At 46.7% G+C, this 57,671-nt stretch carries 42 protein-coding genes and 2 pseudogenes; 19 read left to right on the top strand and 25 right to left on the bottom strand.

What is annotated here, in order from left to right; genetic code table 11:
* Window positions 1-650: 650 nt before the first annotated feature.
* The gene (locus QUA97_RS15485) at window positions 651-2,060 is read right to left on the bottom strand and encodes an adenylate/guanylate cyclase domain-containing protein (protein ID WP_333195157.1); all 1,410 of its coding nucleotides are present in this window, start codon (window positions 2,058-2,060) and stop codon (window positions 651-653) included.
* Window positions 2,061-2,415: 355 nt separating this feature from the next.
* On the opposite strand from QUA97_RS15485, the gene QUA97_RS15480 reads away from it, so the two are divergent.
* Together QUA97_RS15480 and QUA97_RS15475 are read left to right on the top strand one after the other, a co-directional pair.
* Window positions 2,416-2,946 (top strand): hypothetical protein, encoded by a 531-nt coding sequence (locus QUA97_RS15480; protein ID WP_333195156.1) that lies wholly within the window; start codon window positions 2,416-2,418, stop codon window positions 2,944-2,946.
* A gap of 259 nt (window positions 2,947-3,205) precedes the next feature.
* Window positions 3,206-4,105 (top strand): ROK family protein, encoded by a 900-nt coding sequence (locus tag QUA97_RS15475; RefSeq protein WP_194070189.1) that lies wholly within the window; start codon window positions 3,206-3,208, stop codon window positions 4,103-4,105.
* 344 nt (window positions 4,106-4,449) lie between these two features.
* Here QUA97_RS15475 and QUA97_RS15470 read toward each other — a convergent pair whose 3' ends face one another.
* The 4 genes from QUA97_RS15470 to QUA97_RS15455 form a co-directional block, all read right to left on the bottom strand.
* Window positions 4,450-4,875 (bottom strand): hypothetical protein, encoded by a 426-nt coding sequence (locus QUA97_RS15470; RefSeq protein WP_194070191.1) that lies wholly within the window; start codon window positions 4,873-4,875, stop codon window positions 4,450-4,452.
* A 493-nt stretch (window positions 4,876-5,368) separates the two neighbouring features.
* On the bottom strand, window positions 5,369-7,027 hold the full coding sequence (locus QUA97_RS15465; RefSeq protein ID WP_333195155.1) for a CTP synthase: 1,659 nt from the start codon (window positions 7,025-7,027) through the stop codon (window positions 5,369-5,371).
* 59 nt (window positions 7,028-7,086) lie between these two features.
* The gene (locus tag QUA97_RS15460; protein ID WP_333195154.1) at window positions 7,087-7,323 is read right to left on the bottom strand and encodes a hypothetical protein; all 237 of its coding nucleotides are present in this window, start codon (window positions 7,321-7,323) and stop codon (window positions 7,087-7,089) included.
* 56 nt (window positions 7,324-7,379) lie between these two features.
* Window positions 7,380-10,919 carry a sensor domain-containing protein gene (locus QUA97_RS15455; RefSeq protein ID WP_333195153.1) on the bottom strand — a complete coding sequence of 1,180 codons (3,540 nt, stop codon included), beginning with the start codon at window positions 10,917-10,919 and terminating at the stop codon, window positions 7,380-7,382.
* Between the two features lie 137 nt (window positions 10,920-11,056).
* Between QUA97_RS15455 and QUA97_RS15450 the strand changes: the two genes are divergently transcribed.
* A complete protein-coding gene (locus QUA97_RS15450) occupies window positions 11,057-12,064 on the top strand; it encodes a zinc-dependent alcohol dehydrogenase family protein (protein ID WP_194070199.1) in 1,008 nt (335 codons plus the stop codon).
* A gap of 517 nt (window positions 12,065-12,581) precedes the next feature.
* Here QUA97_RS15450 and QUA97_RS15445 read toward each other — a convergent pair.
* The 5 genes from QUA97_RS15445 to QUA97_RS15425 all read right to left on the bottom strand — a co-directional run bounded on the left by QUA97_RS15445 (window position 12,582) and on the right by QUA97_RS15425 (window position 20,043).
* Complete coding sequence (locus tag QUA97_RS15445; RefSeq protein ID WP_333195152.1) at window positions 12,582-14,462, bottom strand: HEAT repeat domain-containing protein; 1,881 nt, start codon at window positions 14,460-14,462, stop codon at window positions 12,582-12,584.
* Window positions 14,463-14,936: 474 nt separating this feature from the next.
* Window positions 14,937-16,103, bottom strand: a complete 1,167-nt coding sequence (locus QUA97_RS15440; protein ID WP_194009211.1) for a glycoside hydrolase family 10 protein — start codon at window positions 16,101-16,103, stop codon at window positions 14,937-14,939.
* Window positions 16,104-16,320: 217 nt separating this feature from the next.
* Window positions 16,321-17,583 (bottom strand): methionine adenosyltransferase, encoded by a 1,263-nt coding sequence (metK, locus tag QUA97_RS15435; RefSeq protein WP_194009212.1) that lies wholly within the window; start codon window positions 17,581-17,583, stop codon window positions 16,321-16,323.
* Window positions 17,584-17,915: 332 nt separating this feature from the next.
* Window positions 17,916-18,611 (bottom strand): Uma2 family endonuclease, encoded by a 696-nt coding sequence (locus QUA97_RS15430; RefSeq protein WP_194070205.1) that lies wholly within the window; start codon window positions 18,609-18,611, stop codon window positions 17,916-17,918.
* A gap of 337 nt (window positions 18,612-18,948) precedes the next feature.
* Window positions 18,949-20,043: a Get3/ArsA fold putative tail anchor-mediating ATPase NosAFP gene (locus QUA97_RS15425; RefSeq protein ID WP_333195151.1), complete on the bottom strand. Its 1,095-nt coding sequence runs from the start codon at window positions 20,041-20,043 to the stop codon at window positions 18,949-18,951.
* 446 nt (window positions 20,044-20,489) lie between these two features.
* On the opposite strand from QUA97_RS15425, the gene QUA97_RS15420 reads away from it, so the two are divergent.
* The 3 genes from QUA97_RS15420 to argJ all read left to right on the top strand — a co-directional run bounded on the left by QUA97_RS15420 (window position 20,490) and on the right by argJ (window position 22,478).
* Window positions 20,490-20,684 carry a hypothetical protein gene (locus tag QUA97_RS15420; RefSeq protein WP_194009216.1) on the top strand — a complete coding sequence of 65 codons (195 nt, stop codon included), beginning with the start codon at window positions 20,490-20,492 and terminating at the stop codon, window positions 20,682-20,684.
* Window positions 20,685-20,748: 64 nt separating this feature from the next.
* On the top strand, window positions 20,749-20,889 hold the full coding sequence (locus tag QUA97_RS15415; protein ID WP_194009217.1) for a hypothetical protein: 141 nt from the start codon (window positions 20,749-20,751) through the stop codon (window positions 20,887-20,889).
* A 347-nt stretch (window positions 20,890-21,236) separates the two neighbouring features.
* Window positions 21,237-22,478 carry a bifunctional ornithine acetyltransferase/N-acetylglutamate synthase gene (gene argJ / locus QUA97_RS15410; RefSeq protein ID WP_194070209.1) on the top strand — a complete coding sequence of 414 codons (1,242 nt, stop codon included), beginning with the start codon at window positions 21,237-21,239 and terminating at the stop codon, window positions 22,476-22,478.
* Window positions 22,479-22,525: 47 nt separating this feature from the next.
* On the opposite strand, the pseudogene QUA97_RS15405 reads toward argJ, so the two are convergent.
* Window positions 22,526-23,694 (bottom strand): annotated as a pseudogene (locus QUA97_RS15405) (RNA-guided endonuclease InsQ/TnpB family protein).
* Between the two features lie 320 nt (window positions 23,695-24,014).
* Entirely contained in the window at window positions 24,015-24,218 is a 204-nt protein-coding gene (locus tag QUA97_RS15400) for a hypothetical protein (protein WP_194070211.1), read from the bottom strand.
* Window positions 24,219-24,482: 264 nt separating this feature from the next.
* Between QUA97_RS15400 and QUA97_RS15395 the strand changes: the two genes are divergently transcribed.
* Window positions 24,483-26,468, top strand: coding sequence for a sensor histidine kinase (locus QUA97_RS15395; protein ID WP_333195150.1), 1,986 nt, complete (start codon window positions 24,483-24,485; stop codon window positions 26,466-26,468).
* Between the two features lie 262 nt (window positions 26,469-26,730).
* Here the strand turns inward: QUA97_RS15395 and QUA97_RS15390 are convergent.
* The 7 genes and pseudogenes from QUA97_RS15390 to QUA97_RS15360 all read right to left on the bottom strand — a co-directional run bounded on the left by QUA97_RS15390 (window position 26,731) and on the right by QUA97_RS15360 (window position 34,567).
* A pseudogene (locus QUA97_RS15390) lies at window positions 26,731-27,942 on the bottom strand (RNA-guided endonuclease InsQ/TnpB family protein).
* 172 nt (window positions 27,943-28,114) lie between these two features.
* Complete coding sequence (locus QUA97_RS15385) at window positions 28,115-29,305, bottom strand: 30S ribosomal protein S1 (protein WP_194069937.1); 1,191 nt, start codon at window positions 29,303-29,305, stop codon at window positions 28,115-28,117.
* A gap of 267 nt (window positions 29,306-29,572) precedes the next feature.
* Window positions 29,573-30,130: a transcriptional regulator NrdR gene (gene nrdR, locus QUA97_RS15380; RefSeq protein WP_194009242.1), complete on the bottom strand. Its 558-nt coding sequence runs from the start codon at window positions 30,128-30,130 to the stop codon at window positions 29,573-29,575.
* A 266-nt stretch (window positions 30,131-30,396) separates the two neighbouring features.
* Window positions 30,397-30,492, bottom strand: coding sequence for a photosystem II reaction center protein T (locus QUA97_RS15375; RefSeq protein WP_083622085.1), 96 nt, complete (start codon window positions 30,490-30,492; stop codon window positions 30,397-30,399).
* 143 nt (window positions 30,493-30,635) lie between these two features.
* Window positions 30,636-32,165 carry a photosystem II chlorophyll-binding protein CP47 gene (psbB, locus tag QUA97_RS15370; RefSeq protein ID WP_194069939.1) on the bottom strand — a complete coding sequence of 510 codons (1,530 nt, stop codon included), beginning with the start codon at window positions 32,163-32,165 and terminating at the stop codon, window positions 30,636-30,638.
* A 197-nt stretch (window positions 32,166-32,362) separates the two neighbouring features.
* The gene (locus QUA97_RS15365; RefSeq protein WP_194069962.1) at window positions 32,363-32,692 is read right to left on the bottom strand and encodes a hypothetical protein; all 330 of its coding nucleotides are present in this window, start codon (window positions 32,690-32,692) and stop codon (window positions 32,363-32,365) included.
* Between the two features lie 222 nt (window positions 32,693-32,914).
* Window positions 32,915-34,567, bottom strand: a complete 1,653-nt coding sequence (locus QUA97_RS15360) for a site-specific DNA-methyltransferase (RefSeq protein WP_333195149.1) — start codon at window positions 34,565-34,567, stop codon at window positions 32,915-32,917.
* Between the two features lie 179 nt (window positions 34,568-34,746).
* On the opposite strand from QUA97_RS15360, the gene mnmG reads away from it, so the two are divergent.
* Together mnmG and QUA97_RS15350 are read left to right on the top strand one after the other, a co-directional pair.
* Window positions 34,747-36,663 (top strand): tRNA uridine-5-carboxymethylaminomethyl(34) synthesis enzyme MnmG, encoded by a 1,917-nt coding sequence (mnmG, locus tag QUA97_RS15355; RefSeq protein ID WP_333195148.1) that lies wholly within the window; start codon window positions 34,747-34,749, stop codon window positions 36,661-36,663.
* 283 nt (window positions 36,664-36,946) lie between these two features.
* A complete protein-coding gene (locus QUA97_RS15350; protein WP_194069945.1) occupies window positions 36,947-37,321 on the top strand; it encodes a hypothetical protein in 375 nt (124 codons plus the stop codon).
* 351 nt (window positions 37,322-37,672) lie between these two features.
* Here the strand turns inward: QUA97_RS15350 and mltA are convergent, their stop codons facing one another.
* Window positions 37,673-38,875: a murein transglycosylase A gene (gene mltA / locus QUA97_RS15345; protein WP_333195147.1), complete on the bottom strand. Its 1,203-nt coding sequence runs from the start codon at window positions 38,873-38,875 to the stop codon at window positions 37,673-37,675.
* A gap of 13 nt (window positions 38,876-38,888) precedes the next feature.
* Window positions 38,889-39,143 carry a hypothetical protein gene (locus QUA97_RS15340; protein ID WP_194009230.1) on the bottom strand — a complete coding sequence of 85 codons (255 nt, stop codon included), beginning with the start codon at window positions 39,141-39,143 and terminating at the stop codon, window positions 38,889-38,891.
* 678 nt (window positions 39,144-39,821) lie between these two features.
* Between QUA97_RS15340 and carB the strand changes: the two genes are divergently transcribed.
* Window positions 39,822-43,133, top strand: a complete 3,312-nt coding sequence (gene carB, locus QUA97_RS15335) for a carbamoyl-phosphate synthase large subunit (RefSeq protein WP_194069973.1) — start codon at window positions 39,822-39,824, stop codon at window positions 43,131-43,133.
* A gap of 221 nt (window positions 43,134-43,354) precedes the next feature.
* On the opposite strand, the gene QUA97_RS15330 is transcribed toward carB, so the two are convergent.
* Window positions 43,355-43,594: a DUF6737 family protein gene (locus tag QUA97_RS15330; RefSeq protein WP_194009231.1), complete on the bottom strand. Its 240-nt coding sequence runs from the start codon at window positions 43,592-43,594 to the stop codon at window positions 43,355-43,357.
* A 53-nt stretch (window positions 43,595-43,647) separates the two neighbouring features.
* Window positions 43,648-44,250: a Uma2 family endonuclease gene (locus QUA97_RS15325; RefSeq protein ID WP_194069951.1), complete on the bottom strand. Its 603-nt coding sequence runs from the start codon at window positions 44,248-44,250 to the stop codon at window positions 43,648-43,650.
* A 247-nt stretch (window positions 44,251-44,497) separates the two neighbouring features.
* Here QUA97_RS15325 and QUA97_RS15320 point away from each other — a divergent pair, with 247 nt between their 5' ends.
* The 6 genes from QUA97_RS15320 (at window position 44,498) to QUA97_RS15290 (ending at window position 52,527) form a co-directional block, all read left to right on the top strand.
* Window positions 44,498-45,160 carry a vWA domain-containing protein gene (locus tag QUA97_RS15320; protein ID WP_194009233.1) on the top strand — a complete coding sequence of 221 codons (663 nt, stop codon included), beginning with the start codon at window positions 44,498-44,500 and terminating at the stop codon, window positions 45,158-45,160.
* Window positions 45,161-45,569: 409 nt separating this feature from the next.
* Complete coding sequence (locus tag QUA97_RS15310) at window positions 45,570-46,349, top strand: PP2C family serine/threonine-protein phosphatase (RefSeq protein ID WP_333087286.1); 780 nt, start codon at window positions 45,570-45,572, stop codon at window positions 46,347-46,349.
* Between the two features lie 38 nt (window positions 46,350-46,387).
* The gene (locus tag QUA97_RS15305; RefSeq protein ID WP_333195146.1) at window positions 46,388-47,059 is read left to right on the top strand and encodes a hypothetical protein; all 672 of its coding nucleotides are present in this window, start codon (window positions 46,388-46,390) and stop codon (window positions 47,057-47,059) included.
* A gap of 151 nt (window positions 47,060-47,210) precedes the next feature.
* Window positions 47,211-47,903, top strand: coding sequence for a hypothetical protein (locus QUA97_RS15300; RefSeq protein WP_333195145.1), 693 nt, complete (start codon window positions 47,211-47,213; stop codon window positions 47,901-47,903).
* A 563-nt stretch (window positions 47,904-48,466) separates the two neighbouring features.
* The gene (locus QUA97_RS15295; RefSeq protein ID WP_333195144.1) at window positions 48,467-50,218 is read left to right on the top strand and encodes a ribonuclease III domain-containing protein; all 1,752 of its coding nucleotides are present in this window, start codon (window positions 48,467-48,469) and stop codon (window positions 50,216-50,218) included.
* A gap of 191 nt (window positions 50,219-50,409) precedes the next feature.
* Window positions 50,410-52,527, top strand: a complete 2,118-nt coding sequence (locus QUA97_RS15290) for a DNA-binding protein (RefSeq protein ID WP_333195143.1) — start codon at window positions 50,410-50,412, stop codon at window positions 52,525-52,527.
* A gap of 56 nt (window positions 52,528-52,583) precedes the next feature.
* On the opposite strand, the gene QUA97_RS15285 is transcribed toward QUA97_RS15290, so the two are convergent.
* The gene (locus QUA97_RS15285; RefSeq protein WP_194071094.1) at window positions 52,584-52,724 is read right to left on the bottom strand and encodes a hypothetical protein; all 141 of its coding nucleotides are present in this window, start codon (window positions 52,722-52,724) and stop codon (window positions 52,584-52,586) included.
* A gap of 2 nt (window positions 52,725-52,726) precedes the next feature.
* Window positions 52,727-53,830 (bottom strand): precorrin-8X methylmutase, encoded by a 1,104-nt coding sequence (locus QUA97_RS15280; RefSeq protein WP_194071093.1) that lies wholly within the window; start codon window positions 53,828-53,830, stop codon window positions 52,727-52,729.
* 292 nt (window positions 53,831-54,122) lie between these two features.
* Between QUA97_RS15280 and QUA97_RS15275 the strand changes: the two genes are divergently transcribed.
* The 3 genes from QUA97_RS15275 (at window position 54,123) to QUA97_RS15265 (ending at window position 57,449) form a co-directional block, all read left to right on the top strand.
* Complete coding sequence (locus tag QUA97_RS15275) at window positions 54,123-55,223, top strand: flagellar assembly protein H (protein WP_194071092.1); 1,101 nt, start codon at window positions 54,123-54,125, stop codon at window positions 55,221-55,223.
* Window positions 55,224-55,336: 113 nt separating this feature from the next.
* Complete coding sequence (locus tag QUA97_RS15270) at window positions 55,337-55,462, top strand: hypothetical protein (protein ID WP_333195142.1); 126 nt, start codon at window positions 55,337-55,339, stop codon at window positions 55,460-55,462.
* 73 nt (window positions 55,463-55,535) lie between these two features.
* Entirely contained in the window at window positions 55,536-57,449 is a 1,914-nt protein-coding gene (locus QUA97_RS15265) for a heavy metal translocating P-type ATPase (protein ID WP_333195141.1), read from the top strand.
* Window positions 57,450-57,671: the final 222 nt, after the last annotated feature.

Raw genomic sequence — 57,671 nt, 5'->3', positions numbered from 1 at the left:
ACGTAATTGGGCTTTAGCCCTCTTTAGACGTATATATAAAGAGGGCTAAAGCCCAACTACGTACCTTTATTAATATAACACTTGCGTCCCAGACGCGAGCTTTGAGCGGTGCTTTCTGTCGTTTCAGATTTCTTCTCCCCACAATAAAACCACCCTGCCTAACCCCCCTTAAGAAGGGGAGTAGGGGGTGGGACAAGAATGCTCTCAAAGTCCCCCGACCTAATGGGGATGCGAGGGGGATCTCCGGGGCATAAATATGTTAAGTGAACCGTATTGTTCTATAGCCTTTCTCAGAAAGATGAGGTACTATCGGGCATTGGCCAAACAGGGCATTGGCCAAACAGGGCATTGGGCGGAGCGAAGCGGAGGGATTGGCCAAACAGGGCATACTAATCGTTACCAGGCTGTTCCTGGTAACAAGTAATATCAAATCCGGTAGCATCGGAATTATAAAATCGAGTCAGATCAAATCCGTGCTTCATAGTTCTGTATTCATCTCTCTCTTGTCTTCCTCTGTGTTCTCTGCGCCCTCTGCGGTTAAATCATTCCGATGCTACCGGAAACGATATAATTGCTTAAGTTATTAAATTTTCATTGCTAAGTGGTTCCCAAAAAGAGCCGGCAAACCAATATATTCGTCCCTGCAGAAATTAGTTTTTTTCAGCGATTAGTTCAGCAGCCAAAGCGATAACAGATTCCGTATTAATCCTCGCCGTATAAGCGATTTGTGGGCCTTGTATTCCCTTTAAATCTTCAACACGTTTGTGAATTTCCGACACACCTGTAGCTTTTAAGGCTGTCAAAAAAGCTGGGTCGTGATAAACTTCTTCGGAAAACGAAACTTCGTCACTTTTAGAAAGATTTTGAATGCGAGCCGCTTTGTTGACTGTAGAGCCGAAATAGTCGATCGCATTATTGAGATTTACCAGCAAAGCCGTCCCTCGGTGAATGCCCACGCTAACACGAATCCACTCTGCAGGCGGGCGAGTAGAGTTGTACTTTCTGAAACTGGCGACAGCAGCAGCCGCCGCCATAATTGCTTCTTCGTTGCTGATAAAAGAAGCCATAAGGGCATCGCCGATGGTTTTAATGACTTTGCCGCCAAATTGCTCTACCGACTCAAATAAAATTTCAAAATGATCGCGCACGATATTGTATGCTTTAGTATCTCCAAGGGTTTCGTACATTCTGGTAGAACCAGTAATATCGGTAAACATAATAGTAATCGCGCGAATCTTGACTCGCTCTCTTTCCGATATCGCTGCTTCGCCGAACAAACGCTTGTAATCTGGGTGGTGAAGCAGTTGCATTCCTGACAGTCGCAGGGGCAGTTGTTCTAATGTCAATTCCTCGGGCAATTCATCGGGATGCAAAATCAGCCCGGACAAATTGTGCTCGGTATTAGTTAGTTCGATTTTAACTTTTCCCGGACGCACAGTCAGCTTTTGTTTGTCAAAATCTGGCCCCGTTAACTGCTTGATTTTAATTTCTTGTATTTCTTCGGTTGCTTCGCCTTCAACTTTTAAAATCCCTTTAGCTAAGGTGAGGGGACAGCAGTACCGATATTGACCGCTTTCTAAGATAATTATCTCGGATGCGGTGCAGCATAAAGGTGTTACCAGTTGCAGTTTGTTATGAAGTACCGGAGGGGGAGCACAGATGGGGCGCAGTTTCGGGTCTTCGATTTCTTTGTTGAGGGAAAAAGTAACTTCGATGCGATCGAGCAAATCAATGTTAAACTCGCGATCGCACATCGGGCAAAAAGACATTTCCGATGCGTCTGCCAAATCCTTGAATTCGTCTGCTATCATGTTGCAGTGCGGGCAGTGAATGTCCCAGTGCAGGTCAAAAGTGCCGGCTTTTACTCCGTGCAGAAATTCTGAAGTAATTCTTTTAACATTCTTGACAGTATCGCCGGCTACGTAGTAAGGATTAATCCGCAATCTCTGCAAAATGTGGGAACCGATTAACCAGTTTTCGATTTGGTCGATCGTTCCTTTGCTAGAATTGGAACGTTGTTTAAGTTGTTCTACTTTTTCTGTTAATAATTCGATATTCACGAGCTGCTTGCCTTTGAGCGTCAGGGCAAGAAATTTTTAAGCATTGTCTCAGATAATTTCTTCGTCTGCTTGGTTCTTCCCTGACAATTCTGATAAATTTGCACCTGTCCCGCTGTCCCTGATCTGTGTATAAATCTTAACAAATTAGCAAGCTAAAGGCGATGTTTCTTTAGGCTGAAGGATGGGTCAGTTGTTACACAAGAGCGATCGCTGCATCTGTCTTCAGGAATATATTATAAAATGTCCGGCGAATTAATTATAATCAATCTTAGTTTCAAACAACAATTCAGCCCCAGAGGCTCTCGATTGAAACCAGACTAAAATAGCAAATATCCCACCCATCCCCATACCACAAATGCTAAACAAAATTTGGCAATTCCTCAAACAACTAATTCAGCGCCTATGGGGCTCCGCACCCCCACCAAAACCCCAAAATACCCCCCTCCGCCCCACCCTCACAGACGCGGAATACGAATCGAAATTTATGGAAATTCTGGAAGGGGTAAATGCTGGCTGGAGTCGAGGGGATGTCGCGGGATTTTTAATCGCAAAACGGCTTAAAGATAGTGAATTGGCTGGTTGGTTGCGACGGTTTGGAACTCGATTGTTTGAGGAGGAGACGCACGCATCATCCACCGCCCCTGCGGATGTGGTGGCTTCGCTGCAGGAATTGGCGCGCAGGCTGGGTTTGTTTGGTAGAATGGGTAGCGGGGAATTGTCGCAGGTGGCGGGGGATATTGGGCGGGAGATTTTGACGCGATTTCCGCTACCGGTGGTTGAGGATGATGTTGGATATGGGAATGTGATTGAGGCGGTGTTTGTTGGGAATGGTTTAGGTTTTTCTGGGGATGGGAATCGCAGCGGCGCGTCAGGTATGCCCGGATGAATTGAAATTAGATTGAGAGGCGAAAGCTTGGTATCATTGAGAGCGCGATTGCATCTGACAACTAAGCAATTGCTCTCCAACCACACTACGGTTAGTTAGGACAAATTGAATGGCCGAACTTGCCTATATCTAGCATTTTGGTCGAGTTGGGCGATCGGCATGATATTCTTAGCAATTAAGCACCGCTTCCGTCGGTAATTTTCACGCAATCAAATAGGACTAAACAAAACTGAAGTCCTCACTACAAACTCAAATCCTCATGATACAAGTAATCGGCATCGACTTAGGCGGCACCGCAATTAAACTCGGCAGATTTAGCGAAGATGGTGTTTGTCACCAATCTTTAACAGTTCCCACTCCTCAACCCGCAACTCCAGAAGCCGTCTTAGCTGCCATCACCGATGCTATTTTACAACTAAATCCTGCCGAAAATGCTGTAAGTGCGATCGGTATCGGCACACCAGGCCCAGCAGACGCCGCCGGCAGAATAGCCAGAGTCGCAATTAACCTCAAAAATTGGCATAACGTCCCCCTAGCTGACTGGTTGGAAGCCAAAACCAGACTGCCAACAATATTAGCAAATGACGCGAACTGTGCCGGATTGGGAGAAGCTTGGTTAGGTGCAGGAAAGCACTTTAAAAACCTCATATTGCTAACATTAGGAACAGGAGTCGGCGGTGCAGTTATCCTCGATGGCAAACTATTTACAGGTCATCTAGGCGCGGCAGGAGAGTTAGGATTAATTGCCATCAATCCCGAAGGCCCGGAGTGCAACAGTGGCAATCGCGGTTCTTTGGAACAATACATTTCCGTACAAGCAATTCGCCGCGACACTGGTTTGGAACCCCTAGAATTAGCAAATTTAGCTAAGTCGGGAGATGCCAAAGCTTTAGAATATTGGCAAAATTACGGGCGCTATCTCGGTATCGGTTTAGCAAGTCTGATTTATGTTTTAACACCGGAAGCTATTATTATCGGCGGTGGAATTAGTGCGGGTGCAGAGTTTTTCTTGCCTGCGGTTAGAGCCGAAATTGAGCGGCGGGTGCTACCTAGTTCTCGCGAAGATTTGCAGTTATTGCTTGCCAAATTGGGCAATCAAGCAGGTATGGCCGGCGCCGCAAAATTAGCTTGGCAGCTAGCTTTAATGACTAATAACTGATTGACTAATATCAATTTTGCTTGTACTTATACATGATGTTAACTGTTAACTGTTGACTGTTAACTGTTATTTGTTAGTTGTTATTTGTTATTTGTTAACTGTTATTTGTTAACTGTTATTTGTTATTTGTTATTCCAATGAAGAGAGGATTTGATATAACAACGAACAACGGACAACTAACAACTAACAACTAACAACTAACAACTAACAACTAACAACTAACAACTGCCAACTAACAACTAACAACTAACAACTGCTTTCCTAACAACTAACAACTAACAACTAACAACTAACAACTGCTTTCCTAACAACTAACAACTAACAACTAACAACTGATGACTTCTTCATGGCAGAGACTGCCCCGTCGTATTTTTGATGTATTCCTGAATTTTTTGATAATCGTCTGAGTTGCCTTCGCGCATGAGGATAATATTAGTCGCGCTGTCAGGCAGAAAAAAGCTGATTAGCCGACCGTTTTGTTCGCAAACAAAACAGCTAATTCGACTCAAATCGATCGCAAATTCCTTGCGGTCAAAATAAATTTTTATCCACGAACCTCTAGAATTGCGATCGATGGTTTTTTTGAGGTAATCGAGAACTTGCTTGTAAGCCTCATGATTGCCTTGGGGATGCAGGATAATCGGCTGACTGCTATTAGGCAGCCAAAATGTGATGCGCTTGTTATCCAGTTCGCTCGAAAAAGCACTAATAGTGTCAAGATCAATTATGTATGTATTTTTTTCATAAATAAACTTGCTCCAGTAAGCCACACAACCCTCCTCAAACCTGCGTTTCCTGGTATTTTATGATAGTTTGACAATTCATACCATTTTAGATTTTAGATTTTAGACTTCGGCTAACGCTCAGTCGAACGATTTTAGATTGAGAATGACAGATGATTTTGGGGATTGACCTCCTACCTGCCGTTGTATTGTGTTTTGAGATTGGTATCACTATTGAAATCACAGCTAAAAAATTCAGTAGAAATATAAGTATTTTTGCTTTTTACCTTTTACGTTTTCCCTTATGCCTTGGGGTACTAGCCCCCCAAACCCTATGTTAGGGCAGAGGTGAGGTTTTTCTGTCGTTAAGAATGCTGCCCGATATCATGTCCGGTAGATGAGACCCCTCTTAAATTCTATTGTTGGGTTGGGCGGGTGAGAGTACGATCGACTATCTGTCCTATGTGAATATTTGTCTGCACTCACCCGTCCCTACAGACACTTAATATATCAAAACTAATCGATCGCACAGGATAGGAGATTAACTTCCGGCAACTTTCCCCGCTACCAAGTCCCGAGAGTCAGTTTCTAAAACATCCTGCTTTCCCTGGGTGCTAGCCGCCTGGATAAACCCTTGAAACAAGGGGTGGGGGGCGCTAGGTCTAGATTGGAATTCAGGGTGAAATTGACAGGCGATGAAAAAGGGATGGTTGGGTAATTCGATCATTTCTACCAATCGGCCGTCGGGAGAGGTTCCCGATAGTGCATAACCTGATTCTAAGAACAGATTGCGGTAGGAGTTGTTGAATTCGTATCGGTGGCGGTGCCGCTCGTAAATCACTTCTTTTTGATAAAGTTTGAAAGCGAGGGTGTCTGGGTTGACGCGACACGGATACAAACCCAGTCGCATTGTACCGCCCAAATCGACTACATCTTGCTGTTCTGGCAATAAATTAATTACCGGATTTGCCGTAGTGGGGTCAAATTCAGCACTGTTGGCATCCTTCAGTTGGGCGGTGTTGCGCGCCCATTCAATCACAGCACACTGCATCCCTAAACACAATCCCAAAAAAGGTATTTTGTGCTGTTTAGCATATTCGATCGCCGCTATTTTGCCATCGACTCCCCGAATCCCAAAACCTCCGGGTACAACAATGCCGTTGATATCTTTGAGATAGTTATCGAGGTTTCCCGATTCTAAATCTTCTGAGTTAATCCAGTGCAAATTTACGTCGCAGCCGATCGCAATTGCCGCGTGCCGCAAAGCTTCAACCACCGAAAGATAAGCATCGTTCAAGCGCACGTATTTGCCAACCAAAGCAATCTCAATCTTGTGGCTGGGACTGTAAAGCCGCTTGACTAAGGTTTCCCACTGAGTCAAATCGGGTTGCCGCTGTTCGAGTTGCAGCAAATTGATGGTTTGTTCTGCCAAACCTTCTTCTTCCATCATTAGAGGCACTTCGTAGATACTTTTGGCATCTTGAGCCGTGATGACGCATTCTTCGGGTACGTTGCAGAATTCCGACAATTTTTGTTTGAGGCCCAAAGGTAAAGGCCGATCGCACCGACAGACTAGAATATCTGGTTGAATGCCGATCGACCGCAACTCCTTAACCGAGTGCTGAGTCGGTTTAGTTTTCATCTCCCCAGCCGAAGGAATCCAAGGTATCAGGGTCACGTGCATATACAAGACATTTTGCCGCCCGACATCCTTGCGAAACTGGCGAATTGCCTCCAAAAACGGCAAAGACTCAATATCTCCCACCGTGCCGCCGATTTCCGTAATCACCACATCCGGGTTGGTATTTTTTGCGACTCGGCGAATGCGGTCTTTAATCTCGTTAGTGATGTGGGGAATCACCTGCACCGTGCTCCCCTGATACTCGCCGCGCCGTTCCTTATTAATCACAGCTTGATAAATCGAACCCGTGGTGACGCTGTTGAGGCGAGACATGGAGGTATCGGTAAAACGCTCGTAATGCCCCAAATCCAGGTCGGTTTCCGCACCGTCTTCGGTGACAAAGACTTCTCCGTGCTGAAACGGGCTGAGAGTGCCGGGGTCAACGTTAATATAGGGGTCTAGCTTCAAAATCGAGACCGAGTAGTTTCGGGACTTCAATAAGCGGCCGAGGGAAGAAGCGACAATTCCCTTGCCGATACTGGAAACCACGCCGCCGGTCACAAACACAAATTTGCTCATAGGATTTTCAACTTTAGATGTTTCTCAGTTAAGGTAACACTCAACTTTAAGAGCTAAAATCAAAAATTGTCCAGCAGGGCTAGAGCATTTTTCCTGTACGGGTGGGGAGGCGATGGGTTGCAGATTGGCTCGATCGGGCGTTTTGCAGGGGTTTTGAGAGCGATCGCCCAAATTAACAACCTGTGCGCGAACATTTGTAGGGCGATCGCCCCACCACTCAAACAAAAAATGCTTTTTACAAAACCCAGATGCAGGCGATCGATCCAGAAACCGCAGATATCGGGCAGATGCAACACCGAACTCTATAATCCAAAACACAGATCCTCCCTTATTCCTGCTTTTTTCTTCCCAATTACCAGACTGGTTGACTTTCTATTAAAAGTGTGGCTGCGATGGTGTCTATTGGCTTTGAGAAAAAGTATCCCTGTCCGTATTCGCATTCCAGCGATCTGAGCAAATTAAGCTGTTCGATGGTTTCAATTCCTTCCGCAATCACATCCATGCCTAAATGACTGGCTAAAATTAAAATAGTCTGTACAATAGCTTCGTTGCCTTCGTCTTCAGTCATGCGGCTGACAAAAGCTCGATCGATCTTTAAAGCGTCAGTTGGAAAAGTGTGCAGGCGGCTCAAAGAAGAATAGCCTGTGCCGAAATCGTCAATATATAATTGAATTTCTAAATTTTTCAATTCTGCGAGGATAGCGACTGCTGATTCGGCATTGTCCATGATGACGCCTTCAGTAATTTCTACCTTTAAAGTGCGGGGGTCAAGCTGAGTTTCTTGTAAAATTTCGCGAAGGCGATCGATTAAATCCGGTTGTTTAAATTGTTGATTAGAAAGGTTAACGCTGACAGTCAAGGGCGGATTTGCGGGGAATTTTTGGTGCCACTCGTGGATCTGATGACAAGCCGATCGCATCATCCACCAACCAATAGGTATAATCAATCTAGTTTCTTCAGCTACTAAAATAAATTCGCCGGGAGATACTAAACCTCGCAAAGGATGATACCATCGCAGCAGCGCTTCAAAACCGCAGATTTTACCGCTGGTTAGAGAGACGATGGGCTGGTAGTAAAGCCGAAATTCATGGGAGTCGAGAGCGCGCCGCAAATCGTTTTCCAGTTGCAAAAGGGCGACGGCGCGAGTGTGCATACTTAAGTCAAAAACTTCGTGGCGAGCTTTGCCCAATCCCTTAGCATGATACATGGCAGCATCTGCATCTCGGAGCAGTTCTTCTGGTCGATCGTACAACATTTGGAACGGGACATTGGCAACGGGAGAGTCGGAAGACAAGCAAGACAAAGCAGTTGCCCGATCGATATTTTCGACATTTTCAGAGTCCGATAGTTCGCTGCTTTGCCTTGGCTGCGGAGGTAAACCAGAAGAAACAATGCCAATGCTAGCACTGCTAAAAACTTGATATTCGTTGAGGTAAAAAGGCTCTGCCAGTTCCGCTTGTACTCGTTCGGCAATTTGGATTGCATCTTCTGTATTGTTGATATTTTCTAACAAAATAGCGAATTCGTCGCCGCCGAGACGGGCAACGGTATCTCCAACGCGCAAACAGGTTTCCAGGCGCTGCGCGATCGCGATTAGCAAGCGATCGCCCACTAAATGCCCCAAACTGTCGTTGACAACCTTAAAGCGGTCGAGGTCGATAAACAGCACCGCAAACAAAACTTCGGGACGGCGTTTTGAAAGCTCGATCGCGTGTCTCAAGCGATCCATAAATAAAGCTCGGTTGGGCAAACCCGTTAGCGTATCGTGCAAAGCATCGTGTACTAACTTCTCTTCTGCTATTTTGCGGAGGGTGATATCTTCGACAGTGCCTTCGTAGTAAAGCAAATTGCCGCCAGCGTCGCGAACCGCCCGACCGTTCTCGGAAACCCAGATGGTGGTGCCGTCAGCGCGGTAAACTTGGGACTCGAACTCAGACACACAACCGTGTTTTTCGATCGCGCGCAAAAATTCGACGCGGCGGTTGGGATCGAGGTAGAGTTGGCGATCGATATTGTGTATGTTTGCGATCAGTTCCGGGGCTGACTCGTAGCCGTAAATTTTCGCCAAAGCAGGGTTAGCGCTGAGGTAGCACCCGTTGGGGGTTGTCTGAAAAATTCCTTCGATCGCGTTTTCAAAGATGCTGCGGTATTTCTCCTCGGCTTGTTGCAGCGCTTCTTCAGCTTGTTTGCGATCGCTGATATCCGTCAGCGTCCCGAGATAGCCGAGAACTTCCCCGCTGTTGGCAATTTCCGGGACTGCTTGCCAAAATATCCAGGTTGTGCGGTCGCCGTTGCAAAAGCGGTACTCTAATTTACAAGGCAACTTGTCTTTAACAGCGCCATACCACTGGCTCAAAACGCTCTCGCGGTCTTCGGGGTGCAAACTTTGAGTCCAACCTTCGCCGAGTGCTTGTGGGACTGTCAGTCCCGCCATCTCCAAAAATCGCTCGTTGACGTAAAAATAATCTCCAGCCGCGTCAGCGCGGAAAATCCCGACCGGCAGGATTTTTGCCAAGGTGTAATAGCGATATTCGCTTTCTAACAGGGCTCTGTCAGCTACTTTAGTCTCCGTGATGTCAAACATCGCGCCTTGAAGGATGACGGATTTGCTTGCTTGATCGCGAACTGCGATCGCTCGATCGCGGAACCAGACGACTCGACCGTTGCGGGCGATCGCGCGGTATTCTGAAACCAGCGGCGCGTCGCCAAAGATATCTTCCCCCTCGCTAAATTTCTGTGTGGCGTTTTCTACCAACACGCGATCGCGGTCTTCTGGGTGAACGAGTTTCAGCCACAAATCAGGGTCTGCCCTCCATTCAGCCACAGAATAACCCAGAAAAGTCTCGATTTGGGGGCTGATGTAAAGTTTGGCAGCGCTGCGGTTGAGGGGAGAAATGTAGGTGACAGCCGGTATTTGTTCTACGAGGGCGCAGTATTTGGCTTCTACCGTGCACAGCGCTGCTTCTAGGCGCTGCCGCTCTAATTCGGCGGCGGCGCGTCCGGCAAATATGCTGAGAATTAGTTGAAATTTAGTGAGTTCTGCTTCTAGCAAAGGTCGATCGTCGAAAATACAAATAATCCCTAAAGGTTCGCCGTAAGAGTTTTTGAGCAGGGCTCCGACGAAACTGCGCGAACCTGTAACTACCGCTCTGCGGTCTTGTGGGAAGGCTTCCACCAGGCCGTCTGGACAGGAGTACATTGCCTGCTCGAACACTAGGGTTTCGGGAGTATTGGCGGTGTCGCACTCAAAATTTGGCTGTAGCTGTCCGTCGCTCCAAAAACTGAGCACTTGCAATCGATCGGGAATTGCATCGCTGCGTTCGATCGACTTAATCGACTTGGCCGCCACGGCGCAGCGAACTCCGAGTGCAAAGGCCAAGTGGCGAACTAAAGTATCAAAGAATTCCGATCCTCCCGGCGCATCAGTACCTGCTAGGATGTGGCCGAGCAAGTCTCGATCTAATTCCGGGGAATCGCTGACAGCGGCTTGGTTGCTGGCCTGGGGGCGAGAGGGATTTTGGGTCATCTCTCCCTCCACGCTCAAACTTGTGGTTTTACTGGTGCAAGGCCCCACAACAGGTGAAGAGTTTACTGTTGGGCGCTGTTGCTGGGGGCATAATAGAGCGCGGACAATACCTAAAATTTTACGCAAGAATCTGTCAGCGACGGGGAACAGATTTGAGTTGGGGAAAAGCCAAAAGTTTTTCGGAATTTTCAATTTTGCAGGTAAATCGCCGTTTAATTCTGGCGGCTGTGGTTGCTCTGCCGGCGGCAGATTGGGAGGCCTTCGCTGCAATTTGAGATAAATCACTCCGGCAAAAGCTAAAGTCGCTGATAATCCTAGAAGGTATACAAGAATCTCAAAGTAAAAAAATAAATCTCGATCGAACATTGATTAATACCGCTCGACAATTATAGTAGTTATCTGAAGGTAATCTATTTATTAAAAATAACTAAGTATTGTCACTAATGGGTAGCGCGGACAAGGTAGGATAGCAGTGAAGGCGACAATGCAAGTTAATAACCCTGATGAAAGCGATCGTTTTTGAAACGCCCGGAAGCGCGTCCGTGCTGAGACTACAAGATATCCCCGCCCCTACTATACAAACAGAAACTGAAGTTTTGGTGCGGTTGCGGGCGGCGGGAGTCAATCCGATAGATACTAAGTTGCGATCGCGCGGCACTTTTTATCCAGAAAAAACTCCTCACGTTTTGGGGTGTGACGGTGCTGGAATCGTAGAATCTGTCGGTGCTGCGGTGCAAAGTTTCCAAGTGGGAGACGAGGTTTTTTTCTGCAATGGCGGTTTGGGCGGGTTGATGGGTACCTATGCTGAGTTTGCCGTTGTAGACGAACGTTTCCTCGCCATCAAGCCTGCTGCTTTAAGTTTTGTTGAGGCGGCGGCGGCACCGTTAGTTTTAATTACAGCATGGGAATCGCTGTACGATCGGGGGCGGTTGCAAGCTGGCCAAAAAGTATTGATCCAAGCTGGTGCCGGCGGTGTCGGCCACGTCGCGATACAGTTGGCTTCGTTGCAAGGTGCTGAGGTTTGCACTACTGTTGGTTCCGAAGCCAAAGCCGAATTGGTACGGCAGTTGGGTGCAGATTTAGTTATTTTATACAAAAATACCGATGTTGTCGATGAGGTTTTGACTTGGACTCAAGGACAAGGAGTTGACTTGGCTTTCGATACAGTCGGGGGAGAAACTTTTTACCAAACTGTTCCGGCTGTGAAGATTTATGGCGATTTGGTAACAATTTTGGAACCCGATCCGGCTTTGGGGAATTTAAAAACAGCGAGGATGCGAAATCTGCGAATTAGTCTGGAATTAATGTTAACTCCGATGTTGCAAGGTTTGGCGGAGGAACAGGAACAGCAGGCTCATATTTTGCAGCAGTGCGCTGGTTTGTGCGATCGTAATTTGCTCAAAATTCATGTCAGCAAAACTTTCCCGCTAGCACAAGCTGGTGCTGCTCACGAACTGTTAGAAACAGGCTCTGTAACAGGTAAAATAGTTCTTGAAATTCCCGGAGATTGAGATTTCGGGCGAAGGGAATTGGCGGCGAAGAGAATTTGCAGCGGGATCATCTCATATTTGTAAAAATACTTCTTTTGACTCCTTCTTTCTTCCTCTTTCCTCTTTCCTCCTGTCTCCTGTCTCCTGTCTCCTACCTCCATTTTTTAGCTTGGCTGCAAAAGTGAGATGCTCCCCTTGCAGCCGACTACGGGAGCGGGTTGAAAATATTGTGAATTCAACCTACATTCCGCCCTTCAAATTAAACCTAAAATAAGGTTTAAAACAAGAATGCAGTTCGCTTGCTCGTGGTTGAAATCCTCAGAAAATCAGTCATATCATGTCCGCAATACGAACCGTCCGTTTGTGTTATTAATCGCTCGGACATGATGTCATATAAAATCCTCTCTTCATCGGGATAACAAATAACAGTTAACAAATAACAGTTAACAAACAACAGTTAACAAATAACAAACAACCGTTAACAAATAACAAATAACCGTTAACAAATAACAAATAACCGTTAACAGAATCTAAAACCTCAAATTTCCCATCTAAAATCGCGTAACTTACCGTCTCTACCCAAAGCTTCATCGGCCAATTCCACCATCCAGCGATTCGGCCGCGCTTGGGGTCTGGCCGCGAGCACCAAGGCCCAAGCTTCTGGTTCTTTACCCCGGCCCAACAGCGCAGCACAAACAGTCAAAGCTGTGGCTGTTGAAAGGCTGATGCCACTTTGACAGCAGACGAGCAAATTGCCGGAGTTCGCCGACATTTTGAGGGCAAAGTCAATAATTTGGAGGACGTCATCGAGTGTAGCTAAAACCAGATCGGGGTCGTCAATGGGGGTTTCGAGGTCGTTTAACAACCGTCGCAGTCGGTTCGGGATTTTGTGAAAACTTTTGGGTTCGGGTAGGCCCGGAGTGCCGATCGAGATTAAGTATTTGAGTTGCCGTCCCGCAGCGCGATCGATAATGTATTCAGTGGCTTCTGCTTCCGAAGCTATCAAAATTTTCGGCAGTTTTTCACCCAATAAATCTGCAGAAGTTGAGGATTTAGAATCAACAGTGTTTACCTCAACGCTAACATCCGGTAAGTATTGGGCCGCCAGGGCGCGAACGTCAGCAACTTCGCGGTTTAAAGCTGATTCCAGAGCCAAAATTGCAGCACCCGATCCAATTTGACCCAAGGATTTAACAGCTTTTTGACGGACTCCAGGGGTTTCGTCCCCCAGCAGATGCACCAAACCTGCGACGGACTCCTCTGTAGCAATTTGCCCCAAAGCAGCAGCAACTCTCCACCGGACATAGGATTCGCTGTCGCCTCGCGCGATCGCCAGTCCCGCAGCCACCATTTTTTGCAAGTTAGCATCTGAGCCTGTATTGATGTTCCCCAGGGCCACCGCCGCCCTGCCGCGCACGAAAATATCTCGATCCCAGAGCGATCGCATTACTGCCACCGCAGCCACCTCGCTGCTGATTTCCCCCAAGGCAGAAACTGCACTGCCGCGCACGTCTGAGTCGTTATGGTTGAGGGCGGCAAGCAGCCCCGCCACAGCCGTTTCCGTGCCGATTTGTCCCAAGGCCTCGGCAGCCCTCAAAGAAACGGCGTAGTAGTCGGGATCGTGCAGCAATTCTACTAAGTGGGGTACTGCGTCGGGGTCGCCGATTTTCCCCAAAGCCGCCGCAGCCCGGGCGCGCACTATTTGATTGGTGTCTCGGAGGGCGGCAAGCAGCCCGGGAAGCATCTCAGAGCCCCCAATTTTCCCGCAGTTGACCGCCGCCCGCCAGCGCACTTCGGGGTCTTGGTGTTTGAGGGTGGTAAGCAGTGCTCTGACGGCTGTTTTCGGCTTCATTTGGCCCAAGGCCCAAGCAGCCTTGGCGCGCACTGCTGAGGTTTTGTGGTTGAGGGCTTCTAGCAGTGCTGTGACTGCTGGTTTCGAGTCAATTTCTCCTAGGGCCCAAGCGGCCCAAGCTTGCACTTGGGAATCTTCGGATTCGAGCGATCGGGCTAATTCAATTACTGCAGCTTCCGAGCCAATTTTGCCGATCGCCCGAATGCTGTGAAGGCGCACGGCACTTTGTTTGTGGTTCAATGCTTTGACTAGGATCGGAATTGCCCAGTCGGAACCAGTTAGTGCTAGCAGTTGAATTTTTAGCAGTGGCGAAGTTGGGATTTTTTCGATTAATTTTATTGCTGTTTTTTGAAATTCTGGTTTGAGAGTACCTGCTAGCTTCGAGCCTAGTTTTAAGTTTACTTTTAAAGCTAATTTGATGGCGCGCAAAGCCATACTTTCCTGTTCTACTTGTGGCAATATTGTCGCCAAGGCGTGCATCCCTTGTCTTTCTTTCAAATATTTTTGTTTAAATTGAGCATCGCTGAGCTCTGGTAGCTGTTGGATGAGGGTTGCTGCTGAGTTCATTGATTTATCCTCATATTTTGGCGATCGCTTGAGATTGCTCTTTTAAACTCACCGAAGCGTCCATTTTAGATTTTAGATTTTAGATTTTAGAATTGCTCCACAGATTAATCGGGAAGCTTAAACTCTGGTTGATTTTTTTTAGTTAGACACTGACTCTCGCATCAGCGACTTGTACCTGTTTTTGGGCGGGCTCATAAAAAAAAATTAGCTGCACCTACAAAACTCAAATTCTCATAAAACTTGTACTACTTTTAAAATATGTCGAATTCGACTATTTTTGGCAATTCCTCAATAATTAATTATCTAAGTTGTTTTGGCGATCGGCAAGAAAGTTAGTAGTGTTTGTTACTTGGCATCGCCGCGCTCTTGACTAGGCGAACTGCGCTATATAATTTTAGAGCAAGTTAGGTTCAAAGAGCGATCGGCTCCGTTGAACGCAGCGAACCGGAAACAGCCCAATTCCCGGACAGTATCTTACCCGTAGGGCCCGTTTTTCAAAACCTCAGCCAAAGCGTTACCGTTATCTCGCAAACCTTCGTAAAAAAACAGCACTTCTCCTTGAATGCCGCGGGCGCGGTTGTAAGCAATTACTTGCAACAATAGCTCAGGATTCATGCTATACTTACTACCTCGATTCGCTAACAAAATACCGGGGGATACGCAGTGCAGTTGTTCGCCGCTAAGCTGTTGGTCAACGAGTCGATCGACCAATTGTTTGTAAGCCTTAAAATCCCGGCGGTAAAACTGGGGATGAAGCATATCAACCAACTTTTTGTCAACCCAAGTTTGAGAATCTTGCAAATATTCCACCAGTCCCCATTCATAGGGACTAGGCGAAAGCGACAGCAACAAATCAGGATTAATAGCCTTCAATTCTCGGTGCAAGCGAGCCACAAACTCAGTAATAATATCGGCGCGCCAGTGCAGCCAATGTTGCTCTCTCGGATTCTGTGGCGCTTCTCTCCCGCACTCTTGCAGGTAGCGTTTAACCGTTTTTTCGTCATAACCGCCTTCGGAAGGAAGCGCAATGCGATCGTCTCCTTGAACCCCATTTACCGGATAATTCCTAGCAACTTCCAGCATCAACCCCAGCAAAAAATCTTGAACTTCCCCATCAAGAGAATTCATCCATTCAAACTTATTTTTTTTAAGTAAATTGCCGCTGCAATCGCGAGCCGCCCACTCAGGTTTTTTCGCCAGCAAATGACCGCCATTGAGATTGTAAGAACTCACAAATCCGTATTCAAACCAAGGAATAACTTTTAAACCAACTCTATTCGCCTCAACAATTAATTCTGCCAGAGGGTCGCGCCCTTGATAGCGCGCATCTATTTCTATCCCAAATTGTTCGCGCATAATTTGAGAAGGATAAGCAGTAAAACCCCGGTTCCAAACAACAGGAAAAACTGTATTAAATCCCGTATCTGCCAGAAAGTCCATTGCTTCAGCAATCCGCTGTTTTGAGGTGAGAACTTTGCAGTCGGTGCTGGGTATCCAAACGCCGCGAATTCCCGTGTGATGGGGCGTAAATGTTCTGGGAATCGTTATTTCATTTTTCGCGTCAACTAAAACCGCAAACTGCTGTTTAAATAAAGATTTGAAACTGTGAATTGCTGACTGGAATCGCTCTAAAAATGGCATTTAATCTAGGGATTTACAAGATTTTGCACGATTTTTTATAACTCGCATTAGGTGTCAATATTAGCAACGGGCTCGCGTGCCCGTTCCACAATTAATAAAATTTCTTGTGGGCTGTTAGCAACGGGCTCGCGTGCCCGTTCCACAAACAATAAAATTTCTTGTGGGGCGGGCACGCTAGCCCGCCCCTGAAATTTTACTGACCAGCCCTGAAATTGTGCTATGCAGCTACTCCAGACAACTTCTGGCTCAAAGCTGCTTTCAAAAGCTCGGCCTTGTCAGTTTGCTCCCAAGGCAACTCTAAATCAGTGCGCCCGAAGTGACCGTAAGCCGCCACATCTTGATAGAAACGGCCGCCTCTTTCTGCCGGCAAATTCTGCAAGTTAAATGCGTGAATTATCCCTGCAGGACGCAGTTCAAAATGCTGCTTCACAACTTCCAAAAGCCGATCGTCATCAACTTTCCCCGTCCCAAAAGTTTCGATCATCATGCTGACAGGCCGCGCCACGCCGATCGCATAACTCAACTGCACTTCACACTTTTCGGCCAAACCGGCCGCCACGATATTTTTAGCAACGTAGCGACAAGCATAAGCCGCGCTGCGGTCTACCTTCGTGGGGTCTTTTCCAGAAAAAGCACCGCCGCCGTGGCGAGAATAGCCGCCGTAGGTATCCACAATAATTTTGCGGCCCGTCAAACCCGAATCTCCTTGAGGCCCGCCGACTACAAATTTGCCGGTAGGGTTGACAAGGAAGCGAGTTTCTGAATCCGGCTTGACGCTAATATCGGCAAACACTGGTTGGACGACAGCAGTCCAAAGGTCTTCTTTAATCTTGGCTTGAACCGCGGCTGTTTCTGTGATATCGCCGATCGCCTCAGTGTGCTGCGTAGAAATTAAGATCGTATCGATACCAACAGGTTTTCCGTCTTCGTAAATTACCGTAACTTGGCTTTTGCCATCGGGACGCAGATAAGATAACTGACCTGTTTTGCGGACTGTGGCCAATTGACGGCAGATCCGGTGCGCTAAGCTGATCGGCAGAGGCATCAATTCCGGCGTTTCGTTGCAAGCAAAACCAAACATCAAACCTTGGTCGCCCGCGCCGATAGCATCCAATTCCTCTTCGCTAGCTTCTTCCCGGCTTTCCTGAGCCGTATTGACACCTTGGGCAATATCGGGAGACTGAGAGTCTAGAGCCACCAACACCGAGCAGCTATTGGCAGAAAAGCCGTTGTCAGCGTGGATGTAACCAATATCGGCTATTTTTTTCCGCGCTAATTCTATGTAATTTACCTGCGCTTTTGTGGTAATTTCGCCCGTGAGCAGCATCAAACCCGTGTTGACGACAACTTCGGCGGCGACGCGGCTTTTAGGGTCTTCGGTCAGCAAGGCATCTAGGATTGTATCTGAAATTTGATCGCAGATTTTATCGGGATGGCCTTCGGTAACAGATTCAGAGGTGAACAGGTAGCGACGTGACAATGATTATTTCTCCTTTTATGGGGGCGAATCCTGCACGACATCGGCGACAGACGACTGACTTTTCAGGTAGAGGCCAAGAATCATCGCCTCTGGGTCGCCGTCTAAGGTGTGTCGGTCTGCTCTGCAGTGTTGAAGCAGGGTTGGAAATTAGGTAAAGTGACACTACTATAGCAAAGTCATAGGATTTTAGACTTTAGATTTTAGATTTGAGCTGGGGAAGGACAGGTGAGATCGAGGTTGGGAGCTTTATCTACAGTTTAATTACTTTTGGAAACTAATATCAGTTTGGGTAAGTCCTAAAGTCCGAACGATCGAACCTCTACGAGTTGCAATTACAATTGATTGGGGTCGATTCCCATTTCTCGGAGTCTTGATTCTAAAGCTTGCGATCGCGATCGTTCTTGTTCCAGCAAAGCTTCTGCTTCCTGAGCCCGTGCTTCCGCCTGCTGCCGCAATTGCGCGAGTTCCACAAAACTCACAAACGGTTCTCCCGACGGCCCGAACATTTCGAGTCCAGTTTCAGACAATCCAAAGCGCACCCCCAATCTCGGACTAATCCAACCGTCGATTTGTTCGATCGCCTCTAACTCTTCCTCAACCCGCTGCCATCCTGTCAATTCTAATGTTTGCCTGTCGTACAAATAGTATTCTTCCACACCGTAACGTTCGTAAAATTTGAATTTTTTAATCATGGGAGCCGGACGATTTCCCGGCGACCAAATTTCAAACACAACTTGCGGCGAAATCTTATCTTCATTCCACTGTTTATAGGAACCACGATAACCTTTTGGTATCCCAAAAACTACCATCACATCTGGTGCTTGGCAAAGTTTATTATTTCCTTCAACAGGATACCAAAGCAAGTCGCCTGCCACAAAAACATTCGGATCGTTCGCAAACAATAGTTCTAAGTTTTCCTTAATCCAGACGATTAATCGGAATTGTTCAGTATTGTCTGACATTGGTTCTCCGTTGTCGTCGGGGTAGATAATATTTGATTTGTCGGGAGATTGCAGTTGTGTAACCATTGCTGTTTCCCCAAATTTGCTGCTAATAATATTGTATTGTAAATGATATCAATTCCGTCCTTCGTAGGGACGAGTTTTATCAGAAATCTTCGCAATCATTCAAAGGATAAATAAACCTGCCCCCGCCCCACGGTCAATCTGAATCTACATGGCGATTTACCGTTGGGTGGGGACAGGTTGTTGAGATTGTTTGTTTCCGGCGATTATGGTGGGTGAAACCCGCCACGACGATCGCACAAATTATACGATCGCGAATCAACGAGAAATGATATTAGAGAACTCGATAATTCATCGGTGTATCCGTATCAAAATCTCTGAGAGTGCCTTCTTCCTTACCCTAAAAAGAAACAATCAAGTAACCATTTTGGAATTTAGCACCAGTAACAGACTTCCCAGTTAGCGCCGGAGGTAGCAAAATATTGCGCCGCTGATCGCCCGCTTCGATGGTCACTTCCGGCCCGGATTGAATCAATTTAATTTCTTTCTTATCAAACCCAGGCAAAAACAAACTAACTTGACGCTGTGCAATGTTGATGTTAATCGGTTTAGGAGCTTTTGCGGCCTCAGAAAAATCGGGCAAAGCATCAATTAAGGGCTGCCAGTTACTGTCACTGTGCGCTGGAACCGAAACCGCCGTCAAAGGCTCAAAATCTGCAGTAATAGCTTCTGTAACCGGTGCTTGATTAACAATGACACCGCCCACAGTCAAGCCAACTTGTTGAGAACTTCCCCAAAGATAGCGGGCCGTGGCGATCGCACTTGCATCCCCAGTCGTCACCAAATAAGCCGCCGTGCGGTTCGGATCTGCCAGCGCTTCCTTACCCTTATCCAACAGATTATCGACTTGCTTGGTAGATTGAAAAGCATTGTCTCCCGACATATCCACAGTCAACACGGTACTGACAACCGGTTGAATAAAAGGCGAAAGCGCTTTCCCCAAATCCGAATCTACCAAAGCTTGGCGGAACCTGCGGATGTACCAGCTCAGAATTTCCGGCATTCCCAGCATCCGCAGCGTATCCATGCCGCCATTGCCGTCATAGACAATTACATCGTATTGTTTGCTGTCCTCATATTCCCGAAGTTCGTTCAACGCTAGGGCGCTGTCCATTCCCGGTAAAACTCCCAATTCTTGACCATAAATCTGTTTGAAAAATGGGGTACGGACATATTGAGCTTCCAGTTTTTTAACTTCGTCCCACCTGCGTTCTAGCAGTGGCGCGCTTTGCACCTGAACTGCTTTGAGGTTGGGGGCGATTTCCTGGGGGTTCGGAGTCAGGGGAACTCCTAGCAAAATACCCAATGCAGGGCCCGGATCTTGGCCGAGCAGCAGAACTCGCTTGCCTTGAGCTGCGTATTTTTTAGCTGTTGCGATCGCGATCGTGCTGCGGCCAGTGCCGCCTTTGCCCAAAAATGTCAAAATCAAAGCCATTTTCTGTTCTCAGTGCCAAATTTTCAGTAAGATTACGAATTATCAATGCTTTAGGCCATGACTGGCTAGTTTTCTAGGAACTATCTAGCAAGCCAGTTTACCGAAATAACTTTTTACCAGACTCCCTACAGTGTCCCTCACCTGTCGCTGACCTACAAGCAAACTGATCTAGCAATATTCTAGAGTTTGGTTGTCGGTCAATATTTGCGATCGCCCGTCCAGCCTTTATTCACAACCTCAAGGAACGATCGCTGCTTGAGATTGCAGGCTGAATCAATTACCCAAAGCCCGATCGCACTTTCTGCACTCTCGATCTACCGAGCGATTGTAAAATTTTGTGACAATTTTAATTCGGTAGCATTAGATACAGAATTATCTGTTATAGTCATAAATAGGACTAAAAAAATAATTCAACATTGAAATAAAAAAATACGGAGGAACCGCATATGTCTACCGAAAATCAAGCCCGCTCTCTGATGATGCGCCACCACCACATGGTGAAGAACCGGCAGCAATCCATGCTCAACCGCACCGCTAGCGAAGTCGGGATGGAAGATACCAATTACTGGGGCCACATTCAAGGCAAAGCGCAGCCAAGCCTTCGATCCAGTTACGATCGCAGCAACGCCACCATGAGCTAAGGCAAGCTCAATTTCCCTAATTGTCTACGAAGTTATTACCGATAATTTTTTGGAGAAACCAGTTATGTCAACTCAAGAACAAGCCCGCAGCCTGATGATGCGCCACCAACACGTCGTCAAAAACCGTCAGGAATCCATGCTGAGCCGTGTGGCTGCTGAAGTTGGTTTAGATGCTGGTTCTCCAGCGAGTATCGATCGCAAATAACTCGTTTTTTCAACAGCGAGACAGTTGAATCGAGTTTGTTGTTTTTAGCTAAAAATTAATAATGACAGTTACAAAACCGTCGCGACTTCTTCTTGAGTTCGATCTCTAGAAAGCAAGTCGCGATTAATTTTTTTTGGGCTAGTTAAATACAAAAAGTAAAGCACAGCCTCGCTTAACGGCATTTCCCCGCCGAAAAACCGGAAAACGAGCAACCCTTACCAAATCATCAGTCGCGGGCAATCTCAAATCTAAAAGTTGTGAGCCAGCGAAGCCGAAGTATCTAAAATCTAAAATTCAAAGTGATATAATCCCTCTTCAGAAGATTGAAGGCTACTAGGGAGGTCATCATGTCGGAGTGGAAAGTAATTGACGGCGGAGTTACAGCACCCAGAGGATATCGAGCATCGGGAATTACAGCGGGTTTGAAGCCTTCAGGCTTGCCGGATTTAAGTTTAATTTTGTCAGAAGTAGACGCGATCGCCGCAGGAGTCTTCACTACATCCACCGTCCGGGCCGCTTGCGTGGACTACTGCCGCCAGCGTTTGCAAACTAAACCCAGCGCCAAAGCAATTTTGTGCAATGCGGGACAAGCAAATGCCGCTACTGGCGAACAAGGTTTGGCAGATGCCCTAGAAAGTGCCAAATTGTTGGGAGAAGCGCTAAATATTCCTCCAGAATCGATTCTTTTGGCCTCCACAGGAGTAATCGGACAGCGGATTAAAATGGAACCGCTGAGGGCGGGAATTCCGCGATTAGTTGCTGAGGCATCGGAAACTGGTTCCGATGCGGCGGCGAAGGCTATTTGTACGACTGATTTAGTGCCGAAAACGATCGCCCTAGAAACTGTGTTTGGCGATCGCACCGTGCGCGTCGGCGGCATTTGCAAAGGTTCGGGAATGATTCACCCGAATATGGCAACAATGCTAGCATTTGTAACCTGTGATGCAGCAGTATCCTCGCATTTGTGGCAAGAAATGCTGAGTCGAGCTGCTGACAGAAGTTTCAATCAAATTACAGTTGACGGCGATACCAGTACCAACGATTCGCTCATTGCTTTGGCCAACGGTCAATCTCGCACCCCGGCGATTACAGAAATGGGCCCGGAGGCTGAAAAATTAGAGGCGATGCTGACAGAAGTTTGCGTGCATTTAGCAAAGGCGATCGCCCGCGACGGCGAAGGTGCAACTTGTTTGGTAGAAGTGCAAGTTAGCGGTGCCGCCGACGAAGTTTCTGCCAGTAAAATTGCCAAAACAATAGTCGGTTCTTCTTTGGTGAAAGCTGCTATTTTCGGACGCGATCCCAATTGGGGCAGGATTGCGGCGGCTGCGGGGCGCGCTGGTGTTCCTTTTGAACAGGAGAATTTGCGGATTCAATTGGGAGATTTTTTGATGATGGAAAACGGCCAACCCAAAGAGTTCGATAAATCTGCTGCGAGTAATTATATGAAAGCGGCCGCTTCGGGAGAATATTTGAAGGGAGACACGGTTTTAATTCAGGTTGGTGTCGGGAATGGCGGCGGTTTTGCGAAGGCTTGGGGATGCGATTTGAGTTACGATTACGTGAAGATTAATGCCGAGTATACGACGTGAACTACCAGACGCTGACCACTTAAGTGGTACAGCGCCAGCTTCCTGATTCAACGGGGCGGGGCGTCCAACAAAACCGAAGTTTTACTCTTGTCCACTTACATCCCCTCCTCCGGCAGAAGCGCTAGTTCCTAACGCCAAAATCCGCAAGGCTTCATTCCTAATGTTGATGGCGGCGTTGACATCGCGATCGTGGTGATGACCACAATGCTGACAACTCCATGCTCTAATATCAAGAGTGAGATTATCAACTCGATTTAGGCATATATGGCAAGTCTTAGAGCTAGGAAACCATCTATCGATTTCGACATATCGTTTTCCTTCACTCTCGGACTTGTACTTAAGCATCGTACAGAACATACCCCAACCAACATCGCTAATAGCTTTGGCTAAATTATGATTCTTTACCATGCCTTTAATATTGAGATTTTCCACTGCAATAACTTGGTTTTCGTCAACTATCTTGCGGGATAGCTTGTGCAGAAAATCTTCGCGACACCGGGCTATTTTGGAGTGGACTTTTGCCACCGCCAGTTTTGCCTTTTTCCTGTTTTGACTGTTTTTATTTTTACTAGCAAGCTTTTGCTGCTTGCGTTTCAAGTTTCGTTGACCCTTGACAAAGTGTTTGGGATTGCCAAACTTAGAACCATCACTGGCGATCGCAAAATGAGTTAACCCTACATCGATGCCAATAGCTTGATCCGCTGGAACGAATTCAGGTTTTTCTTTCCCATCCGAGATCAAAACAGAAACAAAATGTTTACCGTCCGGGTTCCGAGACACGGTAACAGTCTTAATGTTTCCCTCAAAGTCACGATGTCGCCGACAATGGACTAATCCAATCTTGGGTAGATGGATATAGTCACCGTCGAATTTAACATTTTGAGGATAACTAATCGACTGCCTACCGTGCTTGGCTTTGAATTTGGGCGGCATTGCCCTCTTGTCAAAGAAATTTTTATAGGCAGTAGATAAATTGAGGGCGACCACCTGCAAACATTGAGAATAAGGCTCTTTTAACCATTCGTACTCTTTTTTGAGGTTAGGGAGCAAGCCTTGTATGTATGCCCGCTTACAGTCCTTTCCCAGTATTCTTGTAAGTTTCTTGACATAGATTTAAAGCGTAGTTCCAGAACCATCTCGCGCAGCCAAAAGACTTTGCAAGCAAGACTTCTTGCCCACCTGTGGGATAAATTCTGTACTTGTAGGCTTTATACATTTATCAAGATTGCCGAATACAGATAAAAAAAATCATAGCGCACTACCACAAAATTGATTCGCTGTTGCTCAATTTATTTTCACCGCGAGTTTGGGTTCTATAAATACAAAACACCAGATGCTCCCCAATCTCGCGCCAATAAATCCATCATCGCTGGGAGAGTGATTTGGTGGCTTGGAAAACACTGTAAATTGCTCTAACTTAGCAATACTAAGGCTTTGTGTCTCCCCCGACAGCGGAAGCGGTACCCAAAAAGCTATACTTGAATTGCATGACTTTGCCTCAGACTGCTCGAAAGCGGGGCCGCAGTGCCAAAAGTCCTAGCCTAGCGGGGTGTAAGCCATCGCCCCAGGGTGCAAAAGTTCGATCGCCAGCCGCATTTGTGACAGTCTGTAGTACGAACTCGTCGGATGTTCATGCTCAACAAAAACCGTCAAGCAATCGTCGCATTGCTGACAGCAAAGCTCCAAAGCTGAGGAATCGGGTGCATTGTCAACAGACAATTTCAGCTTTGGACAATTCACAAGCAAAACTCATCAGACAGAATTTTCTGCCTGTAATATTTCCTGCGGCGATAATTCACTGCCGGGATAAATATTTCATTTTTTGCCTGTCGCAGACTTTTACAAGTCGAACAAGTAATTTGGAACAACCATCAACAGCCTAATTATCTATTAGACATCAACCGAATTTAAGTTGATCTTTTGACTCGACAAGAGTGAAAGATACTTGTTCGCAGATGTCTGCTGAAAAACCCACAAGCTTTTCCGTTTGGAAAACTTAAGAGCGTGGTAGATTTTAACACAATACAGCGGTTGCATATGTCAAGAATTAACTTGCTCAAAAAAACAGAAAACAAAGAAAAATTTTCGATGGCGGCTTGGTTTGGCAACGGCGAGTCAAATCCAGAGTTAGAAGCATTAAATCAGCAGGCAAAACCTGTAGCAACGCAAAAACTTAACCCCCAAAATAGCAATGCAGGTAAGCCGATGCCACTCTTTTTTTCCGAACAACTGGCTTCTGTAAAAACCGCCAATCAAAACTCGTACATTCAGGATTTTGTCGATAAATTATCCTTGAAATTCAACAAAATCTTACCAGTTAAAATTGGGGGGTTGCCCATCCATCAAAAAATTGGTGTCGGGTATTTACTAGCAATAGGAATCGGCTTTCTCGGCTCCATGAGCGGACTGGTGATTGCCGACTACTACCAAGGAAAAGGATTAACACAGCTCCATGAGGCTCACGTACAAGCGCAATTGCTCGGCAATTTTAAAGATGCAGCCCTCGCGGCACAATTGCAGGGAGCGCAGCTAGATTCTTTTGTAGATAATTCGGCCAAGCTGGAACTCCAAAAACAGCAGTTTTTTAACAGTATTGTTAAAGCAAAAAACCTGCGGCTGGACATAGAAAGATTTGCCGATAGCGAACCCGCATGGCTGGCGGCAAAGCCGGAAGTTATCAAAACTTTACTGCAAGATTGCACGAAAAATTTAGAATCCTATGCCGATACTCTCTCTTTAACTTTGCAGCAAATCCAGCAATCGCAACTGTCGCCTCGCGAGATAGAGTCAGCCAGAAAATTGTTGGCGACAGAAAGTGGAGAAGGTGCAAAACAACTCGAAGCTCGCTTTCAGGAAGTGAGCAAAATCCTCGATATTGCCCAGCGGCAAGAGCGGCAAAGCGGTGCAGTTATGGAGGACGCTCAAGGCATCGAAAAAGCCATAATTATGATGAGTATGCTGCTGTCGGTGGCAGTGGCGGGAATGGTGGCTTACCGCACCAGTCGGGCGATCGCCAAACCAGTCGTCAGCCTCACTCAGGTGGCCGAACAAGTAGCCGCCGAGTCGAATTTTGATTTGCGAGCACCCGTCACCGGACAAGACGAAATAAGCTCGTTAGCTGTGTCTCTCAATCACCTGATCGAGCGAGTTTCGGAACATACAAAAGAATTGGAACAAGCCAAGGAAGAGGCTTTAGTTGCTAGCACTGCCAAAAGCCAGTTTTTAGCAAATATGAGCCACGAGTTGCGGACGCCTTTAAACGCGATTATCGGCTACAGCCAACTACTTTTAGAAGAGGCGGCAGAGCTTGAAGGAGAGGATTTTGTTCCAGACTTACATAAGATTCAAAATGCTGGTACGCACTTGCTATGTTTGGTTAACGATATCCTCGATTTGTCTAAAATTCAAGGGGGGGAGGTGAAACTCGAAATCGAAGAATTTGACATTGCATCCCTGGTTGATAATGTGGAGATTGCGACTAAATTGTCTGTAAAAAAGAATGGCAATGTTTTAGAAATAGAGTGCAATCCTCAAACTGTCGGCACAATGCACGCAGATTTTGCGAAACTGCGGAAAGTGCTGCTGCATCTGCTGAGCAATGCTGCTAAGTTTACCAAAAACGGTCTGGTAAAAATCAGCGTCAGCCGCATTGAGGGAACCGGAAAATCTAAGGCAGCTAAGCTGTCGGGTATTGAAAATTCAATTGCTACAGGCTCGATTGCTTGTCCAATTGCTAGTGCTGAAGCATCGGATTGGATTTGTTTCCGAGTTCAAGATACCGGCATTGGAATGTCTGAGGAACAGCAGTACAAATTGTTTGAAGCCTTCGTGCAAGCTGATTGTTCGGCGACGCGCAAGTACGGCGGCACTGGATTGGGACTCACAATTAGCCGCTATTACTGTCAGATGATGGGCGGCGAGATTTTGGTGGAAAGCGAGGAGGGAAAAGGGTCAATTTTTACTGTCCGCATACCTGCAGGAGATGGTTAATCTCAAATCCTCTCTTCATCGGAATAGTAAATTCACTCTTGACTGTTGACTGTTAACAGTTAACAGTCAACATCATGTATGAGTGCAACCGGAATGGATATAATATCTAATGCGAATCGATGGCGATGTTGGTTTAGATCCTATCGTTTCCGGCTGCATCGGAATTATATATTTGAATTGTCGAGAGTGCTGTCGGGGAAGTGTCCCGTGAGGTTGCGGGTTCTCGATGGCGCTACATAATTCTGTTTTGACACTCCCCAGCCTAAAGGCATGGGGATTCTTCGTTCACAGACCCAACTTGCTCAGACAAGATTGCTCCAGCCTGAGTAGAGGTCGAATCTCCCGAAGCGTTCGGATTTAAAATCCAGGTTCCTACATGACCTGTAGTACCCAAGGCAAAATTCAGGATGTTCCTAGCCGCATTCCAATCTCTATCTAATTCAAGTCCACACTGACAATTGTGTGTCCTCGTAGATAGTGATTTTTTGACAACTGCACCACAGTTAGAACAGTTTTGAGAAGTGTACGCTGGGTTAACGGCTACCGTTATTTTTCCAAGCTTGACTCCAAAATACTCCAACCATTTCCTGAATTGATACCAGCCAGCATCATTAATCGACTTGGCGAGACAATGATTTTTAACTAGGTTTTTAATCCTCAAATCGACCTAAGCAACCAAATCGTTAGATTGGATGACGCAACGCGCTAGTCTTTTAGCGTGTTCTTGACGCTGCCTACTTATTTTGAGGTGTACTCGCCCTAGTCGATTAATGGCTTTCTTTCGATTGGTAGAGCCTTTCTTTGTGCGAGAAACACGTCTCTGTCTAGACTTCAACCGCTTTTGGCTCTTCCTGTAAAATCTGGGGTTTGGCTCGTTATGTCCGTTGCTGTCGGTATAAAACTCTTTGAGTCCAACATCTAAGCCGATTGTCCTACCAGTCGAGTTTGTCTCGACTTGGTGGTCAATCCTGATTACAAATTGGACGTAATAGCCGTCAGCACGTTTAACCAGACGCACCCGCTTGATCTGATCTATTTGGTAGAAGTTTAAATCCCATGTCCCTTTTAGTCTTAACTTGCCAATAGCTTTCTTGTCAGTAAAGACTATTTGTTTGCGTGTCTCAGAAAGCGACCACCCAGAAGTCTTATACTCAACAGAGCGACAGTTCTTTTTAAACTTCGGATAGCCCTTTTGACCGGGAACTTGTCGTTTGCAATTGTCGTAGAACCGAGCAATTGAACTATAAGCCCGCTCGACAGAGCCTTGGCAAGCATGGGAATTTAAAGTCTTGACAAACGGAAATTCAGCCCTTAGCGCTGTGTTGTAGCGATAAAGCTCTTTCTGTCCAACACTTTTGTTGTCCATCCAGTAACGGATGCACTTGTTGCGGACAAATTGAGCGGTTCTAATCGCTTCATTTATTGCTGTATATTGGGTTGCTTTTCCTTTAGCTTTAAATTCCAGAGCGAGCATTTGACGTAGACAAACTCTACGGCAATATTCTAGCACAACAAGTCGCCCTAGAAGAGCGAGGCTTGAAACCCAATTTTCTGGTCAATCGACTGGACAAGATGTATCTGGTAATTGCGAGGTTGAAGCAAAAAAAAGAGGGATTATCCCTCTTTTTGTAACGGTGACTGCGATGTTATTCGACAGTCGCAGCAGGGATTTCCTCCTCTACTGCTTCGGGTGCGGCTTCGGCTGCTGCTTCCTCTACTGCTTCGGGTGCGGCTTCGGGTGCGGCTTCGGCTGCTGCTTCCTCTACTGCTTCGGGTGCGGCTTCGGGTGCGGCTTCGGGTGCGGCTTCGGCTGCGGCTTCGGCTGCTACCTCCGGCACGTCCTCTTCCATTGCTGAGGGTACGTCTTCGAGTATTTCGTCGGAGAGATCCAAGGCATCTGTTGAGTCTGCTGGAATGTCTATGCCTGCTTTAGCTTGCTTTTGAGCGAGCATTTTTTCGCGGAACTTAGCTGCCATTTCCTCAGCTTTTTCATAAACCAATTCGCGATTTTTGACCATCGCGCCCGGTTCGGGTTCCAACTGCTTGGTGGAGAGAGAAATCCGGCCTCTCTCAGCGTCCAAGTCAATGATCATCACTTTCACTTCGTCGTTGACATTGAAGACGCTATGAGGCGTATCGATGTGATCGTGCGAAATTTCTGAGATGTGCAGCAAGCCGCTGACTCCGCCGATGTCGATAAAGGCACCGTAGGGCTTGATGCCACGCACTGTACCGATGACGACTTCCCCGACTTCGAGGCGGTTCATCTTCCGTTCGACTAAGGCGCGACGGTGGCTCAACACTAGGCGGTTGCGGTCTTCGTCTACCTCTAAGAATTTTAATGGTAATTCTTCGGCGACTAATTCTTCCTTCGGTTTGCGGGTACTGATGTGAGAACCGGGAATAAAGCCTCGCAACCCTTCAATTCTGACGAGTGCGCCGCCGCGGTTGGTGGCAAATACTTGCGATCGCACCGTGGCATCTTCTGCTTGCAGTTGTCGCACTCTTTCCCAGGCCCGCATATACTCGATGCGCCGGATGGACAGGGTTAATTGTCCGTCTTCATTTTCATCGGTGAGGATGAAAAATTCTCTGGTTTCGTTTGATTGCAATACCTCTTCAGGGCTTTCCACTCGATTGATCGACATTTCCTGAATGGGAATGTACGCTGCTGTTTTAGCACCGATATCAATCAGAGCGCCCCTGGGTTCTATACTAAAAACTGTACCGGCTACTACATCGCCCGGGCTAAAGTGATAGTCATATTTATCAAGTAGGGCTGCAAAATCTTCGTGAGTAAAGCCGATGTCTTTGACTGTGGTTTTGAGATTGACCATGCGAATAGTTTCCTAGGATTTCTCTCCTTCATGTTTTTCGTTTGTGCCGGCAAATATGAGAGATTTTGGTGAAAAAGCGGTTAACTTCTTGCAAAATCTTTTACTAAAGTCAGTTTTTGCTAACTTTTGCCTGGTGCAACTTTGCATCCGGGCTTGCCACTGCTATTGGTGCAAACTCTACGTTAAAACGTTTAATCGTAACATTCAGAGTCAAGTAAATCATTATAACTTACCTGCATACTGCTTTATAAATTAATTTAAGGGAGTTTAGCTGCCAGTAGCGCAGGATGCGGGGCTTTCTCGATCGACTCGATCGCCATCGAGGGAATCTGCGTCAAAATCAGGCTGATTTTCTGGCTCTAGAGCTTCGTTGAGCGGATTTTGAAGGTGATTTAGGGTATCTACAAAATCTCTGATACCTCGAAACTGCCGATATACTGAGGCAAAGCGCACGTAAGCGACTTCGCTCAGGGGTCGCAGGTGCAACAATACCAGTTCCCCAATTTCTGAGCTGGCGAGTTCTCGGATCGATCGACCTTGGAGTTGCGCTTCAATTTCTTCTGCCAGAGTTTCTAGCTGCCCGGAGGACAAACCAGTTTTTTCGCAGGCCCGAACCAGTCCCCTGACTAATTTTGACCTGTCAAAAGATTCGCGCTTGCCGTCCCGCTTGATCACTGTAATCGGCACAAATTCTATGCGTTCGTAAGTTGTAAAGCGGTGCTGGCATCTCAAACACTCGCGCCGCCGACGGATGCTTTGACCTGATTCGGCTGAACGCGATTCGAGAACGCGACTATTTGTATGTTGGCAGGAGGAACAGCGCATGATTGCTGATTTTAACAGGCGTTGCCAGCAAATTGCCATTCATCTGACCGCGCGGTTAGATGAATGACTGGACTAGAAAAATGACTCGGCACTCCGGCAGTGAGTTTATGTGTCAACTAGAGCTAAAACCTAGTATCAGTCTACTGTTTGATGACTAGAGCCGATTCCCGCTTAGTATGCCAGGGGATCGATACTGGGCTATAAACGAGAGATACAAAGGTTTTTAGGCCGTTGTTGACACCCCTTGACCTCCGCCGTAGGGCTAATTATTTGCCGATCCGGGGTGGTTCCCGAAAGGCGATCGCAAAAAATAGTACACCTAAAGCTAAAGCCAGAATCAAAATGTAAGCAACGCTTTCCATGTTAAATTTTCCCTATCTTCCCTTGCCGTCTTATTTTATCTTAATTGCTGGTTTTATTTTTAACTAAAAAAACCCGGTTTCTTCAAGAAACCGGGTTTTTTGTACCGGGGAAGTTTCCGGCGTGCCCGTGGGGCTGGCGAAAACTAGATAGATTCTTCTCTTCTTGTGGTCACGTCGCCCAGTTTTTGGAACAAGCCCCACTCGACTTGTTCTTCGAGGTCAGCCTCAACTCCAGCAAACACGTCGCGGAAGATTGTCCGAGAACCGTGCCAGATATGGCCGAAGAAGAACAACAAAGCAAAGCAAGCGTGTCCGAAAGTGAACCAACCGCGAGTCGAAGTGCGGTAAACACCGTCAGACTTCAAGGTTTCGCGATCGAATTCAAAGAGTTCACCCTTTTGGGAGGCGAGAGCAAACCTTTTCACATCTAGAGGATTATTAAAGGTTTGACCGTCAAATTCGCCACCGTAAAAGCTGACAGTAACTCCTGTTTGTTCAAAGCTGTATTTTGATTCAGCACGGCGGAAGGGGATGTCAGCGCGAACGACTCCATCTTTGTCCGTCAAAACGACTGGGAAAGTTTCAAAGAAGTTCGGGAGGCGGCGCACCGACAATACCCGACCTTCACTGTCAGTAAATACTGCATGGCCGAGCCAGGTTTTGGCGATACCGTCACCGTTGACCATCGGGCCAGCGCGGAACAAACCGCCTTTAGCCGGAGAGTTGCCCACGTAGTCGTAGAAAGCCAATTTTTCGGGAATTTGCTCGTAAGCTTGTTGGAAGCTTTGGCCGGAGGCTAAGCTAGCTTGGGCTCTGCGATCGATTTCTTGTTGGAAATAGTTGCTGTCCCACTGATAGCGAGTAGGGCCAAAAAGTTCGATCGGAGTAGCAGCAGAACCGTACCACATCGTACCCGCAACCACGAAAGCTGCAAAGAACACAGCAGCGATACTGCTAGAAAGTACAGTTTCGATATTCCCCATCCGCAGGGCTTTGTAAAGACGTTCCGGCGGCCGCACGCTCAAGTGGAACAAACCGGCAATTACGCCGACTACGCCCGCTGCAATGTGGTGAGCCACGATGCCACCCGGATTGAACGGATCGAAGCCTTCAGGGCCCCAAGCAGGCGCCACTGGCTGGACGTGACCGGTCAGGCCGTAGGGGTCGGACACCCACATTCCTGGGCCGAAAAGTCCCGAAAGGTGAAATGCGCCGAAGCCGAAGCAGAGCAAGCCGGAGAGGAACAGGTGAATGCCAAACATTTTTGGCAAGTCGAGGGCGGGTTCGCCGGTGCGGGAGTCTCTGAAGAGCTCCAAGTCCCAGAATACCCAGTGCCAGACTGCTGCTAAGAACAGTAAACCCGAGAGGATGATGTGAGCGATCGCAACGCCTTCAAAAGACCAGAAGCCAGGATCGACGTTACCTTGGCCCGTGACGCTCCAACCGTTCCAAGAACCGATGACTCCCAAGCGAGTCATGAAGGGCAGCACGAACATCCCTTGACGCCACATCGGGTTCAGAACTGGGTCTGAGGGATCGAAAATTGCTAGTTCGTAAAGGGCCATCGAGCCGGCCCAACCTGCCACGAGGGCAGTGTGCATTAAGTGTACAGAAATCAATCGGCCTGGGTCATTTAAGACGACTGTGTGTACGCGATACCAGGGTAGTCCCATTGACTGCGGTTCTCCAAGGTGTAAGTGATGATGTCATTTTGACGGAAAATTCAGATTTTCCATCCCGAGCGGTGATGTCCGGGGTTTAAATTCTGCCTTTTGCCGAATCCTTTCTACCTTCACAGGAGGAGGTATAAAAATGAAAGTTATTTAAAGAAGTGTATCGAGTGTTAGAACCGATTGCAATATGTTCGACATTACATTAATTGTGGGCTATCGATCCAGCAGCGGGCGGCGATCGCCCCGAGGCGTTCGAGAACTTGCTCGGCATCGATGAGTCTGGTAAGGGTGACGTTGCCAATATTTTTTCCTGGATCTGCCGGATCTAGAGGGGTTCCGGGCTGGACTTCTACCATGAGTACAGCGTCTTCTACGCGGTAGAGCCACATTTTTTCATTTCGATCCGAAAGACAGAGGTTGAGCTGTTGGATATCCGGCTGTCGTCTCCAGGCGGCGGCTGTCCACTCGCCACCAACCCCCCAGACGCGCCCGACTTTCCAGCCGTCGGATAAGAAAAAATATTTCACTTGTGTACGCTTGAGATTTTGTTGTCTAACATAGCGCAAAATTGCCACAGTAGGGAATTGTTGAACCGCGAAGACGCGAAGGCCACGAAGGAAGAGTAGAGAAGAGGAGTGAAGAGAATAGTAGTCCTGGACTCATTTAGACATAATTCTGTCATTCTGAGTGAAACGAAGAATCTCAAAGCTTTGCAGCAGCACAGTCCGTAACTCCTCTATCACTATTTTCTAAATGTCTAGTTCTAACTGTTTCGATTTAACTTCCATTTGTTTTTCGGCTGACTTCACTACTTCAAAACTCAGGCGAACATCGAGCCTTTTTTTCTGTTCTAACATTTCCCTAATAGTAACAATTTGTATTTTATCGGAACTTTGATTCATATATTTGCTTTGATATATTCCGGCTGATTTGGCAGTTTTAATCATGTCCTTAGTTGGGTCTTTTAAACTGATAAAAATGCCAAGCGCCGCTTGTTCGAGGGTAATTGTTCCTTGCAAATCACGGATGTCTCCTGATTGCACCTTCCCTGACTTGACTTGCACGATAATCTTTTCTGGTTCATCTTTGTCACCTTGAAAGTAAGCAATGCCATCTATTCCCTTATCTGCACCTTTCTTGGCGTTAATAGTTGCCCGATTATTAGTATAGGTAAGCACAGCCCATTTTTCAAATTCTTTGCGAGTGCGATCGTCTTTTTTGTTAGCAAGGGCAACTGCTGCTTCCATGTCTTTAGGAATGCCATTTAACTTAAGTTGTTCAAGTACACCTTTCCCAAAAGAATCCTCAAGGCGTTTGAGAATCAAACTAATACTTTGATAAGTAATGTCAATTCCGATCCATTGGCGGTTGAGGCGTTGAGAGGCGCAGACGGTAGTACCGCAACCGCAATAAGCATCTAAAACTACATCACCTTCATCGCTGCTAACTTGAATAATTCTCTCTAAAATAGCTAAAGGCTTTTGTGTGGGATAGCCAAGTCTTTCTGCTGACTGTGACTGAATGGGTTTGATATCATCCCAAATATTCTGCAATGGCGTACCTGACATTTCATCCAGATAGCGTTTGTATCGTGGTACTGTTCCCGGTTTAGTCTGAATTACTCGCCCTTCAGCAATTAACTGATTCATGTTTTCCTGACTGTAACGCCAGTAACGCTTAACGCCCATAACTTCATAGTAAGGATTGCCTTTTGCTTCACCGCCAGGACCAGTCAGGTTGTCAAGTTGATACCGTCGCCCATCAGCATCAGTATGTTTATAAAAGCTTGTTACATAGTCTTGAGTGTAGGCTAGAAATTGAGTATTAAATTTATAATCTTTACTTTTACTATAGTATAAAATCACATCAGTAATATTTCCGTAGGCTTTGCGGCCTTGTTTAGTATCGCTGTGAGCATTTGTCCGCTTCCAGACAATTTCATTGATAAAATCTCCCCCCTGGGGACAAAAAATTGCATCTAATACTAATTTTAAATAGTGACTAACTGTAGAATCGCAATGTAGATAAAAGCTACCAGTAGGTTTTAAGACTCGATGAATTTCAGCTACTCGCAAAGTCATGTGAACCAAATATGCGAATAAACTACCTTTGCTCAAGACCTTTGTTAAACCCGCGATTAGATCGATACTTTGTGATGTAAATTTACCTTGGTAATTTTCCAAGATTTCAGCTAAACCTTGATTGGCATAATTGTCCCAAGTCCAAGTGTCAATAAAAGCTTGTGCTTGGGCTTGGTCTTCCTTGCCAATATTGTTGTAAATTTGGTTGTAGTTGCGTTTTGAGTTAAAAGGCGGGTCAATGTAGCACAAATCTACTGATTCGTCTTTGATGTGTCTGCGTAGGACATCAAGATTGTCACCGTAAAATAGTTGATTTACCATTTTCGCTATTTCCTTTAAATGGCTGGTATAACTGCTGCTGATCTCTGTATTTGACGACATATTTTGAATTATACTATATAATGGTATCCACTAAACAAGCTCCCGGATTAATTACTTCCCAGACTCAAGACGGAATTAATCCTTCAATTTAAAATCTAAAATCTAAAATCTAAAATCGAATGACCGCACAAACCACAGTACAATTCCAAGATAGTTTCGACATCATCGTAGTTGGTGCCGGCCACTCCGGCTGCGAAGCCGCCCTCGCCACTTCTCGCCTCGGATGTCGCACGCTTTTACTCACCCTCAATCTCGACAAAATTGCGTGGCAACCATGCAATCCGGCTGTCGGCGGGCCCGCGAAAACTCAACTTACTAACGAAGTGGATGCCTTGGGCGGCGAAATCGGTAAAATGGCCGATCGCACTTATCTGCAAAAGCGCGTCCTCAACGCTTCGAGAGGCCCCGCAGTTTGGGCTCTCAGAGCACAGACAGACAAGCGGGAATACGCCGCCGTGATGAACAATATTGTCGAAAATCAAGAGAACTTGACCGTCCGCGAAGCGATGGTTACAGACTTAGTTTTGGGCAAAAATGAAGAAATTATCGGCGTTGAAACATACTTCGGCGTTGCCTTTGAATGCAAAGCCGTAATTCTCACCACTGGAACTTTTTTAGGTGGCACAATTTGGGTTGGCAATAAGTCGATGCCGGCCGGACGTGCCGGAGAATTTGCCGCCGTCGGTTTGACAGAAACTCTCAACCGTTTGGGCTTTGAAACTGGCAGGTTGAAAACAGGAACTCCGGCAAGAGTTGACAAGCGGACTCTCGATTACACCAACATGGAACCGCAGCCGGGAGATGCAGAAGTTCGTTGGTTTAGTTTCGATCCTGAAGTTTGGGTGGAACGGGAACAAATGCCTTGTTACCTAACTCGAACTACGCCAGAAACTCACCAGTTAATTAGAGACAATTTGCACCTTTCTCCGGTTTACGGCGGCTGGGTTGATGCGAAGGGGCCGCGCTATTGTCCGAGTATTGAAGATAAGATTGTCCGGTTTGCGGATAAGGAAAGCCACCAGATTTTTATTGAACCGGAAGGTAGGGATATTCCTGAACTTTATATCCAAGGTTTTTCGACTGGTTTACCGGAAAGTTTGCAATTGCAAATGCTGCGGACTCTTCCTGGTTTGGAAAAGTGCGAGATGATGCGCCCTGCTTATGCTGTGGAGTACGATTATTTGCCGGCAACTCAGTGCTTTCCAACGCTGATGACTAAGAAGATTGAAGGGCTATTTTGCGCGGGTCAGGTGAACGGTACGACTGGCTATGAAGAGGCGGCGGCACAGGGGATTGTGGCGGGGATTAATGCGGCTAGATTCGCGAAAAATCAGGAGATGATTGTGTTTCCTCGCGAGCAAAGTTATATCGGGACTTTGATCGATGATTTGTGTACGAAGGATTTGCGGGAACCTTACCGGATGCTGACTTCGCGATCGGAATATCGGTTATTATTGCGATCGGACAATGCAGATCAACGCTTGACTCCGCTCGGACGGGAAATCGGTTTAATTTGCGATCGCCGTTGGGAGTTATTTGAGCGCAAACAAGCTAATATTATCGCGGAAAAAGCCCGTTTGTACTCGACTCGCGTCAAAGAACACGACGAGCTGGGGAAGAAGATTTTGGCCGATACTCAACAAGCGATTAAAGGTTCAATTACTCTCGCTGATTTGCTGCGCCGTCCCGGTTTTCATTATGTCGATTTGGAACGTTACAATTTAGGTGATTCCAGTCTAGAATTAGCCGAGAAAAATGCTGTAGAAATTGACCTCAAATATTCCGGTTATTTGCAAAGACAGCAAAATCAAATTGATGACATTGCCAAACACGAACGCCGTCAACTGCCGGGGGATTTGGATTATATGGCAATTACAACTCTCTCGAAGGAGTCGCGGGAAAAGTTGACTAAAATTCGGCCGCTGACTATTGGCCAAGCTGCGAGAATTGGCGGGGTTAATCCGGCTGATGTCAATGCTTTGTTGATTTATCTGGAAGTGCGAAATCGCCAGCAGCCGGCTGCTGTGGGAAATTGAATTAATAAAACCCAAAAATTGCTCGGCTTTGTCTTAATTGTTGGTTAAATGGTACGCGATTTCGGCAGGGAAACGGCGCTGGGTTCTTTTATTGAGCGTGCGAGCGTCCCCGATCGCGTATTGTACTCGCGATCGAGGACAGCACTATAAATGCACAACTGAGATGCTCCCAGGAGGTTTTATTGGCGAGTTTAATTTAATCCATCTACCCGAAGCAAAAGCAACTGGTTAGATATGGTAAAATATGACCGATCTTGATTAAGCTAACAAACCAAAATTGGTCATGAACTATGATGAGATCGCTGGCTTGTGTCAGCAGCTTGGATACAGGGAGAAGTTGCGTTTAGCTCAAATGCTGATCCAGCTAGCCAGAAAAGAAGAGGAAAATCAAAACCCCCAACATCGAATTGCAGGGAATTGGAAAGAATCCTCACCAATTCAAAATAACTCTGATATAATTCAATATGTTTTTGAAAGGATTATCAAGTTAAAGCCAACCAGAAGAAGTACCCTTCAGAATTCGATCCATGCTATGTTTCAGTTTCAAGGTGGTATTTCTGAGGTTGAACAAGAAAGAATTATCGTGGATCTTCAACGGTTACAATACATACGCATTGATGAAAATAATAAAGTGACGTATTTAAAGAAAAGTCCGTGACTGTTTGAGGATCTAAAACTTAATAACTTAACCACTTCCTACACTCCTTTCTCATGTAAGTGGCGAGATAGAAGGAGGTAAAGCCTCTGGTTCTGTATTACCAGGCAGAGTCTGGTAATATAAATTCCGGTTGCACTCCTCATGATGTTAACTGTTAACAGTCAACAGTGAATTTACTATTCCGATGAAGAGAGGATTTGATATAACGAGCAATCAAGATTCGTGACAGGCGGAAAAATTCGTGAAAAACCCGGTTTCTTGGGTTTTTGCCTCGCGCGGCGCAGTCAGAAACCGGGTTTTTTGTTAGCATCGGGAGGAACGATCGCAATTACGCACGAAAGCCGAATTAATCTACTTTAAAAGCGGATAATACAGTTCTCCTGTTGAGTTGATATAACCCGCGCGATCGCCCGCCAAATTTCCGGTTCCCATAAATACATCAACTCTCCCCGCGCCTTTAATTGCACCGCCGGTATCCTGATCCAAAACATACCGATTCACGGCATTTTGTTCGAGTTTTCCCGCCGCATTGGGATAAGGCAATTTGGTGCTAATTAATGCTAGCGCGCCGGGGGGCATTAAAGCTTTATCTGTGGCGATCGATCTTTCGGCAGTTACCGGCACTCCGATGCTGCCAGTCGGCAGTGCTCCGTTAGTGTCCCGGAAGAACACAAAGCTTTGATTTTTCGGCAAATACTTGTCCATCTCTGCCGGAAAACTGGTGAAATATGCGGTTAGTTTCGGCAATGTTAACTCCTCTAAAGTAAACTTGCCGTCCTTAACTAATTCTCGCCCTACTCCTGTATAATTGCGACTGGTTTTACCTGCGAAACCGACTGTCATCTCGCCGCCTTCTGCTAGCTGCAATCTTGCGGAACCTTGGACTTGCACGAGAAATGCTTGGAATCGATCGCGCAACCAAACTAATTCTAATCCCCGCAGCAATCCTTTGCTTCCCTGCAAAGCATCTGCACCTTCCAATTCCAATCTAGTCGGGTGAGGTTTCGACCAAGAACCGAGGTTTGGCGGCACTCGGTACAGGGGATAACGGTATTCGGAATTAGGCGTGCGAGATGCTGCATAAGTCGGCTCGAAATAACCGGTAAATGCCACTGTTCCTTTGCCGTCTTTGCCGATCGATTTGTAAAAAACAAATTCTCGCTTGACAGATTCTTGGAGTTGTGCTGGTGTAGTGGAACTGACTACTAATTGGCGGAACCGATCGAGGGAACGGCGGACTCGATCGCGCGTAATTCCCGAAACTGGGTAGCGGCTGTAAGCACTGGCGGCGGCTGATGTATTGAGATAGCGGAGGCTGTTGTCGATCGACCTTAACAGCAATTGGCGATCGCCCGGTTGGCCATTTTCGCCCCAGATTTGAGCGTCAAGCCCGATCGACTCCAACTCGGTCGCCTGCAATTGATTTATACTAACTGGTTGCAGCGACGGAACTGCAACGGCGGGCACCGAAAAAGCGATCGCCAAAATACAACACGCGATCGTCAATAATTGATAGCGAACAATCTTGATCAATTTCCAATTTTCCCCAATCATTTAATAATTTTGCTTATTCCTCGTATCGTTCGATACTAGAACTAAATAGCGGTTCTACCCGAATTCCGAGAATGCTGCTAGGCCGAATTACCATGTATTCGCCTTGAATATTTTTGATCGGGACATTGACAAATTCTGACGAATCTTGTTTGGGAACCAGAGTTTTATACCACTGTTGAAAATCTTGCAGGGTTGCAAAACGGATTTCTTCGCGGTGGCCGCCCTCAAGCAGCAGGTGCACTGAATATTCGCTAGGAGTTCTAGGCATATCTGTGTTTGAGATTTTGGATTTCAAGCTTTGGGAACGATTTTATATTTTACCTCTTACTCGGCGCATTCCCCGATCTAAGCAGATTCGATGGAGCCAGAGGAGACGGCTGGCGGCGGCTTCCTTGCTTCGGTTGCGCGGTACAAGTCGCGGGCGAGGCTAGAGAGATGGCAAACTGGTAGGGTGCGCCCGCATACCGATTGACTGTGTACCTGGAGAGTGATAGCGGTGCGCCCCCACACCCTACTAGCATCGGTGAAATTTGTAGGCTGCGCCGATTAAGGTGTCAGCAAAATTTAATAATTCAGGACGCCTTGCACACCGAAACCTGGTTTCTGACTAGCCCTGCTGGCGCAACTCGCGCGATCGATCTCGCACCAGAAACCGATTGTGTATTTTAGAACACGATTCGACCGCAACACTTAAAATAGTCTGGATTTAGCGATCGACTGCACCATTTTCCCATCAATATTTCTCGTTAGCTGGCAGTATCAGCCAACCGCAGTCGCGAGGTTCCGCTTCCAAAATGCTGATAATGGTGCACAATTTCAAATTAACAACAAAACTTGCGCTGTTTTGAGTAAGCTTTTGGTGGAACAGCTCAAAAAGCCTGTTTCTAAGAGCGATGCAAAATATCAAATGTATCCTCAATCTCGTCCAATTACCAATTACGAACCTATGCCCCGTCGCCAAGACTTAAAAAAGATTCTTCTCATTGGTTCCGGCCCAATTGTCATTGGCCAAGCGTGCGAATTTGACTATTCGGGGACGCAAGCTTGCAAAGCTTTGCGAGAAGAAGGTTATGAAGTAGTGTTGGTGAATTCCAACCCGGCCACAATTATGACCGATCCCGAAACGGCCGATCGCATTTACATCGAACCTCTAACCCCAGCCATCCTAGAACAAATCATCGCCCAAGAAAGACCCCAAGCAATTTTACCGACAATGGGCGGTCAAACTGCACTAAATTTAGCCGTTGCCGTCGCTAAAAATGGCGTTTTGGAAAAATACAGCGTCGAGTTAATTGGTGCTAAATTGCCAGCCATTGAAATGGCAGAAGACAGGCTGTTATTTAAGGAAGCGATGGCGCGAATCGGTGTCGCAGTTTGTCCTTCGGGAATTGCCAACAATCTCGACGAAGCCAAAGCAATCGGCCACCAAATCGGCAGTTATCCGTTAATTATCCGTCCGGCTTTTACAATGGGCGGCACGGGAGGCGGCATTTCTTACAATCAAGAAGAGTTTGAAGAAATGGCCCAAGGTGGTATTGATGCGAGTCCGGTGTCGCAAATTTTGATCGAACAATCTTTGATCGGTTGGAAAGAGTACGAACTGGAAGTGATGCGGGATTTGGCAGATAATGTAGTGATTATTTGCTCGATCGAAAATCTCGACCCGATGGGCGTGCACACTGGCGATTCAATCACCGTCGCACCGGCTCAAACTCTCACCGACAAAGAATATCAGCGCCTGCGGGATGCTTCGATTAAAATTATCCGCGAAATCGGAGTTGAAACTGGCGGTTCTAACATTCAATTTGCCGTCAATCCAGTCAACGGAGATTTCATCGTCATTGAAATGAACCCCCGGGTTTCCCGTTCCTCCGCCTTGGCCTCAAAAGCAACCGGTTTCCCGATCGCCAAAATGGCTGCAAAATTAGCCGTAGGTTACACCTTAGACGAAATTTCCAACGATATTACCAAGAAAACTCCCGCGTCTTTTGAGCCGACAATTGACTACGTAGTGACGAAAATTCCCCGATTTGCTTTTGAAAAATTCCCCGGTTCGGAACCGACTCTGACAACGCAAATGAAGTCAGTGGGAGAGGTAATGGCGATCGGGCGCAGCTTCAACGAATCTTTCCAAAAAGCGCTGCGGGGACTAGAAACCGGCCGCGCAGGCTTCGGGTGCGACAAACCGGAAAAATTGCCGAGTTTGGAACAAATTCGCGCCGGATTGCGGACACCAAATCCCGATCGCATTTTTACAGTTCGCCACGGGATGATGATGGGAATGTCGGTGGAAGATATCTTTGAACTCACAGCAATCGATCCCTGGTTTTTGGATAAAATGCAGGAATTGTTGGAAGCAGAGAAGTTCTTGAAACGAACAACGCTCAAGCAGTTGACAAAAGAGACAATGTTTGAAGTAAAGCAGTTGGGATTTAGCGATCGCCAAATTGCTTACGCCACCAAAACATCGGAAGATCAAGTCCGCGCCTACCGCAAAGAATTGGGCGTAGTGCCGATTTACAAAACAGTCGATACCTGCGCCGCGGAATTTGAAGCATTCACACCTTATTACTATTCCACCTACGAAGCGGGAGCGGCAATTTGGGAACAGGGCGATGAAGAAAAGAAAATTTCACCTGTCGGTCACAGTCTCGCACCGGAGTCGGAAGTTTTGCCTTCTACTAAGCGAAAAGTGATGATTTTAGGCGGCGGGCCGAACCGCATCGGACAGGGAATTGAGTTTGATTACTGTTGCTGTCACGCTGCTTATTCCCTAGGCGAGGACGGGTTTGAGACAATTATGGTCAACTCGAACCCGGAGACAGTTTCTACAGATTACGATACGAGCGATCGCCTGTATTTTGAACCGCTAACTAAAGAGGATGTTCTTAATATTATTGAGGCGGAAAATCCCGAAGGAGTAATCATTCAATTTGGCGGACAAACGCCGTTAAAATTGGCGATTCCTTTACAAAAAGCTCTCGAAAATCATCCCGACGTACAAACAAAAATTTGGGGGACTTCGCCGGATTCTATCGATACTGCTGAAGATAGGGAGCGATTTGAAAAAATTCTGCGACAGTTGGATATTCAGCAAGCGGCTAACGGTTTGGCGCGCAGTTTTGAGGATGCTTTAATCGTCGCTCAACGCATCGGTTATCCGGTGGTGGTGCGGCCGAGTTACGTGTTGGGCGGGCGAGCAATGGAAATTGTTTATTCCGATACGGAATTGGAACGTTACATGACCTACGCGGTGCTGGTAGAACCGGAGCATCCGATTTTAATTGACAAGTTCTTGGAAAATGCGATCGAGGTAGATGTAGATGCGATCGCCGATATGACCGGCAATGTGACGATCGGCGGTATTATGGAACACATCGAAGAAGCGGGAATCCACTCCGGCGACTCGGCTTGTTCCATCCCTTACCAAACCCTTTCTGAGAAAGCGGTAGAAACAATTCGCCGCCAGACAGTGGAACTAGCAAAAGCCCTGAAAGTGATCGGGTTGATGAACATTCAATTTGCTGTCCAAGGCGAAGAAGTTTTCATTTTAGAAGCTAATCCACGGGCTTCTCGCACAGTACCTTTTGTGTCAAAAGCGATCGGAGTTCCCCTAGCAAAAATCGCATCGCGAGTCATGTCCGGCCAAACTCTAGAAGCTTTAGGTTTTACTAAAGAGATCGTACCAATTCACGTTTCTGTGAAAGAGGCGGTGCTACCGTTTGCTAAGTTTCCGGGAACTGATACTTTGTTAGGGCCAGAAATGCGATCGACTGGCGAAGTCATGGGGATTGACACAGATTTTGGCAAAGCATATGCCAAAGCTCAACTCGGTGCGGGACAAGTGATGCCGTTATTCGGAGTCGTGCTGGTTTCAATGTGCGATCGCGATAAACTAGCAGTGGTACCGGTTGTGAAGGAATTCTTAGAATTAGGTTTCAAAGTAGTAGCAACTCACGGAACGCGCAAAGTTTTGCGAGAGCAAGGTTTAGATGTATATTTGGAATTGAAACTGCACGAAGGGCGGCCAAATTTGTTGGATTCGATCAAAAATGAAAAAATCCAACTAATTATCACCACACCTTCCGGCGAAGAATCCCGCGCCGACGGAACCTTTATCCGCCGCACAGCTTTGAGTTACAAAATCCCGATTATTACCACAATCGCCGGTGCCAAAGCCACAGCAGCGGGAATTCGATCGCTCAAATCCAACCCGATGAAAGTGAAAGCAATTCAAGACTATTACCCGCAAGCGTAGAGTTATTGTAGGGCGCGAAACACTGTTCGATCGTTAGGCCATCGATCTCCCTGGCGCCCCCTTCTTAAGGGGAGACAAGAAATGCTCAAATTCTCTCTGATTGAAGGGGAGATAGGAAAGGCTCAAATTCCCCCTTTTTAAGGGGGATTTAGGGGGATCGAGACTTTGCTATAAATTTAGTGTAATTATGGGCGCACCCACAAACAGCGCACTACCAAAACCTAATCTGAATGAGAATCTAAAGCACCGCTAGACACCATCAACTTCGGCCAAACCAACAAGAAAAACCCCATCCAAGCCAATAAAGGAATCGCGACTAAAACAGTTATCCAAACAGTTTTTAACACAAACCAACTACCGCCAATCAGACTCGTGCCAGTCAAAAGAATCGACCAAGGCTGACACCACCAAGGTTTGTAGTCCCAAGCACTAATAGCTTTTTTTTCAGAAACAGATTTCATATTTTCAGTAATTTTGTATAGATTGGCGATCGGGCTATCTAGAGGAAACCAATTTAAACGTTCATCACCTCTTCTGCTGTCAGCGTTAATTCAGGAAAAGTCCGCGATACAATTCGTTCGCTGCCTTTGAACGCACTTCTTTGATAGTTGCCCTCTGCATCCAAAAGGTGAACAAATACAGTTGGAACTTTGGGATTTCCCAGAAATTCCCTACTACCAATTGCTAAGTAATCGACAATCCAATACTCAGGAATTCCGAGGCGCTGGTACTCGTCCAGTTTGTCGATATAATCGTCATCCCAATTTGTTGATGTTACCTCCACCGCCAATTGAATTGGTTCCCGCAACGCAGCATAAGCAGAACGGTTCGATCGCCATAAATCGATCTCGATTACGCTGACATCCGGTCTCCGCCCTTGTTCAACACCGGCTTTACTTACAGTTTTGATAACGGCTGTATTGTTGACCACATAATTCAAATTCAATCGCCGAATTTCATCGTTGAAGTCAAATAACAAGACATTAGCAACATCATCATGATTTCTGGTGGAATTCATTTCTACAATTTCTCCATTGACCAGTTCATAGCGTCCATCTTCTGGACATTCTACAAGGAATTGGTCAAAGGTTAATTTTTTCGTGACTGTTGCAATCATAAGATTTATCCTTATTTTGCAGTAATACTATTAGTCTACATTACCACAGGCAGGAATGAATTTGTTTTTTTGATCGCAGATATCCAATTCTACAATCAAAAATATACAATCAAAAATCTCAAATCGATTCAGGTAAATGGTAAAATACGATCGCCAGCCGGCAGATTGAGTTAAATATGTCACCTACTGGCTAGGGTAGAAAGTAACAAACCTAGAAATCAAGCCACTCCAAGGTCAACCCCGAACCATGAGACTAGACGAAGCTGTTGAATTTGCCGAAAACCCAGAGCCGCGCTGTCCCTGCGTTTTGCTGCTGGACACCTCCGGCTCCATGCAAGGCGCAGCCATAGATGCCTTGAATGAGGGGCTGGAAGTTTTTAGGAATGACCTAATTAAAGACGAACTAGCTAAAAAGCGAGTTGAAGTCGCGATTATTTCCTTTGACAATAATATCAAAGTCGTGCAAGACTTCGTGACCGCCGACCAGTTCGAGACACCGCTGCTGACAGCCCAAGGACAAACCCACATGGGCGCGGGCATTCAGCTCGCACTAGATACCATTGCCGCCCGCAAATCCGAATACCGCAACAACGGCATCACTTACTACCGCCCGTGGGTATTTATGATTACCGACGGCGAACCTCAAGGCGAATCAGATGATGTTGTGGAAATAGCAGCACAGCGAATTAAAGAGGAAGAAACGAACAAGCGCGTGGCATTTTTTGCTGTCGGAGTTGAAGGTGCTAATATCTCCCGTCTCGCAGAAATTGTCGATCGCACTCCTGTAAAATTGAAAGGATTAGACTTTCGAGAGATGTTCATTTGGCTGTCGGCTAGTATGCAGAGAGTTTCTCACTCAAAAATTGACGAACAGGTAGCACTGCCGCCGCCCGGATGGGGAACTGTTTAGTTAGTTGTTAGTTGTTAGTTGTTAGTTGTTAGTTGTTGGTTGTTGGTTGTTAGTTGTTAGTTGTTGATTGTTAGTTGTTAGTTGTTGATTGTTAGTTGTTAGGGCTCATTAGTTAATAATAGTAATAGATTCTTAAGGAATCTCTCTACAAAATGAACACAAACTAATAATTGATGAGACAGATTGTAAAGCAGAGATCCGAACTCAGGATTTTTTTTGATTCTTTTATGGAATAGTTCAATCTAAATTGCTGCTTGATTCTCATAGCCAATAACCAATAACTAACAACTAATAACCAATAACCAACAACCAAAACCCACAACTAACAACCAACAACCAATAACCAATAACCAATAACTGTTGACTAATGACTGTTGACTAATGACCACAGACTAATAACTAATGACTGATGACTAACGAATCTGAACTATTGAGTAATTGGCAAGTTGTAGCGGCATCCGTGACGGGTACTAGCCACGAAAAACGATCGCAGCCCTGTCAAGATGCCCACTGCTGGCGCGTCTTGGCCAACGGTGTTTTGGTAGCAGCAGTTGCTGACGGCGCGGGCTCGGCTGCACTGGCAGAAGTTGGGGCAAAAATTGCTGTAGAAGCGGTTGTCGAAATGATTTGTCAACAGGATTTGCAGCCTGAGAATGACGGCGAATGGCAGGTATTTTTGACAGCTTCTCTGCAAGTCGCGCGGGCGCAGGTGGAAGCAGAAGCGGCTGTGCGGGAAGTGCCGGCGAGGGATTTGGCTTGCACTTTAATTGCGGTTGTGGCGACACCGGAATTAATCGCAGTTGCTCAAATTGGTGATGGTGCGGCGGTTGCGGGCGATAGTGAGGGAAATGCGATCGCCCTGACAGTACCCCCTTGCGGCGAATATATCAACGAAACCATCTTTTTGGTTTCGCCAAATGCGATCGAAACAGCGCAATTTCAGGTAATGCGGCAACCGCTGCGGCACTTGGCCGTGTTTTCCGACGGCTTGCAAATGCTAGCTCTCAAAATCCCCGAAGGTACGCCCCACAAGCCGTTTTTTACGCCGTTGTTTCGGTTTTCGGGCGAACCGAAGGAAGAGTCGGATGCAAAAGAGCAGTTAGAGTCATTTTTGCGATCGCCCAGAGTTTCCCAACGCACCGATGATGACTTAACATTATTGTTAGCAAGTCTTTCTGGTGATGTCTAACATATTCAAATCTACTTAAAAAAAGCCAGATAAAAAATATGACTGCTCCACTAATTAGTGCCAGAAGTTTGTTACGAGAAGCATTTGCTAGTATGGGAACTATATACGTTCCCCACTTGATTATCGGCTCTCCCCTGTTCATATTTAGCGTGCTGAAACTTTCAGGAAAACTAGGTTCAACAAGTGTTGCTTTGAATATTATCTACTTATGTGTTTTAATTCCTTTAGTGAGGGGAGCCTTGATTTTCTACCTTTACAGAAGTTTCACAGGGAATCAAGTAACTGTGAACGAGGCTTTCCAACAAGCAAACAGGAGGTTGTTGCCCCTCATATTGGTTTTTGGTAAGTCGGCGGTGATGGTTTTTGCAGGCTCCATTGCACTAATAATTCCAGGAGTTTATTTAGCCTGTCGCTTACTATTTGCACCTTGCGCTACCGTCATTGACAACTGCGCGGATGTGGACAGTCTTAACAGCAGTTGGCAATTAACTAAAGGACGCGAGTGGTTGCTATTTCGATCGAGCTGCTTGGTGTCATTTGTGTATTTTATCCCAGGACTATTGATAACCATATTAATTGATCCGACAGGAATATCCCTAGCATCTAATCTCGCGGGTAATGCAACTGTCTTTTTAGTTGCACCGTTGACAAATGTTTTTGGAATTTTATTGTACCTGCGCCTGCGGGAATCGGCAGCAACTATTAAATAGACATCTCCTAAAAATCAAGTTAAGGGCTGTCAGGATACCTACCCCACAACAATTGTTCGAGATGTCTAACGAGATATGAAAATTTGGCGCTGTTCTATAATAAAATCGAGGTGTAAACAATTCTGGTTTAATCTGTACAGTAGGTCGTCACTTGCAAGCACAAGATATTAAGGATAAGCTCAACTCCCTAATTAGCGCAGCAGATCGAATAGATCCGAGTTTGGCGAGAAGATTGGAGGAAATCAATCGCTGGGTAAAGGATCTTAAACCCGGTTCGCTAACTGCTAAGAAATTTGTGATGGCTTTTTTGCTGCAGCTTATCCGAGATTCTCAGGTTTGGCTGGCGGTTCAATCTCTACCTTCGGAAATAGAAAAACAAGCGGCGTTTGAGTTAATGACTCCGGGAGAAAGGTATTGGTACGGCTATTTATTTCCTAAATGGCTGAACGAAAACGATCGCAAATTTTACATCTGGAAACAAAAACTCAAGGCTGGTGAATTCGCTCCGGCTGACGATATAGTGATTCGGGCGATCGCATCCCGGATTGTGGAACGCCAAGGCAGTTTTTTGTATCGCTATGTTGCCGATCTTTCTATGGCAACTGATTCGATCGTTAGCAACCGCCAACAGCAGCCCCTCTGCATTCAAGTCACTACTCTTTCTGATGAGTTTTCCGAACAAAAATATCAAAAATGGCAACAAACTCTTCAAGATTGGGGGATTGACAGAGGATTATTTTTAAGTTATGATAGGAACGATGCAAATTTCCTGAACCAGTTAGTTAACATTGCATTATATAATAGTGATAATTTGCCCCCAGGTCGTTACCTGAAGTTCCCGTAAATCTACCAAATCTGCTGCTGAGAATAGTTCGACTCCTAAAAACTCGGTGAAGAAGAAATTTTGAATTGCCTCATATATTCCACAACTCTAGACGGTCAAAATCTAAGCCTCAGTTCGCTTCTCTTGTCCGGGAAGACTGCGCCAAGATTTTTCCTCCCATTTTCTGTTTCCGGGAGGGGTATTCTGCCAGACTGCGGCCACAGGCATAGCTGTCAATTTAATGTCAAACTTAGTATGGGTCTGCTGTTTGATTATTAGGCCTTGGATCGCCCTGGCCCCTCCAATCTATCGGGGGGACAAGAGTTTTTTATTGCGTCCTCCACTTAAGGGGGATTGAGGGGGATCGAGATTCGGGTATAAACGAAAAATACAAAGGTTTTTAAGCGATTGTTGACATCATGAAGGGCAACAGGCGATCGATACGAATGCTAAGCAACGGGAAGATTTACCGCAGCAATCAATAGCGGTAAGGTTCCTAATTTGCACCCTAAGAAAGATAGAGATTTGATTGTATCGCAGTGAAATTGTTGGAAATAAAATCAAATTACATCAAAATCAATACTATGACAGTACAAGGTACAAGCACCGTTGAAAGCAACTTGCAAAAAGTCTTGGAAGAACTGGAAGCAGCCAGGAAAATGCAGGATGATTGGATGGATCGCGGGGTAGATTTTGTTGATTTGTACGTGGAAGATGCAGGCAGTGATTGGTTGGAAAAATGGGATGAATGTGAAAAAGAATTAAAGCAGATAAAAATTCAAAAGGTAGATGTTGAAGCAGTCAAAGCAGCGATCGACCTGCAGGACTTCGGGCAAACCGAACTGCTGGAAATTGCCTTGACTAGCCGCTGGCAGCTAGGCAACAAGTGCGATCGCCAAACGGGGAAAGAGGTGAAGCAGCAACGGCTGTCACTCCTAGGCGGAGCGATTTTTGATGCTGTTGTTACCGACTACCTGTACCGCACCTATCCCGATCTGAACTGCGATTATATAGCAACGCTAAAAAGTCGTTTAGCAGACCAAAAAAAAATTGCCGAATTAGCACAAAATTTAAAATTGAGCGAATTTGGTCGGCCTGTCGGTAACTGGAAAGAAACAGACAATGGCGAGTATAATAATTTTTTGTCTCAGACTTTTGAGGCATTGTTTGGGGCGATTTACTTGGAGTTCGATCGCAATTTTTACCGTGCGGGTAAATGGCTGATTGAACGATCGGTCGAAACAACTCTCAGCCAGCATATCGACCTAACTCAGCGGCCGGAAAGTGCGCCAGAGAACGAACTAAAACGGCGGGAAATCCTGGGTGCGGCGATTCTAGAGGCGATCGCGATCGACTATCTGTACAACCGCTTTCCCGAACGCAACAGCAGCCAGCTAACTCGCTGGAAAAATCTGTTAGCCGCCAAAGAGATTTTCCCCAAAGACTTTAAGGCAAAATTAGGCAGTCATTACTTGGAATTGAACAGCAATTTCTCGCGTACCCGCGACTGGTTGGTGGATAACTTTATCAAAACCGCAGTTGACGAACTAATAGAGGAAACCGACACTCAACCAGAATATCTGATTGACAGTGCCAACCCGGAATCGCTACCAGAATTTGTCAGCCGGATTGCAGACAAAAAGTGGAGAAATGAATTTTTGAGAGTCGCAGAAATTTTGCAACCTGCTGACGAACTTGTGCTGCTAATGCAAGAAAAAATTGACAGTATGGCAGCTAAAGATCAAACCTTGCAGCAGTTGCTAATCTGGGCCAATCAGAAGTCGGTGTCAGTGGAAAATAATTTCAATAAAGGGGAAATTCGGGCCTTTTATGTGGCCTTGGTTTGTGTCTTAGATTTGACTTTAACTCGCGTCCTCGAACCAAGTCTCGATTTTGATAAATCGAAAGTTTGCAAGTTGCGAAATTCTTTGGCAAAAGCAGGCAAAAATGTAGAATTTGCGGAGTATTTCGGGATGGGAAAACTGGAATTTGACGAGGATTTGACTGGTGTATTGGTGGGAATATTGGGGCTGAATATTGAACCGGAACTCAAACAACTGCTGCAACAATTTCAGCATCAGATGCCAGATTTGCAAAATTGGAAAAAGTGGCGGAAAGAATGCGGCAATAGTTGGCTGGCAAAATTTAAGAGCGCGATCGGCTACAATTTAGATTTTGGCCCCCAACAACAAACCTTGCTGAAACAGTATTACTACGCCTACAACTTGCTGGTGGAATGCCTCAACACCGATAATTGTCAGGTGACACCCGCCGTTAAACAAAAAATTGAGGATAAGATGTTATTGTCCGTGGATTTGAAGCTGATTCACGTCTAATTTGCATGGGAGGGGCGAGACACCCTTCCCACGAACAACCACAATAAAATTGGTTTGTACTGAGGACTTCAGTCCGCATCAAATAAGAGAGGACTAAAGTCCGAACGATCGAACCCTATAATGGTTGTTTGACAGGTCAAATGTATTGAGTGCTGTTAACTTCCAAATCCTCTATCCCCTAACGGAATTCTATGCAGTTGCAGCGCCAATTTAGCGGACAACTGATTGCGATCGACAGCAACAGCGCGATCGCCAGCGGCGGTGAAGGTCGCATCTACCCGATCGCCCAAGATCCATCCCTAGTAGCAAAAATCTACCACAAACCGACAGACGAAGACGGCGACAAACTCACAGTCATGTTCAGTATGCCGCCGGATGCGCCGATCGCCGAACCGGGACACGCCTCAATAGCTTGGCCAGTCGATTTGCTGCATACTGTCGGCGGGCGCGAAAAAATCGTCGGTTTTGTGATGCCGCGCGTCAAGAAAGTGATGCCAATACACACTTTCTACACTCCCAAAACCAGGCGCGAACAAAAACCGCTATTTAGCTATCTTTACCTCCACCGCACCGCCCGAAATCTCGCCTCGGCGGTAAACGCCCTCCACGTCAGGGGTTACGTCATAGGCGATGTGAACGAGTCGAACATTTTGGTGACGGATACAGCTTTGGTAACGCTGGTAGACACCGATTCGTTTCAAGTGCGCGATCCTTATACGGGTTACGTTTATCGGTGTCCCGTGGGGAAACCGGAGTTTACCCCGCCGGAATTGCAGGGACAGACTTTTCGGGATATCGATCGAGCTCCAGAGCACGATTTGTTCGGTTTAGCGGTGCTAATTTTTCAATTGCTGATGGAAGGTACGCACCCGTTTTCGGGGGTTTATCTCGGTAGCGATGAACCGCCGCCTTTGGAAGCGAGAATTCGATCGGGCCATTTCCCCAACGGTACCAAACGGATACCCTACCGCCCGATGCCCGCAGCGCCGCCCTTCGATATGCTGCCGCCCAGGCTGCGGCAGATGTTTATCCGCTGTTTTGAGGAAGGACACCTCAATCCGGCGGCGCGCCCGGATGCGAAAACTTGGGTGAATGCGATTCGGGAAGCGGAAGATTCTCTAATTACTTGCAGCAAAAACACTCAGCATAAATACGGAAATCATTTGAGTCGGTGTCCTTGGTGCGATCGGGCAAAACTCCTCAAAGGCCGCGATCCGTTTCCTTCGCGACAAGCAGTCAACAACGGATTGCACTTGCAGCCCGCCAAAACCAAGCGTAAAAAGCCCCAACCCACAGCGCCTGTGAGGGACACCGCACCGCGCCGTCAATACTCCTCAACGGGGCTGCCGCGCCAACTAGGCCAGTACGCAGTGCCACTGTTACCGATGCCGATGTCTTCTCGGAGTCGGACTCCTGCGGCGAGGGCTCCGGTGGGCAATTTGGAGCGTATTGTTCGGGATGCGGCTTGGGGTGGTGTTTGGGGTACTTTGTGTTTGGCGGCGGCGGCGGGGGTTTTTTCGGCTGTGGCCCAGGGCGGCGGCGCGATTTTGGGGGCGATTTTTGTCGGTTCGATTTGGGGAAGTTTTTTTGGGATGATTTGGGGGATTTTTACTTTGCCGCCGAACCAGATTTGGCGGAAGTGGGGAGGGGTTTTGGTGGGGACTCTGTGGGGGGCTTTCTTTTTGGCTGCGATCGGCGGTGCGGTGTTTGGGGTGATGAGTGAAAATCCGGCGATCGGGCAGGGGATTTTGTCCGGTGCGGGGGTTGGTATGGTGTGGGGCTTTGTTTGGACTGTTTGCAAGCCTCCTCTGGCGATGCCTGTCGGGAGGACGTGGGGCCGGCGGGGAGCGTATTTGGGAGCGGTTTGGGGAGCGTTTGCGGGTACTGTGGCTGGTATTTTGTTGGGGGCTGGCCTGGTGGTTTGGCAGCAATATAGCGGGCCGGTGCGATCGGTGAACGAGTTTGCGAGTTTGTTGCTGGCTGTGGCGATCGTGGCGGCGGGTGTGGGTGCTGTTGGGGGTGTGGTTTCTGGTAGTTTGTTGGGTGTTTGCGGGTTTTCGCCGAAGCTGCCGGTGTCGTTTCAGCCTTCGGGTTGGAGGGGTGGAACTTTGGGGGCGATTTGGGGCAGTTTTTTGGGGACTTTTGCGGGTGCTGTGTTGGGGGCGGGGGTGTCTGCGATGTTTCCGGCTTTGGGGGCTGGGGTGCCGATGCAGTTTGCGCCTGTCGCGGGGGCGATCGTGGGGGCTGGTTTGGGGGCGATTTGGGGTGTGGTTTCGGGTGCTGTTTGGGGGGCGTTGGGGAAGTGGTGATTTGATTTAATGGTGTTTGTATGGCCCATCACGAGTATATTGACCTCTTCTATAAGTCACGGGATAGATACAAAAACCGCAGATTTCAGGCCGATAAACGCAGATAATTGCAGGAATCGATCGCACCCCCGCAGATTAGGTAAAAACCCGGTTTTTTTGGCATAAATGCGTCCGGGAATGTCTAATCTAAATCCCATCTTCACTTCAGATGACAGTGGCAATTCGGCTTTTCAATCAAAGACTCAACCAAAGCATTTAAAGCCACCGCCGCCAATAAGCCACCGCCAAAAGTTCCCACCGTCGTAATATAAGGAACGCCCGATCGCACTAACCGCCGTTTCGCCACCGGAGAATGACTAAACCCGATCGGCATTCCAATCACCAAAGCCGGTTGCAGTTGCCCGTTTTCGATCGCCTCACACACCGCCATCAGCACAGACGGCGCATATCCTATCACCAATATACATTTTTTTTCCAATTTCAACAACTTTTCAAACCACTCACGCTCAGCCCAAAATTCCTGTTCAGCTTCCGCCGCAGCATTGATGTGCGGATCGTCAATTAAAGTTGCAATACTTATTCCCAAATGCGCCAATCTTGTGTTATCCAAAGCCGCAAACACAGGCGGCACATCAGCCACAATTTGACATTGATTTTTCAAAGCTTCCCGCGCCGATTTAATCGCCGTGGAGCTCAACTTCACAAACGGCAGCAGCGAACAATCACCGCAAGCTAACACCAGTTTAGAAAGCAAGTCTACCTCAATTTCCGAGCGATCGCTCAAATCCGGCAACAAATGCTGCAACGACTCCCCAAACGCCTCCGGGTGAGTGTGCGCCCCCGCATCCCAACCCTCCCAAAGTTGTTCCAACTGTCCCAACTCCCCGTCAGTTTGCGCCTGCAACAGCCTCAATTGCGCCAGTGCGCCCGCTTGCACCGCTTGACACGAAAGATCCCGCCCCAGCAATCCTTCCAGTGCACAAGCCGTTTCTCGGAGGCGAACAATCTGCTGAATTACCGACAGATATTGCTGTTGCAAAGCCGCCACCAGCGCGTCAGGAGAAGCATCCGCATCAGTTTCTAGCAATTTGCGGATGTGAGACAGTTGAAAGCCTTGTTGCTTGAGTGCGACTATTCTTTGAAGTCTTTGCACGTCGCTGCGGGTGTAAAGTCTGTAGTTAGAGGTCGATCGCACGGCAGGAGATAGCAGCCCCAAAGCGTGATAATGCCGCACCATCCGAGGCGTAATTGTGCCTTTTACCGCTTCAGTAAGTTGTTTGATTGTCAGGTATTCTTGTTGCACAACACCAATTCTGCAAACTAGGACTAAATCTTCTAAATTATATCCGATATCTGTAGGTAAACGGCATTGCTGTGTCCGGCGCGGGACTATGCAATTTTTAGAATTAATGTTCTTATTGAATAGCGTTTAATCTTTAAAATACTCAATTTTTAGAAGTGTTATTGCGATAAAAAAGTAATTTATATTTTGTGATATCTTTCTATTTTGCCCTAATTTAACATTTAAAATATCGCTTTAAAACATGATAAAATTAACTGATGCAGTGAATCCAAAATCTAAAATCTAAAATCGAATGACTCGATTAATTCACGATCGCTTTGCCAAAGAATACCTAGAAGAAATGCTGTCTCCATTAGGAACAGTCAATATCGGTCGCGATGTCACTTCCGAAGTGCAAGAAATCGATGTTTACTTTACTCATGAAGCCACAGTCCCAGAACATATCGAAAACTTAGGATTGTTGGGGCAACTAGCAACTGCAACGGCAATTTTTGAACCGTTCCGCAACCCGGCAACTATCAGGGAAGTTGTCGGTTGCATCAGCAAATTGTTTGATATTCAGAGCGAATTAGAGCGAGAAGCCAGAAGAGACAATATTCGACTTAACGAAAATGATTTTCCGAAATTGTGGATTCTCACTCCCACAGCGTCAGAATCGCTGTTAAACGGGTTTCGCGCACAACCAGACGAACCCAATTGGATGCCCGGTATCTATTTTTTGGGGGAATATTTGCGATCGGCAATTGTGGTAATCCATCAGTTGCCAAAAACTCCCGAAACCTTGTGGCTGAGGATTTTGGGCAGAGGAAAGGTGCAGGAAAAAGCAGTGGCCGAGTTGATCGCCTTGGCTACAGACAACCCCCTGCGAACTAATGCGTTAGAATTGCTGTATCGACTGCAATCAAACTTAGTAGCAAATTTAGAACAGCCCATAGAAACAGAAGACCGGGAGTTAATTATGACTATCGCACCTCTCTTTCAAGAACAGTTACAAGCAGCACAGGAACAAGGATTAGAACAAGGATTAGAACAAGGATTAGAACAAGGAAGACAAGAACAACAGCGCTTAATTTTAGAGAATTTTCTGCGAGTGAGATTTGGAGAACTAGACTCGTTGATGATAGCGTTTCTCTCTCCCGTGTCCAGGATACCTGCTGCCGAATTTACGGTGATTTTACTGGCGATATCTATGCTAGCGGTGGATGCAGCAGGCAGGCAAGAAGCGGTGAGATTGTTAGCAGAAAATGTCTTGGCACTGCGGTTAAATGAATTTGGCGATAGTTTACCTACACTGGTTGCTAATTTGTTGGCTTTACCTGTCGCAGAGTTGACATTGTTGTTGGAACAATTGCCTCAGTTATCGGCTGATGAATTGATTTCCCGATTGGGATAGATATAGTCTTGGACGCACGGGTGGTCAGAAACCGGGTTTTTAGGAAAATACTTGATTGTAGCCGACAGATTCGGTAAAAAACCGGGTTTCTTTGGCTTGATGTGTCCAGGACTATGTTTGTTTGTCCAGGACATGGCAATGCTGTTTTCTTACCAGATTTACCGACAGTTTATCGCGGTTTGCGATCGCCCGAAATACAGGAAACGGCAGTGTCGTTTCCCTACCAGCAGGGAATTTAAACAAAAAGCTTGACATTGACATTAATGTCAAGGTTTACGATGCAGGAGTCATTCTACCAAGTCAAATTTTCCCATGACTCCCAATTCCCTCCCCACCTCGCGCCTGTCGCGCCTCGCCGCAGAGCACCCAGATGCTGTGACTGCCGCCCTGTGCGGAATTCTGGTAATTTTGGGTTCGATCGCCCTACAAGTCGGTTGGCTGGGCTTAGCGGTGTTAATTTTGCCCGCTGCTTACGTAATCGGCGGCTATTCCAGCACCCGCGAAGGCTTGACTACGCTTTTTCAAGAACATGAATTAGATGTAGATTTGTTGATGATTGTTGCTGCTTTGGGTGCGGCTGGTTTGGGGCTGTGGCGGCAAGAATATCATTTAATTGTTGACGGTGCGGTGCTAATTTTAATCTTTGCAATTAGCGGCGCGCTGGAAGGTTATGCTATGCAGCGGACTGAACGCAGTATTCGCAGTTTGATGAGTTTGACGGCGGATACTGCTAGGGTGATAATGTACGATGGGGAACGGTTGGTGGCGATCGACAAATTGGCAATTGGCGATCGGCTTTTAGTCAAGCCCGGAGAAATTATTCCCACAGATGCGATAATTATCGAAGGCTACAGCACCCTCAATCAAGCCTCGATTACGGGCGAATCGATGCCCGTGGAAAAAGTTGCTGGCGATGAAGTCTTTGCAGGCACGATTAACGGTGCCGGCGCGCTACAATTGAAAGTTCACAAAACTCCCGAAAGCAGTTTGATTCAGCGAGTGATTCGGCTGGTACAACAAGCACAAACAGAAGCGCCTCCTTCTCAGCAATTTGTGGAAAAGTTCGAGCGCGGTTATGCTAAATTAATTGTCGGTTTAGGCTTGTTGTTGGCAATTTTGCCGCCTTTTGTTTTAAACTGGAATTGGGAAGATACTATCTATCGGGCGCTGATTTTCCTAGTAGTCGCATCCCCCTGCGCGCTGATGGCTTCGATTATGCCGGCGCTGCTTTCGGGTATGGCTAACGGTGCAAAACAGGGAATTTTGTTTAAAAGCGGCGCGCAATTGGAGATAATTGGTAAAGTCCGGGCGATCGCCTTTGACAAAACCGGAACTCTCACCACGGGAAAACCTGAAGTTGTCAAAATTGTACCAGCAGCCGGATATACTGAAACAGAAGTTCTGCAATTGGCTGCAGCCCTCGAAACTCATTCCGAACACGCGATCGCCCAAGCAATTGTCCAAGCCGCCCAGCAGCAACAGTTATCGTTGTCAAGTGCGATCGACGTACAAGCAAAAATCGGTCGCGGAATAGTCGGCAAAGTTAACAATCAAACAATTACCATTGGTAAAGCCGATTTTGTGCAAGCAACTTCGGAGTTGACTCACATCAGCCAACAATTGCAAGCAGAGGGAAAAACAGTTGTTTGGGTAGCAAAGGGCGATGAACTTTTGGGCATCATTGCAGTCGCAGATACAGTCCGCCCGGAAGCAGCAGCCACAGTAAAACGCTTGCAAAATTTAGGTGTAGAACATATCATAATGCTGACAGGCGACAACGAACAAACCGCTCAATACATCGCCCAACAACTAGGCATTAACGAAGTGTACGCCGAACTTTTGCCTGAAGACAAAGTGCACCTAATTAAAAAGCTGCAAACCCAGTATCAAACCGTCGCAATGGTAGGAGACGGCATCAACGACGCACCAGCCCTAGCCCAAGCTTCCGTGGGAATTGCAATGGGAATTTCCGGTAGCGATGTCGCTTTAGAAACTGCTGATATCGTATTAATGGCAGATAAATTAGAACAACTAGGTAAAGCAATTAGTTTGGGCCGCCGCGCTCAAAATGTAGTCAAACAAAACATTGTTTTTGCGCTAAGCTGCATTATACTATTGTTGGCTGCTAATTTTTTAGGAAATATCACAATGCCGATCGGCGTTATCGGTCATGAAGGGTCTACAGTTTTGGTAACATTGAGTGGTTTGCGGTTGCTGAGACATTAATTAAATTACTCGTTACCAGACACGCAGCAATCAAATTAAATCCACAAAAATCCCAGAAACCTGGTTTCTTTCCCGATATTTCGCACTCAACCTAAATCTTCAGAGAAACCCGGTTTCTCGCCACGCAGCAATCAAATTAAATCCGCAAAAATCCCAGAAACCTGGTTTCTTTCCCGATATTTCGCACTCAACCTAAATCTTCAGAGAAACCCGGTTTCTCGC

The sequence above is a fragment of the Microcoleus sp. CZ3-B2 genome (assembly GCF_036705055.1).
Taxonomy (GTDB): domain Bacteria; phylum Cyanobacteriota; class Cyanobacteriia; order Cyanobacteriales; family Microcoleaceae; genus Microcoleus.
This window is presented reverse-complemented; position numbering and strand designations above follow the sequence as displayed.

Bases quoted from the DNA above. Each gene is read 5' to 3' on its own strand.
- QUA97_RS15480 (WP_333195156.1), top strand. From the start codon at position 2,416: ATGCTAAACAAAATTTGGCAATTCCTCAAACAACTAATTCAGCGCCTA.
- QUA97_RS15475 (WP_194070189.1), top strand. From the start codon at position 3,206: ATGATACAAGTAATCGGCATCGACTTAGGCGGCACCGCAATTAAACTC.
- QUA97_RS15465 (WP_333195155.1), bottom strand. From the start codon at position 7,027: ATGAGCAAATTTGTGTTTGTGACCGGCGGCGTGGTTTCCAGTATCGGC.
- QUA97_RS15455 (WP_333195153.1), bottom strand. From the start codon at position 10,919: ATGTTCGATCGAGATTTATTTTTTTACTTTGAGATTCTTGTATACCTT.
- QUA97_RS15450 (WP_194070199.1), top strand. From the start codon at position 11,057: ATGAAAGCGATCGTTTTTGAAACGCCCGGAAGCGCGTCCGTGCTGAGA.
- QUA97_RS15445 (WP_333195152.1), bottom strand. From the start codon at position 14,462: ATGAACTCAGCAGCAACCCTCATCCAACAGCTACCAGAGCTCAGCGAT.
- QUA97_RS15440 (WP_194009211.1), bottom strand. From the start codon at position 16,103: ATGCCATTTTTAGAGCGATTCCAGTCAGCAATTCACAGTTTCAAATCT.
- QUA97_RS15430 (WP_194070205.1), bottom strand. From the start codon at position 18,611: ATGGTTACACAACTGCAATCTCCCGACAAATCAAATATTATCTACCCC.
- QUA97_RS15425 (WP_333195151.1), bottom strand. From the start codon at position 20,043: ATGGCTTTGATTTTGACATTTTTGGGCAAAGGCGGCACTGGCCGCAGC.
- QUA97_RS15420 (WP_194009216.1), top strand. From the start codon at position 20,490: ATGTCTACCGAAAATCAAGCCCGCTCTCTGATGATGCGCCACCACCAC.
- QUA97_RS15415 (WP_194009217.1), top strand. From the start codon at position 20,749: ATGTCAACTCAAGAACAAGCCCGCAGCCTGATGATGCGCCACCAACAC.
- argJ (WP_194070209.1), top strand. From the start codon at position 21,237: ATGTCGGAGTGGAAAGTAATTGACGGCGGAGTTACAGCACCCAGAGGA.
- QUA97_RS15385 (WP_194069937.1), bottom strand. From the start codon at position 29,305: ATGGTCAATCTCAAAACCACAGTCAAAGACATCGGCTTTACTCACGAA.
- nrdR (WP_194009242.1), bottom strand. From the start codon at position 30,130: ATGCGCTGTTCCTCCTGCCAACATACAAATAGTCGCGTTCTCGAATCG.
- QUA97_RS15375 (WP_083622085.1), bottom strand. From the start codon at position 30,492: ATGGAAAGCGTTGCTTACATTTTGATTCTGGCTTTAGCTTTAGGTGTA.
- psbB (WP_194069939.1), bottom strand. From the start codon at position 32,165: ATGGGACTACCCTGGTATCGCGTACACACAGTCGTCTTAAATGACCCA.
- QUA97_RS15360 (WP_333195149.1), bottom strand. From the start codon at position 34,567: ATGGTAAATCAACTATTTTACGGTGACAATCTTGATGTCCTACGCAGA.
- mnmG (WP_333195148.1), top strand. From the start codon at position 34,747: ATGACCGCACAAACCACAGTACAATTCCAAGATAGTTTCGACATCATC.
- QUA97_RS15350 (WP_194069945.1), top strand. From the start codon at position 36,947: ATGAACTATGATGAGATCGCTGGCTTGTGTCAGCAGCTTGGATACAGG.
- mltA (WP_333195147.1), bottom strand. From the start codon at position 38,875: ATGATTGGGGAAAATTGGAAATTGATCAAGATTGTTCGCTATCAATTA.
- QUA97_RS15340 (WP_194009230.1), bottom strand. From the start codon at position 39,143: ATGCCTAGAACTCCTAGCGAATATTCAGTGCACCTGCTGCTTGAGGGC.
- carB (WP_194069973.1), top strand. From the start codon at position 39,822: ATGCCCCGTCGCCAAGACTTAAAAAAGATTCTTCTCATTGGTTCCGGC.
- QUA97_RS15330 (WP_194009231.1), bottom strand. From the start codon at position 43,594: ATGAAATCTGTTTCTGAAAAAAAAGCTATTAGTGCTTGGGACTACAAA.
- QUA97_RS15325 (WP_194069951.1), bottom strand. From the start codon at position 44,250: ATGATTGCAACAGTCACGAAAAAATTAACCTTTGACCAATTCCTTGTA.
- QUA97_RS15320 (WP_194009233.1), top strand. From the start codon at position 44,498: ATGAGACTAGACGAAGCTGTTGAATTTGCCGAAAACCCAGAGCCGCGC.
- QUA97_RS15310 (WP_333087286.1), top strand. From the start codon at position 45,570: ATGACTAACGAATCTGAACTATTGAGTAATTGGCAAGTTGTAGCGGCA.
- QUA97_RS15305 (WP_333195146.1), top strand. From the start codon at position 46,388: ATGACTGCTCCACTAATTAGTGCCAGAAGTTTGTTACGAGAAGCATTT.
- QUA97_RS15295 (WP_333195144.1), top strand. From the start codon at position 48,467: ATGACAGTACAAGGTACAAGCACCGTTGAAAGCAACTTGCAAAAAGTC.
- QUA97_RS15290 (WP_333195143.1), top strand. From the start codon at position 50,410: ATGCAGTTGCAGCGCCAATTTAGCGGACAACTGATTGCGATCGACAGC.
- QUA97_RS15285 (WP_194071094.1), bottom strand. From the start codon at position 52,724: ATGGGATTTAGATTAGACATTCCCGGACGCATTTATGCCAAAAAAACC.
- QUA97_RS15275 (WP_194071092.1), top strand. From the start codon at position 54,123: ATGACTCGATTAATTCACGATCGCTTTGCCAAAGAATACCTAGAAGAA.
- QUA97_RS15270 (WP_333195142.1), top strand. From the start codon at position 55,337: ATGTTTGTTTGTCCAGGACATGGCAATGCTGTTTTCTTACCAGATTTA.
- QUA97_RS15265 (WP_333195141.1), top strand. From the start codon at position 55,536: ATGACTCCCAATTCCCTCCCCACCTCGCGCCTGTCGCGCCTCGCCGCA.